The sequence below is a fragment of the Sphingomonas sp. GW821-FHT04B01 genome, assembly GCF_059420425.1.
This window is the reverse complement of record NZ_JBWKTR010000006.1, coordinates 111451-169121: the sequence shown is the minus strand read 5'-3', so window position 1 is coordinate 169121 and position 57671 is coordinate 111451. Positions and strand designations below refer to the sequence as shown.

36 protein-coding genes and 1 tRNA gene (1 of these 37 running past the window's edge) are annotated in these 57671 nt (G+C 67.9%); 23 read left to right on the top strand and 14 right to left on the bottom strand.

The genetic code is table 11. From position 1 onward, the window contains the following. Nucleotides 1–117: 117 nt before the first annotated feature. Nucleotides 118–687 carry a hypothetical protein gene (locus AC07UH_RS14990; protein WP_495189876.1) on the top strand — a complete coding sequence of 190 codons (570 nt, stop codon included), beginning with the start codon at nt 118–120 and terminating at the stop codon, nt 685–687. Nucleotides 688–787: 100 nt separating this feature from the next. Then, nucleotides 788–1447: a trimeric intracellular cation channel family protein gene (locus AC07UH_RS14985; RefSeq protein ID WP_495180882.1), complete on the top strand. Its 660-nt coding sequence runs from the start codon at nt 788–790 to the stop codon at nt 1445–1447. Nucleotides 1448–1780: 333 nt separating this feature from the next. On the opposite strand, the gene AC07UH_RS14980 is transcribed toward AC07UH_RS14985, so the two are convergent. Both AC07UH_RS14980 and sppA read right to left on the bottom strand, forming a co-directional pair. Then, nucleotides 1781–2341, bottom strand: a complete 561-nt coding sequence (locus tag AC07UH_RS14980; RefSeq protein WP_038662043.1) for a GNAT family N-acetyltransferase — start codon at nt 2339–2341, stop codon at nt 1781–1783. Nucleotide 2342: 1 nt separating this feature from the next. Next, complete coding sequence (gene sppA / locus AC07UH_RS14975) at nt 2343–4229, bottom strand: signal peptide peptidase SppA (RefSeq protein WP_495180881.1); 1887 nt, start codon at nt 4227–4229, stop codon at nt 2343–2345. A gap of 482 nt (nt 4230–4711) precedes the next feature. Here sppA and AC07UH_RS14970 point away from each other — a divergent pair, with 482 nt between their 5' ends. From AC07UH_RS14970 to AC07UH_RS14945, 6 genes are all read left to right on the top strand, one after another. Continuing rightward, entirely contained in the window at nt 4712–5728 is a 1017-nt protein-coding gene (locus tag AC07UH_RS14970; RefSeq protein WP_495180880.1) for a glycosyltransferase family 2 protein, read from the top strand. 77 nt (nt 5729–5805) lie between these two features. Next, nucleotides 5806–6081, top strand: coding sequence for a ribbon-helix-helix domain-containing protein (locus AC07UH_RS14965; RefSeq protein ID WP_495180879.1), 276 nt, complete (start codon nt 5806–5808; stop codon nt 6079–6081). A 74-nt stretch (nt 6082–6155) separates the two neighbouring features. Next, nucleotides 6156–8579 (top strand): TonB-dependent receptor, encoded by a 2424-nt coding sequence (locus tag AC07UH_RS14960; RefSeq protein WP_495180878.1) that lies wholly within the window; start codon nt 6156–6158, stop codon nt 8577–8579. Continuing rightward, on the top strand, nt 8579–9274 hold the full coding sequence (locus tag AC07UH_RS14955) for a tetratricopeptide repeat protein (protein ID WP_495180877.1): 696 nt from the start codon (nt 8579–8581) through the stop codon (nt 9272–9274). The genes AC07UH_RS14960 and AC07UH_RS14955 overlap by 1 nt, the downstream gene beginning before the upstream one ends. Continuing rightward, the gene (locus AC07UH_RS14950) at nt 9268–9951 is read left to right on the top strand and encodes a Fe2+-dependent dioxygenase (protein ID WP_495180876.1); all 684 of its coding nucleotides are present in this window, start codon (nt 9268–9270) and stop codon (nt 9949–9951) included. The genes AC07UH_RS14955 and AC07UH_RS14950 overlap by 7 nt, the downstream gene beginning before the upstream one ends. 125 nt (nt 9952–10076) lie before the next feature. Beyond that, a complete protein-coding gene (locus AC07UH_RS14945; protein WP_495180875.1) occupies nt 10077–11138 on the top strand; it encodes a PepSY-associated TM helix domain-containing protein in 1062 nt (353 codons plus the stop codon). 126 nt (nt 11139–11264) lie between these two features. Here the strand turns inward: AC07UH_RS14945 and AC07UH_RS14940 are convergent, their stop codons facing one another. Then, nucleotides 11265–15869 (bottom strand): NAD-glutamate dehydrogenase, encoded by a 4605-nt coding sequence (locus AC07UH_RS14940; RefSeq protein ID WP_495180874.1) that lies wholly within the window; start codon nt 15867–15869, stop codon nt 11265–11267. A 124-nt stretch (nt 15870–15993) separates the two neighbouring features. Here AC07UH_RS14940 and AC07UH_RS14935 point away from each other — a divergent pair, with 124 nt between their 5' ends. Beyond that, nucleotides 15994–16779: a DUF3108 domain-containing protein gene (locus AC07UH_RS14935; protein ID WP_495180873.1), complete on the top strand. Its 786-nt coding sequence runs from the start codon at nt 15994–15996 to the stop codon at nt 16777–16779. On the opposite strand, the gene AC07UH_RS14930 is transcribed toward AC07UH_RS14935, so the two are convergent. Further along, complete coding sequence (locus tag AC07UH_RS14930; protein ID WP_495180872.1) at nt 16776–17687, bottom strand: PAS domain-containing protein; 912 nt, start codon at nt 17685–17687, stop codon at nt 16776–16778. The two genes, AC07UH_RS14935 and AC07UH_RS14930, sit on opposite strands and share 4 nt — an antisense overlap. A 177-nt stretch (nt 17688–17864) precedes the next feature. Between AC07UH_RS14930 and AC07UH_RS14925 the strand changes: the two genes are divergently transcribed. Then, nucleotides 17865–17940: transfer RNA gene (locus tag AC07UH_RS14925), tRNA-Thr, on the top strand. 372 nt (nt 17941–18312) lie between these two features. On the opposite strand, the gene AC07UH_RS14920 is transcribed toward AC07UH_RS14925, so the two are convergent. From AC07UH_RS14920 to AC07UH_RS14900, 5 genes are all read right to left on the bottom strand, one after another. Beyond that, nucleotides 18313–22227, bottom strand: a complete 3915-nt coding sequence (locus AC07UH_RS14920) for a TonB-dependent receptor domain-containing protein (protein ID WP_495180871.1) — start codon at nt 22225–22227, stop codon at nt 18313–18315. A 189-nt stretch (nt 22228–22416) separates the two neighbouring features. Then, a complete protein-coding gene (locus AC07UH_RS14915) occupies nt 22417–23652 on the bottom strand; it encodes a glycoside hydrolase family 27 protein (protein ID WP_495180870.1) in 1236 nt (411 codons plus the stop codon). A gap of 118 nt (nt 23653–23770) precedes the next feature. Further along, nucleotides 23771–25297 carry a sialate O-acetylesterase gene (locus AC07UH_RS14910; protein ID WP_495180869.1) on the bottom strand — a complete coding sequence of 509 codons (1527 nt, stop codon included), beginning with the start codon at nt 25295–25297 and terminating at the stop codon, nt 23771–23773. A gap of 162 nt (nt 25298–25459) precedes the next feature. Further along, the gene (locus tag AC07UH_RS14905) at nt 25460–28906 is read right to left on the bottom strand and encodes a glycosyl hydrolase 2 galactose-binding domain-containing protein (protein WP_495193953.1); all 3447 of its coding nucleotides are present in this window, start codon (nt 28904–28906) and stop codon (nt 25460–25462) included. 428 nt (nt 28907–29334) lie between these two features. Then, a complete protein-coding gene (locus tag AC07UH_RS14900) occupies nt 29335–29616 on the bottom strand; it encodes a hypothetical protein (protein ID WP_495180867.1) in 282 nt (93 codons plus the stop codon). On the opposite strand from AC07UH_RS14900, the gene AC07UH_RS14895 reads away from it, so the two are divergent. Further along, nucleotides 29615–30541: a crotonase/enoyl-CoA hydratase family protein gene (locus AC07UH_RS14895; protein ID WP_081974544.1), complete on the top strand. Its 927-nt coding sequence runs from the start codon at nt 29615–29617 to the stop codon at nt 30539–30541. The two genes, AC07UH_RS14900 and AC07UH_RS14895, sit on opposite strands and share 2 nt — an antisense overlap. Nucleotides 30542–30552: 11 nt before the next feature. On the opposite strand, the gene AC07UH_RS14890 is transcribed toward AC07UH_RS14895, so the two are convergent. Next, a complete protein-coding gene (locus AC07UH_RS14890) occupies nt 30553–32526 on the bottom strand; it encodes a putative bifunctional diguanylate cyclase/phosphodiesterase (protein ID WP_495180866.1) in 1974 nt (657 codons plus the stop codon). A gap of 680 nt (nt 32527–33206) precedes the next feature. Between AC07UH_RS14890 and AC07UH_RS14885 the strand changes: the two genes are divergently transcribed. Then, nucleotides 33207–34307 (top strand): diguanylate cyclase domain-containing protein, encoded by a 1101-nt coding sequence (locus AC07UH_RS14885; RefSeq protein WP_495180865.1) that lies wholly within the window; start codon nt 33207–33209, stop codon nt 34305–34307. Nucleotides 34308–34310: 3 nt separating this feature from the next. Here AC07UH_RS14885 and AC07UH_RS14880 read toward each other — a convergent pair whose 3' ends face one another. The 3 genes from AC07UH_RS14880 to AC07UH_RS14870 all read right to left on the bottom strand — a co-directional run bounded on the left by AC07UH_RS14880 (nt 34311) and on the right by AC07UH_RS14870 (nt 41812). Further along, nucleotides 34311–35951: a Na+/H+ antiporter gene (locus AC07UH_RS14880; RefSeq protein WP_171009356.1), complete on the bottom strand. Its 1641-nt coding sequence runs from the start codon at nt 35949–35951 to the stop codon at nt 34311–34313. Nucleotides 35952–36220: 269 nt separating this feature from the next. Further along, nucleotides 36221–39289 (bottom strand): TonB-dependent receptor, encoded by a 3069-nt coding sequence (locus AC07UH_RS14875; RefSeq protein WP_495180938.1) that lies wholly within the window; start codon nt 39287–39289, stop codon nt 36221–36223. A 429-nt stretch (nt 39290–39718) separates the two neighbouring features. Continuing rightward, nucleotides 39719–41812, bottom strand: coding sequence for an alpha-glucuronidase family glycosyl hydrolase (locus AC07UH_RS14870; RefSeq protein ID WP_495180864.1), 2094 nt, complete (start codon nt 41810–41812; stop codon nt 39719–39721). A 180-nt stretch (nt 41813–41992) separates the two neighbouring features. Between AC07UH_RS14870 and AC07UH_RS14865 the strand changes: the two genes are divergently transcribed. From AC07UH_RS14865 to AC07UH_RS14835, 7 genes are all read left to right on the top strand, one after another. Then, nucleotides 41993–44314 carry a glycoside hydrolase family 3 N-terminal domain-containing protein gene (locus AC07UH_RS14865; RefSeq protein ID WP_495180863.1) on the top strand — a complete coding sequence of 774 codons (2322 nt, stop codon included), beginning with the start codon at nt 41993–41995 and terminating at the stop codon, nt 44312–44314. Between the two features lie 11 nt (nt 44315–44325). Beyond that, complete coding sequence (manD, locus tag AC07UH_RS14860; RefSeq protein ID WP_495180862.1) at nt 44326–45537, top strand: D-mannonate dehydratase ManD; 1212 nt, start codon at nt 44326–44328, stop codon at nt 45535–45537. Between the two features lie 10 nt (nt 45538–45547). Beyond that, nucleotides 45548–46855 carry an MFS transporter gene (locus AC07UH_RS14855; protein ID WP_495180937.1) on the top strand — a complete coding sequence of 436 codons (1308 nt, stop codon included), beginning with the start codon at nt 45548–45550 and terminating at the stop codon, nt 46853–46855. 275 nt (nt 46856–47130) lie between these two features. Continuing rightward, nucleotides 47131–47418, top strand: a complete 288-nt coding sequence (gene groES / locus AC07UH_RS14850; protein WP_038661992.1) for a co-chaperone GroES — start codon at nt 47131–47133, stop codon at nt 47416–47418. Between the two features lie 66 nt (nt 47419–47484). Further along, nucleotides 47485–49128: a chaperonin GroEL gene (groL, locus tag AC07UH_RS14845; protein ID WP_495180861.1), complete on the top strand. Its 1644-nt coding sequence runs from the start codon at nt 47485–47487 to the stop codon at nt 49126–49128. A gap of 217 nt (nt 49129–49345) precedes the next feature. Then, nucleotides 49346–50908 (top strand): DUF6311 domain-containing protein, encoded by a 1563-nt coding sequence (locus AC07UH_RS14840; protein WP_495180860.1) that lies wholly within the window; start codon nt 49346–49348, stop codon nt 50906–50908. A gap of 29 nt (nt 50909–50937) precedes the next feature. Beyond that, on the top strand, nt 50938–51420 hold the full coding sequence (locus tag AC07UH_RS14835; protein ID WP_495180859.1) for a DUF3429 domain-containing protein: 483 nt from the start codon (nt 50938–50940) through the stop codon (nt 51418–51420). Nucleotides 51421–51441: 21 nt separating this feature from the next. On the opposite strand, the gene AC07UH_RS14830 is transcribed toward AC07UH_RS14835, so the two are convergent. Next, entirely contained in the window at nt 51442–52482 is a 1041-nt protein-coding gene (locus tag AC07UH_RS14830) for a mannose-1-phosphate guanylyltransferase/mannose-6-phosphate isomerase (RefSeq protein WP_137897688.1), read from the bottom strand. A gap of 159 nt (nt 52483–52641) precedes the next feature. On the opposite strand from AC07UH_RS14830, the gene AC07UH_RS14825 reads away from it, so the two are divergent. The 4 genes in view from AC07UH_RS14825 to AC07UH_RS14810 are tightly spaced (at most 4 nt apart) and all read left to right on the top strand, a layout consistent with a single transcriptional unit that may run on beyond the window. Further along, nucleotides 52642–54030 carry a TIGR03013 family XrtA/PEP-CTERM system glycosyltransferase gene (locus AC07UH_RS14825; protein ID WP_038661982.1) on the top strand — a complete coding sequence of 463 codons (1389 nt, stop codon included), beginning with the start codon at nt 52642–52644 and terminating at the stop codon, nt 54028–54030. 4 nt (nt 54031–54034) lie between these two features. Continuing rightward, nucleotides 54035–56068: an XrtA/PEP-CTERM system histidine kinase PrsK gene (prsK, locus tag AC07UH_RS14820; RefSeq protein WP_495180858.1), complete on the top strand. Its 2034-nt coding sequence runs from the start codon at nt 54035–54037 to the stop codon at nt 56066–56068. Beyond that, nucleotides 56065–57420: a PEP-CTERM-box response regulator transcription factor gene (prsR, locus tag AC07UH_RS14815; protein ID WP_495180857.1), complete on the top strand. Its 1356-nt coding sequence runs from the start codon at nt 56065–56067 to the stop codon at nt 57418–57420. The genes prsK and prsR overlap by 4 nt, the downstream gene beginning before the upstream one ends. Further along, a protein-coding gene (locus AC07UH_RS14810) for a tetratricopeptide repeat protein (RefSeq protein ID WP_495180856.1) crosses the window boundary here: on the top strand, nt 57413–57671 show its start. The gene runs 1739 nt beyond the window's last position; 259 of the gene's 1998 nt are visible here — the first part of the coding sequence; it begins with the start codon at nt 57413–57415; the stop codon falls past the right edge of the window. Before prsR ends, AC07UH_RS14810 begins: the two co-directional genes overlap by 8 nt.

The window sequence follows — 57671 nt, the reverse complement described above, 5'->3', positions numbered from 1 at the left end:
AAGAAATAGACCATTTTGAACATGTATCTCGAATGAATGCAGGATGGTGGATCGACATGGGCGGCAGGCCGGCGGCGGACGCGCGACGCGGGAGGCATTGCGACGCGGATCATTGGGGTGATCGGAGCATTGGCTGCGTCGTGGCTGGCGTCGTCCGTCGCAGCCCAGTCGCTGCCGAATGCGGCGGCGGGTGGGGAGGCGCGATGGGCGCTCCAGCCGCTGGCGCTCGGTAGCGAGGTCGAGCACGATGCCCGGCTTACCGGCAACCTGCGGCTGCGCGTTACCACCATCGTCACGGCACCCGGTCCGCGCGAGAAGCGGCATCAACGGCTCGGCAGTTCGATGCTCGAATTCTACCCGGTCGAGGCGAGCGGCTTTCACCTGTCGGCGGGGACGCGGATGTACGATCCGCGCGCCGGCGAGCAAGGGACCGATCGCGGCCTGGTCGGTGCGCCGCGCCAGCGCAACGTGCCCGGCAGCCGCGCCGGTCTGCGTCGGACGCCGACGCTGACCTTCGGCTATACCGGCGCGCTTGCCGATCGCACCCGGATCGGCGTCGAGATCGGCGCGATGAAGGGCAGCGCCTATGCCAGCGCGACCGATGCGACGCGTCGGCTGCGCGGCGAGCGCGGTGCGGGCAATCCGGTCAACCCGATGGTGCATCTGGTGGTGGGGCGGCGGTTCTGACGCGGTGCGGTTATCCCCGAAGGGCTCGCCCCGGCAGGAACACGGCGGGGATGAGCGGCGCAGCCTTTCTCGGCGGTCGCGAACACGGTAGGCGGCGGTGATGTTGCCGCCTTTGCCTGCCGCCGATCTGCTTCCCGCTTTCGCGCCGTGGTTCGACGTCGCCGGGCTGGCGGTGTTCGCCGTCTCGGGTGCCCTCGCGGCGGCGAAGCGCGGGCAGACCGCGGTGACGCTCGCCTTCTTCGCGCTGATCACCGGGGTCGGCGGCGGCACGGTGCGCGACCTGCTGATCGATGCGCCGGTATTCTGGGTCCATGATCCCCGCGCGGCGACGGTCTGCCTGCTGATGGCGGCGCTGGTCTGGGTGACGCCGGAGCGGTGGTGGAAGGATGGCGCGCTCGCCTGGTTCGATGCGGTCGGCCTCGCCGCTTATGCGGTCTATGGCGCGGCCAAGGCGATCGGCTACGGCGTGCCGCCGGTGCCGGCGGCGTTGATGGGGGTGGTGACCGCCTGCGTTGGCGGCATCATCCGCGACGTGCTCGCAGGCGAGCCGTCGATCCTGATGCGGCCGGAATTGTACGTCACCGCGGCGGCGCTGTCGTCGGCCCTGTACGTGGCGCTGGGGCTGATCGGACTGGCCGGCGCGCCGGCGGCGATCATCGCCGCGGCGGCGGGCTTCGGCCTGCGCGCCTTCGCGATCCGCTTCCGGCTGGCGCTGCCGGCGTATCGCCGCCGCGACGACGATGGGCGCGAGAGCGCCTGATCGAGACCGTGTTGGACGACATGGACAAGATGGACACCTTAACGGAAACGATCCGGGGTTATCGTTTCCGTTTTTGCTGTGATCTCGACGATGGCAAAGAGCGCGAGTCGGATCGGTATCAGCGAGGCGGCGAATAGGACAGGGCGAGACCTTCGCAAAACGGCCCCAGTGCTCCTGCGGAGGCAGGAGCACTGGGGTTTCGATCGCCGTATGACGTTGTTTTGCTTGGCTCTAGGCTCCTGCTTGCGCAGGAGCATGGGGTTGCTCCACAGGCGATGCGGACTTTCTTGGATGCCTTGCTTCGTCAGGAGACGGCGTGCCGCTTAGACCCGCCTAGCCGCGTACGACGCCGGTATCGGCGAAGCGCTTCGGTTCGGCCGGCGGCGCGGTAGGTTCGGCCAGCGCGCATTGCCAATAGCCGACGTCGATCCACTGGCCGTGCTTGTGGCCGATCGCGCGGAACACGCCGGCACGGCGGAAGCCGACCTGCTCGTGCAGCGTGATCGAGGCGCTGTTGGGCAGCGCGATGCGCCCGATCGCCTGGGTGAAGCCCTGCGCACGCAGCGTGTCGATCAATCCCTCGTACAGCAGCCGGCCGACGCCCTGACGCTGCGCGACGTCGGCGACGTAGATCGTCGTCTCCACCGCCCAGCGATAGGCCTCGCGCTCCGAGAAGCGCGTCGCATAGGCATAGCCGAGCACGCCGCCGGTCGCCTCGCCGGTCGTCGCGACGATCCACGGATAGAGGCCGGCGGACGACGCCATCCGCGTCCGCATCGCGCGCGTATCGGGCACCTCGGTCTCGAACGACACCGTGCCGGCGAGCACGTGTGGCGCATAGATCGCCGCGACCGCCGCGGCGTCGTCCGGCGTCGCGGGGCGAAGCGCGATCATCTCACAGCCCGACGCGTGCGAGGATCAGGTCGAGCAGCCGCGCGTCCGACCCGGCGGTGTCGCTCGGCCCGAGGCCGCCGCATTCGAGGCAGCGCGCCTGCACCGACCCCGCGGTGGCGAGCCGCTTGACGTCGCCGAGCGCCTGCGCGAGCAGCCCGCGCCGCTCCGCCGCGATCCGCGCGAAGACGTCGCCGCCCTGCGCCGTCTCGCTTGCGTCGTCGTCGTCCTTGTCGGCGAAGCTGGCGGCGATCTGCGCGGCGAAGCCGGGCGCCTTCTCCAGATATTCGGCATGGACCTTGGCGGGATCGAGCTTGGCGCGCTTCGCCGCCTCCGCCACCGCGTCCTGCAAGCCGCCGAAGCGATCGACCAGCTTGAGCTGGCGCGCGGTGCCGCCGTCCCAGACGCGGCCCTGCGCGATCTCGTCGACGCGCTGTGGCGTCATCCCGCGCGACTGCGCGACGCGGGCGAGGAACTGGCGATAGCCGTTCTCGATACCCGCCTGCAGGATGGTGTCGAGCTGCGGCGTGGTGCCGGCATAGACGTCGGGCTGGCCCGACAGCGGCGTCGACTTCACGCCGTCGGCGGTGACGCCGATCTTGGCGAGCGTCTTCTCGAAGGTCGGGATGATGCCGAAGATGCCGATCGAGCCGGTGATCGTCCCCGGCTCGGCGAAGATCACGTCGCCCGGCGTCGATACCCAATAGCCGCCCGACGCGGCGAGCCCGCCCATCGACACGACGACCGGCAGCCCCTTCTTCTTCGCCTCGAGGATGGCGAGCCGGATCCGTTCGGAGGCGAGCACCGAGCCGCCCGGCGAATCGACGCGCACGACCAGTGCCTTGAGGTTCTTCTTGGCGAGGCCGTTGAGGATCAGCTTGGCGATCGTATCGCCATGCGCGCTGCCCGGTCCGCCCTCGCCGTCGACGATGTCGCCGGCGACGGTGATCACGCCGATATTGTCGCCCGTCTTCGACAGCGGATTGGCGCCGACCCAGGCGTCGTATTTGATCGTGTTGAAGGTGCCGGCCGGCTTGCTGGCGTCGCTGCCGACCAGCGCGGCGACGCGGCGGCCGAAGGCGACGCGGTCGCCGAGCGTGTCGACGAGGTTCGATGCGAGATTGGCCTTGGCGATATCGCCGTTGGCGGCGACGATCATCCGGTCGGGGCTGGCGAGGAACGCGCCGACCTGCGCCTTGGGCCGCGCCTTGGCGATCGCCTCGCGCCACTGGCCGAACAACGCGCCGAGCAGCTGCTGGCTCGCCTCGCGCGCCTCCGGGCTCTGGTCGGCGCGGGTATAGGGTTCGACGAAGCTCTTGAACTTGCCGACGCGATAGACGTGGGTGTTGACCCCGAGCTTGTCGATCAGGCCCTTGTAATAGAGCTGGCTGCCGCCGGGGCCGGTGAAGATCGTGCCGCCGAGCGGGTTGACCCAGATCTCGCTCGCATTGGCGGCGAGGCGATAGCCGGCATCGGTATAAGCGGTGGCGTAGGCGAGCACCGGCTTTTTGGTGTCGCGGAAGCGGCAGATCGCCTCGGCGACCTCGTTGAGCGTCGCCGGATAGCCGCCGCCGAACCGGTCGAGGTCGAGGACGAGCGCCTTGACCCGGTCGTCGGTGCGCGCGGCGTCGATCGCGCGGAGCACGTCGCGGGCGCGATACTGGCGCGGCATCGCCTGGCCGGAGAGCGCGGCGAACGGCGCCTGTTCCTCGGGCTGTTCGACGATCGTCCCGTCGAGGTCGAGCACCAGCGCGCCGGGGACGATCGCCTTCGACCCCGGCCGCGCATTGAGCGCCGCGAACAGCAGACCGAAGAACAACAGCATCGCGATCAGGACGAGACCGTCCTTGATCGCCACCAGCAGCTTCCATGCGCCCCGTACCAGCTTCACGCGTCGCTCCTTCTATTCCCGTGCAGCGCTAGAGCAGCGGCGCGTGCCGCGCAACGGTCCGTATTAGGGCGACAATACAGGGAGGCGGCCGTCGCATCATGCGCGCCGGGTTGGATCGATATTTGTCGTCCTAGCGCAATTCCTCCCCCGCGAGGGGCAGGGCTATCGCAAATGGTCGCGCTGATGAGGTTCGATTGGCTCGATCATCCGATTCGTCACCCCGGACTCGTTCCGGGGTCCACCGAGCCGCGAGAGAATGGTCAAGCCTCTCTCCTCGCCGCGGGGTGGACCCCGGAACAAGTCCGGGGTGACGGGGTGGGCTTGAGTTCAGCGGGCTCGCACGAACGGCCATAGGCGATAACCCTTCCTCCGACGGGGGGGATTCGACCGGATGTCCATGCCACCTAAATGCCCGTGCCGCGTCTCCGGTCTCCGGGCCGCGCCTATGATACGAGGACTTCCTTGAGGGATCTGCCGTATCCATGAGCACCATCTTTCCCAACAGCATGGCGAAGCTGCGCGACGACGGGACCGGGAACGGCGTCGACGTCGTCATGCGGACGAAGGACCGGCCCGCTCTGCTCGGACGGGCGCTGGCGAGCGTGGTGAATCAGCGGCATGCGAACTGGCACCTTTATCTGATCAACGACGGCGGCGAGGCCGCGCCGGTCGACGCGCTGGTGGCGGTCTTCGCCGAGCCGCTCGCCGGACGCATCACCGTCATCCACAATCCCGCCAGCCTGGGCGTCGCCGCGACGGCCAACATCGGCGTGGCTGCAGGAGACGCGCCGTTCGTCGTACTGCACGACGATGACGACAGCTGGGACCCCGCCTTTCTAAGCGCCGGAACCGCCTTCCTGCTTGCGCCGCATAACCGGCGGTTCGGCGCGCTGCTGACCAAATGGAACCGGGTAGAGGAGACGTTCGATGGCACGACGGCTGTCATGCTCCGGGCCAGCGTGCACGGTTACGATGGAGACGTGATCGACATCCTCGACGTCATCCGAACCCCGCAGATCCCGCCGATCGCATTGTTATGGCGGCGGAGCGTGGCGCAGGAGGCGGGCTTTTTCAATGCGGAACTGCCGGTGCTGGAAGATTGGGACCTCAACCTGCGCGCGCTGCAACTCGGCGATATCGCGCTGTCGCCACAAGCGCTCGCCAATTATCACATCCGGGTGTCGGCCGACGCGGGCGATTACGCCAATACCGTCACCGATGGTCTCCCGACCCACTTCCGTTATAACATCTTGTACCGCAACAGCCTGTTGCGGGCCTATCTCGACAAGGACCCGGCGCGGATCGGGCTGGTCGCCGCATTGCTCAAGAACGGCGAACTGGCGCGCCAGCAGATCGAGGCGGTGCAGATCGCCTCGCATCGCGTACTGTCGGGCAACCAGCATCACCTCAACACGCGGCTCGACGGCATCGAGGCGGAGGTGCGCGAAGCGAGGGCGCTGCTCGAGAAGATCTGGGGGGCAATCACGCAGACCGCCTGAGCGGGCGGGTGGCGGCTTGCCGCGGCGGCGGATCGCCGCGATGACGGGCGTTCCACGGTATCGGAATCCACCTGCTCATGTCGTCCGCCATCCAGCCGCCGCGGTTCGGGTTCGAAGGTCCGGTGAAACGGTCGATGACGATCGCCGGCCATCAGACCTCGATCAGTCTCGAACCGGCGTTCTGGCAGGCGCTGGAAGCGGCGGCGGTCGCGCAGGCGCTGCCGCTGTCGGCGCTGGTCGCGCAGATCGACGTGCTGCGCATCGCCGCCGACGAGCCGCCCAATCTGGCGAGCGCAATCCGCAGCTGGCTGTTCGCGCAGGCACAGATCGAGACGGGTGATCACGATCAGTGAGAATGCCACGCAATACCGTTGACAGTGCGAACGACTCTCAATAGCGAGCCCCCAAGAAAAAGCAGGGGGTCTCAATGTCCAAATCGTCCGTTTCGTTCCTGGCCTTGTCGTGCGTCGGCGCGTTCCACACGCTGCCCTCTTATGCCGAGGACGCAACGAAACCGACGCCGACCCCGGTCTCCGACCCCGACCAGCGCCGCGATCCCGACGACATCCTCGTCAATGGCGAGCGTGTCCGGCGCAGCGACGATCCCAAGGCGGTCGCGCCGCTGATCGACACACCGCGCTCGATCGTGCTGATCCCCAAGGAAGTGATCCAGCAGACCGGATCGATCAGCCTGCAGGACGCGCTGCGCACCGTGCCGGGGATCACCTTCGGCGCCGCGGAGGGCGGCAATCCGCTCGGCGACCGGCCGTTCATCCGCGGCTTCGATACGCAGGGCAGCATCTATGTCGACGGTGTCCGCGATCTCGGCGCGCAAAGCCGCGAAGTGTTCGCCACCGAGACGATCCAGATCGTCCGCGGCTCGGATTCGACGCTCGGCGGACGTGGCTCGGCGGGCGGCACGATCAACATCATCTCCAAGCTGCCGCAGCTCGACGATTTCGGCAGCGTCACCGGCAGCTACGGCAATGCCGACTTCAAGCGCGTCACCGCCGACCTCAACCTCAAGCTCGGCGACATGGCGGCGTTCCGCATCGAGGGGCTGTGGCACGATCAGGACATCGCCGGCCGCGATGCGCTCTACGCGCGCCGCTGGGGCGTCGCGCCGTCGGTGACGCTCGGTCTCGGCACGGCGACGCGGCTGACCGCGAGCTATTATTATCTCGAAAGCCACGAGCTGCCCGATGCGGGCATCCCCTATCTCTATACGATCGGCAATGCGCCGGGGACGGGGACGATCGCCTCGCGGCCGGCGCTCGGCACGATCACGACGCGCGGCGGCCAGACCGGCTATGTCGACCGTTCGGTGTTCTACGGCCTGACCGACCGCGATTTCCGCGACACCAAGACGCATCAGGCGACGCTGCGCGCCGAGCATGATTTCGGCGGCATCACGCTGCGCAACACCGCGCGCTTCACGCACACCGACCAGAATTACATCATGTCGATGCCCGACGACAGCCAGGGCAACGTCTATGGCACGACCGCGACGAACCCGACGACGGGTGCGGCAGGGTTGCGCGGCGACCGGACCAGCGGCGGCTATGTGTGGCGGCGCTCGAACACGCGTTTCGGCTATACCGAGTCAATCATCAACCAGACCGATCTGTACGGCACGTTCAAGACCGGCAGCATCGAGCATAGTTTCGCCGCGGGGACCGAATTCGCCTGGGAGAAGGCGCGCCGCGGGACCTATGTGCTGGCCAACGGCTCGACCGTGGCGCCGCGCTGCAACAACAGCTCGCTCGCCCGCTACAATTGCACCAGCCTGTTCACGCCCAACCCCAACGATCCCTGGGTGAATTACGTCAACGATACGTCGACGGTGCGGACGCCGATCGTCCGCGGTGCGCTCGCGGCGCAGACGCAGAACGACGCCAATACGCGCGCGGCCTATGCCTTCGATTCGATCACGCTGCTGCCCGAGCTGATCCTCAACCTCGGCCTGCGCTACGATCGCTTCTCGTCGACGACGCGGCTGCCCGGAGCGACGCAATTCCAGATCAAGCGCACCGACGAACTCTTCAACTGGCAGGCGGGGCTCGTCTTCAAGCCGACGCCGGACACCAGCCTCTATGCGAGCTACGCCACCGCGGCGACGCCGCCCAACAGCCTGCTCGGCGAAGGGCGCGAGGACAATGCGCTGCCCACCACGGCGCAGACCGCAGCGATCGTCGATCTGCTCAAGCCGCAGAAGACCAAATCCTACGAGGTCGGTGCCAAGGCGACCTTGCTCGGCGAGAAGCTGCTGCTGACCGCGGCGGCGTTCCAGACGCAGATCGACAATGCCCGCGTCACCGGGCCGAACAATACCGTCGAGTTCATCGGTGAATCGCGTATCCGCGGTATCGAGCTGGGCGCGACGGGGACGATCCTGCCGGGCTGGACGGTGTTCGGCGGCTATACGCACCTCGACCCCAAGGTGATCGACGGCGGCTCGACGATCCTCGGCGGCGTTCCGGTCCCCTCGGTCAACACCGGCCGGCAGATGCCGCAGACGACGCGCAACAGCTTCACCGCGACGACCAACGTCACCTTGTGGGACCGGCTCGAGGTCGGCGGCACCGCCATCTATATGGGCAAGCAAATTGCCGGCTATTCGGACGATCGCAGCGCGACGCAGCTCGTCGCGACCAAGCTGCTCGTCCGTCAGGCGCCCGCCTATTGGCGCTTCGATGCGCGCGCGAGCGTCAAGCTGACGCCCAACGTCGATCTCAGCGTCAATGCGCAGAACCTGACCGACAAGGTGTATTACAGCCAGCTCTACACCACCCATTTCGCGCAGGTCGCGGCGGGGCGGACGGTGTTCGGCACGGTCGCCGTGCGCTTCTGATGGCAGCGGTGGCGCTCGCCGCGGACGAGGCCGCGCTGGTGCGGCGTGCGGCCGAGGCGGGCCTGCCCAACGCGCAGGCGATGTTCGGTCAGATGCTGCTCGACGGCAATGGCGTCGCGGCGGACCCCGCCGCGGCGCTCGGCTGGTTCGTCAAGGCGGCGGCGCAACAGCATCTGATGGCGCTCAACATGGTCGGGCGCTGCTACGACCTCGGCTGGGGGACCGCGGTCGACAAGGCGCGCGCGGCGGAATGCTATCGCGTCGCCGCGGAACGCGGGCTCGACTGGGCGATGTACAATTATGCGACGCTGCTCGCGCTCGGCGAGGGCGTCGCGGAGGACAAGGCGGCGGCGCTCGATTGGCTCGAACGGGCGGCGGCGCTGGGCAATGTTAAGGCGGTCAATTTCGTCGGCAGCTTCGCCGAGGACGGCTGGGTCGCCCCGCGCGATATGGCGAAGGCAGCGCGCTGCTACGAACGCGCCGCGGCGGGCGGCGATTTCCGCGGCTGTTTCAACCATGCGCGAATGCTGGCAGACACCGGGCGGATGGACGAAGCCTTACACTGGATCGGCCGCGCCGGCGCGCTCGGCAATGCACGCTTCGTCGGGCAGGTGCGCGACTGGCTCGCCGCCTGCCCGCATGCCGCGTTGCGTAGCCGCGGTCCGGCGGCGCTGGCGGGGACGCGCGCATGCTGATCGCGATCCCCGACCTGCTCGATGCGGCCGCGGTGGCGACGCTGCGCGCGACGATCGACGCGGCGGACTGGGCCGATGGCAATGCCACCTCGGGCCACCAGTCCGCGCTCGCCAAGCGCAACGAGCAACTGCCCGAGGATAGCGCGGCGGCGCGGGCAGGGGGGGCGATGGTGCTCGACGCGCTCGCCGCGTCGCCGCTGTTCGTCGCGGCGGCGCTGCCGCTCAAGGTGTTTCCGCCGCTGTTCAACCGCTACGGGCCGGGCGCGACCTTCGGCACGCATGTCGACAGTGCGATCCGTATCCGCCGCGGCAGCGACTTCCGCATCCGCTCCGATCTGTCGGCGACGCTCTTCCTCAGCGACCCCGCCGATTACGATGGTGGCGAACTGGTGATCGAGGACCAGTTCGGCACGCAGACCGTCAAGCTGCCCGCGGGCCATATGGTCCTCTATCCCGCGTCGAGCCTGCATCGCGTGACGCCGGTGACGCGCGGGGTGCGCGTCGCGTCCTTCCTCTGGATCCAGTCGATGGTCCGCGACGACGGTGCGCGGCGGATGCTGTTCGGACTCGACGAGGGCGTGCAGGCGGCGACCGCGGCGATGGGCGCGGATGCGCCGGCCGTGGTCAAGCTGACCGGCGTGTACCACAACCTGCTCCGCCGCTGGGCGGAGGTGTAGGGGCGCCTCCCCCAAGTCCGTCAGCCCCACCTTCGCGGGGATGACATCGTTAATTGTAAGGCGTCCGGCAGATTGACCTCCCCCCGGCACGCATGCGACGCCGCGCCAATGGGTTGGAGCGAGCGATGACGAAACTGGCGTGGCGCAGGACGTGGTTCCAGATCCACAAATGGATCGGCCTGTTGCTGGCGATCCTCATCATCCCGCTGTCGCTGTCCGGCGCGGCGCTCGTCTGGCACGACGCGCTCGACCGGATCGTCCATCCCGCGCGTTATCAGATCAGCGGCGCCACGCTGCGGACGCCCGAGACCTATGCCGCCGCGGCGCAGGCGGCGCTCAAGCCCGGCGAGCGGATCGCCCAGATCACCATGCCGGAGGGCAAGGGGCCGGTGACGGTCGCCGCCGCGCCCGCCACCGTCGATCCCGACCGCCGCGGGCCGCCGCCGCGCATGATGATCTACCTCGATCCGCCGACCGCGCGCGTGCTCGACGTCGCCGAGCGCAACGCCGGGCTGGTGCGCTTCCTGCACGTGCTGCACGGCAGTTTGCAGGTGCCGGGGATCGGGCGGACGATCGTCGGCTGGATCGGCGTTGCGATGATGGTGTCGAGTTTCACCGGGCTGTGGCTGTGGTGGCCGACGGTGGGCGCCTTTACCAAGGGGCTGCGCTGGCGGCGGCATCGCAACGCCGACACCAATATCCATCATATGGCAGGCTTCTGTATCGCCTTGCCGCTGTTCGTGCTGTCGCTGACCGGCGCGTGGATCAGCTTCCCGGCGGTGTTCGGCGGCCAGCGCGCGTCGGATCGCGGCGCGCAGCGGGCGGTGCCGCTCGCCGAGCCGGGGCAGCCGCTCGATCTGGTCGTCGCGCGCGCGGCGAGTGTGCGGCGCGGCGCGCTCCGCAGCATCGCCTGGCCGACCAGCGCGACCGCGGACTGGACGGTGACCTATGCCGGCGGCCATGTCGTCAAGGTGGCGGACGACAATGGCGTCGCGGTCGCGGCACCGGCGCGGCGGCCGGGCGGTTTGTCGCTGACGATGCGCCGCATCCACGACGGCGAGGGGATGGGGATCGTCTGGCAGATCGTGATCTTCCTCGGCGGCATCGCGCCGGCGGTGCTCGCGGTGACGGGCGTAATCATGTGGTGGCGCGCGCGCGAATGGCGGGCGAAGGCGCGGCGTTCCTAAATTCCTCCCCGGCACGGGGAGGGGGACCAGCGAAGCTGGTGGAGGGGGGCTTCCATATCGCGCAACGCCTGTGGAAGCCCCCCTCCGTCACCGCTGCGCGGTGCCACCTCCCCGTACCGGGGAGGATTACCGCCCCAGTAGCACCCGTGCCTGACCGGCGATCTGCGCGAGCATCGCCGCATTGGGTTGCGCCGCGTGACGGGCGCGGTCGATCACCGCCTTGAACTGGCCGACGCGCGCCGCATTTGCCGCGAGCCAGTCGTTCACCGCGCCGCGCGGATCCGCGCCGCCGCTGCGCGCGAGGAATTCCAGCCGCTGCTGCTGGAACTCGCGCGACAGGCCGGCGAGTAGCAGCCGCTCCCACGGGTCGCTCGACACGATCCGCGCCGCGCTCGCCTGCGCCCAGTCGAGCCCCAGCGCCTGACCGAGATGGGTGAACGCCCGCGTCAGCTCGATCTCGTCGAGGCCGAGCCGCTCGCCGAGCGCCGCCAGCCCAACCGCGCCGTCGAGGTCGAACAGCCGCACGACGCGCCGCGCCAGATCGGCGGGCGCGCCCGCCGCCTCGAGCTGCGCGGCAATGCGCGCGCTCTGCGCGCTCGCCTCTTCGAGCAGCAGCGAGGCGGTCTGGCGTTCGAGCTGGGCGATGCCGGTGCCGAGCCGGTCGAGCACCGCCCCCGGCAACGTCCCCGGCGCCGCGGCGCGCAAGAGGTCGGCGATATGCGAGCGCGTCGCCACCGCGACCTCGTTGAACAGCGCGATACGCGCGCCTTCCGAAATGTCGGCGTGCTCGATCTCCGCCCATAGCGCGTCGAGGCCGAACAGCCGCTCGGCGACGACGAACATCGCCGCGATATCGGCGACCGTGGCGCCTTCCTCCTCGGCAAGCTCGAACGGGAACAGGATGCCGAGCCGGTTGACGATGCGGTTGGCGAGCTTGGTCGCGACGATCTGCGCGCGCAGCCGGTGGTCGTCGATCGCCTGCGCATAGTCGCGCCGCATCGCCGCCGGGAAGGCAGCGTGCAGATCGGGCCTGAGCTCGTCGGCCATCGCCAGCGGCGCATGTTCGATGCCGTCCTGCAACGCCAGCTTGGCGGTGGCGAGCAGCACCGCCAGTTCGGGACGGGTCAGGCCATGGCCTTCCTGCCCGCGACGCAACAGGTCCTCGTTGCCCGCCAGCCCCTCGACCGCGCGGTCGAGCCGCCCGCTGCCCTCGAAGATCTCGATGACGCGGACATAGCTGGGGATCGCCGCCGCGCCGTCCGCCTCGGCGATCGACAGCGCCAGCGTCTGCAGGCGGTTGTCCTCGAGCACCAGATGCGCGACGTCGTCGGTCATGCTGGCGAGCAGCGCGTTGCGCTCCTCGAAGCCGAGCCGGCCCTCGTTCATCTCGCGGTTGAGCGCGATCTTGATGTTGACCTCGTTATCCGAACAATCGACGCCTGCCGAATTGTCGATGAAGTCGGTGTTGATCCGCCCGCCCCGGGTCGAGAAAGCGATGCGCGCCGCCTGCGTCACGCCGAGATTGGCGCCTTCGCCGATCGCGGTGACGCGCAATTCCTCGGCATTGACGCGCAGACGGTCGTTGGCGGGATCGCCGACCGCGACGTTGTTCTCCGCCGCCGCCTTCACATAGGTGCCGATGCCGCCGAACCAGAGCAGGTCGGCGGGCGCCTTGAGGATCGCCGAGATCAGCGCGGCGGGATCGAGCTGCGTCGCAGTGATGCCGAGCGCGGCCTGCGCCTGCGGCGACAGCTTGATGACCTTCTCGCTGCGCGCCCAGACGCCGCCGCCCTCGCTGATGAGGCCGGCGTCATAATCCGCCCAGCTCGACCGCGGCAGCGCGAACATGCGCGCGCGCTCGTCCCAGCTCGCCGCCGGGTCGGGATCGGGATCGATGAAGATATGGCGGTGATCGAACGCCGCGACGATCTTGAGCGTCTTGGACAGCAGCATGCCGTTGCCGAAGACGTCGCCCGACATGTCGCCGCAGCCGACGACGGTAATCGGCTGCGTCTGCACGTCCAGCCCGCGCTCGGCGAAATGGCGCTGTACCGACACCCAAGCGCCCTTGGCGGTGATGCCCATCGCCTTGTGGTCGTAACCAACGCTGCCGCCGCTGGCGAAGGCGTCGCCCAGCCAGAAGTCGCGCTCCAGCGCCAGCGCATTGGCGACGTCGCTGAACGTCGCGGTGCCCTTGTCGGCGGCGACGACGAAATAGGGGTCCTCGCCGTCGAGCACCTGCACACCCTCGGGATGGACGACGCGACCTTCGACGATATTGTCGGTGATCGACAGCAAGGAGCGGATGAAGATCCGGTAGCTCTCGGTCCCTTCCGCCAGCCAGGCGTCGCGATCGACCGCGGGCGAGGGGAGCTGCTTGGGGTAGAAGCCGCCCTTGGCGCCGGTCGGCACGATCACCGCATTCTTGACGCGCTGCGCCTTCATCAGCCCGAGGATCTCGGTGCGGAAGTCGTCGCGCCGGTCCGACCAGCGCAGGCCGCCGCGTGCGACCGGGCCGGCGCGCAGATGGATGCCCTCGACGCGGGGGGAATAGACCCAGACCTCGCGCCACGGCACCGGTGCCGGCAGGCCGGGGATGAGATGGCTGTCGAGCTTGAACGCCAGCGCTTCCGCCGCGGCGGGGGAGAAGGCGTTGGTGCGCAGGCAGGCGGCGATCAGGTTGCGATAGGCGCGCAGGATGCGATCGTCGTCGATCGCCGACACCGCGTCGAGGCCGCGCTCGATCGCCGCGTCGCAGGCTTCCACGTCGCCCGGTCGCGCGGGATCGTGCGCGGCCTTGAAGCGCGCGATCAGCGCCTTGGTCAGCTTCGGCGCGCGACGCAGCGCGTCGACCACCGTGGTCAGGCCATAGGGCAGGCCCGCCTGGCGCAGATAGCGGAACCAGGCGCGCAGCAGCACCACCGATCGCGGCGACAGGCCGACGTCGACGATCAGCCGGTTGAACGCGTCATTCTCCGCCGCGCCCTCCAGCGCCGCGGCGATCGCGCCTTCCAGCACCGCGGCGTCGTCCGCATCGTCATTGGCGTCGGTCTCGACGACGAAGTCGTGGACGAAGGTATTGGCATCCTCGCGCAGCCGCGTCGGCAGCTCGCCGATCACGCGGAAGCCGAAATTCTCCAGGACCGGCACCGCGTCGGACAGCGCCAGCGCGCCGCCGAGCTTGTAGATTTTGAGCTGGCGATCCTCGCCCGGCACCATCGGGAAGATGCGCACCGACCGCGCATCGGGATCGTCGAGCGTCGCGACGCGCAGGATGTCGGCGGCGGCTTCGGCCGGGCTGCTGACGTTGCGGTAATTCGGCGGGAAGGCGTTGGCCCAGCGCAGCGCGAGCCGCGCCGCGCGCGCCGCCGGCACGCGCTCGGCGAGCGCCGCCTCGACGTCCGACACCCAGCCGCGCACCATCCGGCGCAGCCGTTCGGCGAGCGGTTCGGTGTCGGGCATGCGGCCGTCGCCGCGCAGGTCGATCGTATAGCGCAGCAAGGCGACGACGCCGTCGTCGAGGCTGATCGACCAGTTGAGCACGCTGCCGTTCGATGCCTCGGTCAGCATCTGTGCGATCTGCACGCGGCGCGCGGTGGTGAGGTCGTCGCGCGGCAGCCAAGCGAAGGCGAACAGATGCCGCCCAAGCGCCGAGCGCACCAGCACCAGCGCCGGCCGCGGCCGGTCGGCGAGGCTCATCGCGGTCAGCACCACCTCCTCGAGCGCCGGCGCGGGGAAGGCGACGACGAGATCGTGGGGCAAAGCGGTCAGCGCGTGGGTCAGCGCCTTGCCGGCATGGCCCTTTGGATCGAAGCCGAACTTCGCCTCGAGCGCCGACAGGCGCGCGCGCAGCACCGGCACGTCGCGCGGGCGGACGCTGAGCGCGGCGCTGGTCCACAGACCCGCGTGGATCGACAGTCCGGCCACGGTGCTCCCGTCCATCACCGGCACGATGACGAGATCGAGCGGCACGGCGCGATGCACGGTCGAGATCAGGCTCGACTTGAGCAGCAGCGGCGCCTCATTGCCCTCCTCGAACCATTGGATCGCGAGACTGCGGCTGGCCTCGGCGAGCACCGGTGTCTGGTGCGGGTTGCGCGCGAGGCCGAGCGCCTCGCCGGCGCTGCCGTCGCGCCGCCAGATCTGGTGGCCGAGCAGGGTGAACTGGCCGTCGAGGAACCATTGCAGCAGCGCCGCGCCCTCGCCCTGCGGCAGCGCCGCCTCGTCGCGCGCCATCGCCCGCTGGAGCAACGGCCAGTCGGTCACGGCAGCACGCACGTCGGCGAGCACCGCGGTGAGTTCTTCGATCAGCCCGCGCCGGTCGCGCGCATCGGCGCGCTCCAACTCGATATAGATCATCGATTCGGGCGCGCCCGCACCGCCGATATCGGTCATCGTGCCGTCGGCGTCGCGCGTCACGCGGACGACGGGGTGGATGACGCGATCGATGTCGAGGTCCAGCTCGCCGATCGCGGCGGCGATCGAATCGACCAGAAAGGGCATGTCGTCGTTGACGATCGCGAGTCGCATTCGTCGCCGCACGTCGTCGGAGGCGATCGGTTCGAGCGCGACGGCGGGCTTGCCCGATTCGCGCTTGGCGGCGGTCTGCGCGACGAACGCGGCGGCGGCGGCGCGTTCGGCGTCGCCGAAGCCCGTCAGCTCTCCCGGTAGCGCGCCCTTGGTCAGCCGGGCGGCGAGCGCCTCGGCCATGCTCTGGTTCTGGTCGGCCATGCGTCGCCTATGCTCCTGCAATCCAAGGACCTCAAGGCTTGCCGCAGTGCGAAAATAACGCGTGCGAGCAACTTTATGTGTGGTAGCTTTATAGGACACCACAGAGGTGGATGGGGGGTGCTTGATGAGAACGCCGACGATACTGTGCTGCGCGGCCGCGATCCTCGCTGCGCCGGCGATGGCGAAGGATACGGGCAGAGACGTCGAGGTACGGGTCGGTGCGCCACTCGCGCGCGCGGCGTTGCCTAAGCCGGGGACGCAGCGTTACCTGCGCTATCTCGTCAAGGACGGCCATCGCACCGCGATCGACATCTGGTCGCGGACGGTCAGCTTCGAGACACGCGACGGGCGCCGGCTTGTCCGCGTCGCGCAGCTCTGGGACGGGGCGGGGCCGAACGGCAGCGTGCGCCGCGAGGACAGTCTGATGGAGGCGGGGACGATGCGCCCGATCGAACAGGTCCGCACCATTGTGCGTGACGGCGTGACGAAGACCGCCGCCTATCGCTTCGACGGCGCGCGCGTGACGGGCATCGCCGATCGCGCCGGCAACGACGCCAGGGACTTCGCGATCGCGGGCAGCGCGCCGCTGTTCAATTTCGTGCCCGACAGCGAATGGTTCCAACAACTGCCGATGGCGGCGGGGATCAGCTTCGTCGCCAGCCTCTACGATCCCGGATCGGGCAAGCCCGATCGCTATCGCTTCACCATCGCCGGTGCGGCGCGGATCGCCGGCCCCGACGGCAAGCCGGTCGACTGCTGGCTGATGACCACCGACTATAACGCGCCCGAGCACGGACTGACGCGGATGTGGTTCGCCAAGCGCACGCAGGTGATGATCCGGCAGGAGGGCGATGCCGGCCCGCGCGGCCATTTCGTCAAGACGTTGCTACCGCCCGAAGCGGGCGACTAGGCGTCGGGCAGGCGGGCGATGCCGTCGATCGCGTCGTTGCCCGCGACGCGCTTGATGACGTCGAGCGTGCCGTCGGAGCGGGCGCGGGCGAGCAGCACGACGAATTCGTCCGCCTCCGCATCGATGGCGACGGTGCCGATCGCCGGCAACGTGCGCCATGCCGCCATCGCGCCGGCGCGGGCCGTGGTGGCATCGTCGGGGAAGGGGGCGAAGGGGGCGGGGGGCAGGTGCACCATTTCCAGCCCGCTGCTCGGACCGTCCGCCCAGATCGGCGTGGCGACCGGAACGCGTGGTGCGGCGCGGACCGCGGCGTCGAGTTCGGCGTCGAGCGTCGCCTGCGTCGCGTCGTCGACCATCTCCTTCCAGTTGATCACGCCGTAGATGAAGTCGATCGCCTCGCCGTCGGACGAGAACGGCATCAAGATGCCGCGGTACAGCGTCGTGCGGCCGCGGATGCCGACGAACTCGGCCTCGAAGCCGATCGGCGCGCGATTCGCGATGATCTGCAGATAATGGTCGGTCAGCCGCGACAGCAGCGAACGGCCCGGCACGTCGGCGATGCGGACGATGTCGCTCTCCAGCCCACATTCCCGGCGCAGCCGCTCGCCGAGGAAGGCGATCGTGGGGTCGTCGATCCCGCCGGTGAAATCGATGAGGACGCTGTGCGGCCCAAAGTCGATATGCGCCGGATCGAGATCGCCGATCTCCGGATAGGGGCGTCCCCTCAGCAGGGAAACCCAATGATTATAGGCGCGTACGTGCATGCGCCGCTCGTCGCCGCCAAGCTCGAACATCGCATCCCCGACGCCGCCCTCATCGACGTCCGGCTCGCCGGCCCCGTCGATGGCTCCGCCGATCGCCCCGTCGATGTCCAGCCGCTCGTCCTCGAAGCCGCGCGCGATACCCATGCCCAAACCCTTCATCCACCGGGCCGCACGACCCTGGTCCGGACCGCTTGTGCACGCTCCGTGGTAAACGGGTCGTAAAGCCGGCAAAGCGAAGATGCGGCGTGCTTGGGCGCTTGTCAGCGGCAATCCGACCTGTTAGGCGCACCCCCGAACGGCGTTACACCCGTATCACCCCGTGCCGCTTTAGCTCAGCTGGTAGAGCATCGCATTCGTAATGCGGGGGTCACAGGTTCGAGTCCTGTAAGCGGCACCACTTCCTTCCTTTTGTAAACGATCACTTGTCCGGCACCCTGTGAGGCGATCGTCGGCCTGCGAGCCGAGGATCGTAAACTTGGGCAAGGAAAACTCGGTGCATGGCTTTCCGCCCACGAGTTTCAAGCGCTTCGACTGCGAGAGGTGCATAAGCGAGGCTTAAGCGCATTGAGGGCCCTCCGATCGAAGGAAGTAATGCACGGGGCGAAAGCCATATTCCTTACCGACCCCTGCGCTCTAACCGATGCGGAGGTGAGACAAGAGCGCAGGGATTAATGAGGCACGCGTTCTCAGTCGCACACCGCCGGATCGAAGCCAGTGCGACGATCAGCGCCTACGCATCGCCAAAGCGGTTGCAGCCCGTGATCCTTCATCATAGTTTCGTCGTTACGCCGAGCGTATAGCGACGGCCGATCTGGTCGTAATAATCTGCGTAGACGTAGCCGAGAGAACCGGCCGTCGTCTGATCGAGCAGGTTCTTCACGTTGAACTGGATGCGAAACCGGTCGTTCAAGTTCGCGCCGAAGGACAGATCGACGTTTTGCAGCGCCGGATAGCGCGTCAGCGAATATTGCTCTGCCGTAGCCGGCAATCCGCTGACGAAAATCCGCGTCGCGCTCTGCACGTTCCACGTCAATTGCCCGAAAAATCCACCCTGGGAGTAGAGCGCGGACAGTTGCGTCTTCCACTTCGGACGATCGAGCGAACCGGCTGATTCGTAATCGTCGCCAGTTGCGAACTGGCCGGCTGACGAGGTGCGATAGGTGATGAGATGGTAGGCGCTCCCGCTCAGCGTCAGCCGCCCTTGGCCCAGTTCGATCGGATAACGCCCGGTCAGGTTGAGCGCATGGATCTTGATCGCGCCGAGGTTGAGGAAGCCGACGTTGAACCCGTTGGCGAACTGGAACTGCGCATCGCGCGAGAACAGTCCGCAGGTATTGATGCCGACCTGCGGCGCCGAATTGGGATAGGTCGGGCTGTCGTAACAGGTCTGCACGACCTTCGAGAGATTGGTCGGCGTGATCGTATCCTGCAACAGCAGATCGATATAATCTGCTGTCAGGCTCAACCCCGGAATGAACCGTGGCGTCACGATCGCGCCCACCGTCCAGCTCTTGCCGCGCTCGGGCTTCAGATCGGGCGTCCCCGAATAGGTGCCCAACAGGCTGCTGCCCGAGGGGGTGAAATTGGCGAGGAAGGTGGCGGCGCTGTTTTGATCGCTGGCAAAGCCTGCCGCGATCACCGCCGCGCGGCAGTTGGCAGCCCGGATCGTCGGCACCTGGCCCGCGCCGATATTGACGGGACCGCACAGGTCTGGCGTCGAGGTGAAAGTCGGTTGGCCACTAAGGAACAATTCGACGATTGAAGGCTGGCGAACAGAGCGCGTATAGTTGCCGCGGAAGGTGATGTCGCGGATCGGCTGCCATTCGCCGGCCAGCGAATAGATCGTCTGCGGTTTGCCGTGCGCCTTGGGTGACACCAATGCGCCGGCCAGCGTCCGGTACGTGTCGGACGCCCCGCTCTGCTGCGTCACTCGCACCGCCGGCTTGAAATCGAGGTGGCCGAGGAACGGCAGGAAGTCGGGACCAGCGATCGGGGCGACCAGTTCGCCGCCAACTTCATAGGTCGTCGTATGGCCGCGGGTATTGGCTGACGGTGCAAGCCGGCTGCGACCGAGGATGTTCAGCTCGTTGGAGGAGAAATCCGCCTCGTCGCGCCGATATTCGCCGGCGGCATTGAACAGCAATGCGCCGGCGGGCAGGTCGAACAGCCCGCCACCGAACGTCGCCTGCAAAAACGTCTGTTGCGAGACGTTGCGGAAGATCGTCGGCGAGGTGACATAGGCTTTCGATTCCGCCGACATATTGTTGTCGCCGAACGGATTGAGCGGGCGGCATGCGTCAATCAGGCTTTGCGTGATGACCGGCGTGACGAGCGTCTGCGTCGGTATGCCGTCGGCGCCGCGAACCCGTGTAAGATTCTCTGCGGTACCGATTGGGGTGCGGCCGAGATACTGGCCGGGATAGAGCTGCGCACGGCAGATGATATTGCCGTTGGCGATGCCGGTCGTCGCCTGCCCCTGATCGACCGCATCGAGTGCGAGCTGATATTCGAGGTCGGCGATCGATCGCATGCGCGTCGTCTGCACCGATCGCCCGAAGGTACCGGATACCTCGGCATTCCAGGCCTTGCCGAGCAACTCGAACCGCGACCGCAATCCACCGACGAGACGATAGGTCTCCTGATGATTGGTGATTTCGTTCGCACCGAGAATATCCTGGTTCGGTCGGGTAAGGAGAAAATTACCATTATTCGCCGCTGTCGGCGAAATCCCGACCGACGCCAGAACCGCCCGATTCTGCGCCGTCAGATACGGGTTGTTATAATTGACCAGCAGCGGCGCATATTCGGGAGACGAGGCGATGTAGTTTTGCGATCCGCCGATATTGCCGAGCGAACGGTTTAGCACGTTCGCGTAATTGTTCTCGGTGAAGACGCTGATCTCGTCGTTGAGATCGAAATGGCCCAGGAAATTGAGGATGTAGCGGTCCTGCTGCGTGCGCAGCACGGTATTTTCCAATGCGCGGCGCAGACCGCCATTGCCGCCGATCGACGAGCTGACCGTCAGCGGCGTGTTCGGACCGACCGGCCCCGTGAAGCGGATCTCGCGCAGCGATCCATCGGGGTTGAACTCGAGCGGCACCGCGCGGAACGGCAGCACCTGGTTGACGGGGACCTGGACCGTGCCGCCATTGACCTTGACGTTGACCAGCGTTGTGTCCGTGTTGGCGACGCGTGGCACCAGAGGGTCGAAGGTGCCGATATAATAATTGACGTTGACGCCGGGATTGGCCGCAAAGAATTCGCGCGCGGTGAAGCGGTTCGCCTGAAGCGTGTTGATCGCGAGGAGGTTGAGGGCAGAGCCATATTGGCTTGCGGTCTGCCCGCCGGTTTGCGCCGGCGGCACGATGCCATAGGCCGCGAACACTTGTGCCGCCGTGACGTTGGAAGGCAGCGCCGTGGGCGCGAAGGTGGTGAACGGCACATTGGCGGCCTGCGTCGTGCGACCGTTCAAACCGTTGCCGGAGATCGCGTCGGCCCCCGGACCGCCCTTGATAATCTGGGCGCCGGTGGTCGCGAAATAGCCGTCGTTGAGCGTCGATATCGTCGTGCGCCGCCCGGACGCGTCGGTGGCTGCGATCGCGAAACCCACCGGCGCGATGCCGTTGGCGAAGGTGATGAAATTGCTGGTCCGCCGCGCGGCCCCGTTGCCGCTCGTGATCGGCGTATACGGTGCATAGAAATTGCTGCTGGCGGTGCTCAACACCGTACCGGGGTTGCTGTAGGTCTGGTTGACGAACCCCAGCCCGAAGCGCGAGCTCGGTTGACCGTCATCGGTCGAGCGGAGGAAGGCGCCGTTGTTGAGGTTGGCGACGTCGACGAAGGCAGTCGGCGCGAAGGCGGGGTTGCGGACGCCGCCATTGAACGGATTGGTATATGAACCGGGGCGGGCAAGGCGGAAATCGCGCGCCGTCGCCTGCAAACCGTCGTTGCGGGTATATTCGGCCGAGAAAACGACGTTTCCCCGTCCGCCGGCGATGTTCCTGCCGACGATGGCGCTTGCCTGATATTGACCGGCATCGCCGCGGTCGGTGATGCCGGTCAGGCCGCGTACCTCGAACCCCTCATATTTGTCCTTGAGGACGTAGTTGACCACGCCAGCGATGGCATCCGTGCCATAGACCGCGGCGCCGCCGACGGTCAGTATGTCCACCCGGTCGATCAGCGTCGACGGGATGACGTTGACGTCGACCTGGCTGCCGGTTGCATTGTTGGCGACGAACAGGGATGCGGCGTTGCCCGAAACGAAGCGGCGGCCGTTGACAAGCGTCAGGGTGCGCGCGGTGCCGAGATCGAGCAGGTCGACGAACGCCGCGCCGAGGCTGGCGGTCTGGCCGCCGTTATTGCCGTCTAGCGGGCTGGCGCCCGGACCGATCAGCGGATTGTCGTTGAGCGCCTCCAGCGCGTTGGTGAAGCCGCGGTTCTGGATCTGCTGACCGGAAATTTGCGCGCCAGGCAGCACGCCGCTCGTCTCCGGCCGCGCGATCCGTGAACCGGTCACGACGATCTCGCCGTCGCGCGCTTCGGTACCATCGGCACCTTCGCCCGGTTCGGCTGCGGACGGCGTGGTACGGGCCCCCGTCGGTGGTGTGGATTGTGCTGCTGCCGGCGTGGCGAGCAGCGTCAAGGACGCCAGCGCAGTGGCGGAAAGGTATCTCGTTATCATAATGTCCCCCAGCATGGTGCGAGGTTCCCAGCCTCACACCGCGCGCCGAGGATGCCGCCGCAGCAAGTGCGCGCAACAAACATCTATTAAGTCCGTTGTGAACCCATTCTATCTGGCTCACATCCGGTCCCGCATCGACCACATGTGCCGCTGTGCCTTGACGGCTGTGTGGCGATAGCGATTGGGGCTTCAGAATTTGTGTTTTAGCCTGAGCATGACGACGCCGTGAGGGGCGACTTGCGCGGCGTAACGGTTCGTGTGCCTGCCAACGTCCTTTTGCATCCAGAGATCGCGTACCTGCATCCGCACCGATGCGGGCAATCCCAGCATCGTCCAGTCGGCGGCGATCGTCGCGGGCGTTTCGCCGCGGTTGAACAGCAAGATCGCCCGGCCCCCGTCCGCCATGGGTTTGGACCAGACTTCGCGATCACCGTCTTTCCACACGCGGTGGCCCTGAACACCCGCTGCGTCCTGATCGACCGCGATGACGTCGGCGTTGAGCAGGATTGCGCGTGTCGGCTGGTCCATGTGGACGACGTCGTTGCCCGCGATCAGCGGCGCGGCCATCATCGCCCAGAGCGCGAAATGCGCGCGATATTCGATGTCGGTCATGCCGCCGTTGCCGACCTCCAGCATGTCGGGGTCGTTCCAATGGCCCGGTCCGGCATACGGCCACAGCGGCTCATTCATGTCGGCGATCGACGCCACGCCCCAGCTATAGCCGTGATGCCCGGTCCATTTGTCCGTGATGTCGCCGGTCGTCCGCCACATGTTGCCGATCTTGGACGCCCACAGCCACGGCCTGGAATTGCCCCATTCGCAGATCGAGAACAGGATGTCGCGACCCGAAGCGCGGAGCGCGTCCGCCATCAGGGCATAGGCTTCCTCGGCATTGCGAACGCCCGTCGAGCACCAATCGTATTTGAGATAGTCGACGCCCCAGCGCGCATATTGCAGCGCGTCCTGATATTCGTGCCCCTGGCTGCCGGGGCGGCCACCGCACGTCTTCGTGCCGGCATCCGAATAGATGCCGAACTTCAGCCCTTTGGCATGAACGTAATCCGACAGCGCCTTCATCCCGCTCGGGAAGCGCGCCTTGTCCTCGGTGATGAAGCCGTTCGCGTCGCGCGTGCCGTGCCAGCAATCGTCGATGACGACGTAGCGATATCCCGCCGCCTTCATGCCGTTGGACGCGATCGCGTCGGCGGTGGCGCGGATGGTCGCTTCGTCGACCTTGCAGGCGAACTTGTTCCAGCTGTTCCAGCCCATCGGCGGCGTCGGTGCGAGGCCGTTCGCGACCCGCTTCGGGTCCTTCGACGGCGCCAATGTGTTCGGGTCGAGATCCAGCACCTCCTGCGCCGACGACGGGGTGGCGGCCTGCACCAGCACGGCAGCCATGACCTGGAACAACGTCTTTCTGAGCACGGCTGACCTTCCATTCTCGTGTGATTGCATGTGCGTCGTCGGTCCGCGCAGCGCCGGCCGCCGCCCCGCGGCGCCTCGGCCGGGCGCCGATGTGACGAGGGATCGCGCGGTGATGCGCTCAGGGATAGGCGACATGCCCCTGGATGCGCTCCTCGGACGTGAAGGTCGACATCGGCAGGCCTGCCGCATTGTAGAGGTTGACGGGCACGACATTGGCCCAATTGTAGCGCACGTAGCGGGGCTGCTGGACCGGCCCGGTGACCATCACTGTGTCGCCTTCGATCCGCGCGGTCGCCGCGACGAAGGTGCGGTTCGCGCCGGCGATCTCGAAACCGCTCACCGGTGCGCCGCGGCTGGTCAATCCTGCGCCATGGTCGAACCAGATGCGCATCCCGCCCGGCTCGCCGGTCGCCTGGCGGAACAACGGGCCTTCATAGGCGACGCGTTCCCCATAAGCGACGTTGCGTGCGGCGAGCGCGAGCCGGGCGGCGACGGTCTGCTTGTCGCCCGGGTGCACATTGCCGGGATCACCGACATCGGTGGTCACCGCCATCGCGGTGTCAACCAAATCCAGCGCACGGCGTTGCGCGTCGCGCACCAGGCCCCATTTCTCGGCCGGCGAATCGAACGACGAAATCTGTGCGTAGAGGAAGGGGAACGAGCCTTGCGCGAAATTGTGTCGCCAGTCGCTGATCAGGCCGCGGAACAGGTCGGCGTAATAAGGCGCGCGCGCAACGTTGCTGTTGGTCTCGCCCTGATACCAGATCACGCCCTTGATGCCGTAGCCGGTGAACGGCGCGACCATCGCGTTGTAGAGCGCCGACGGCCGGTATGCCTCCTCCGGCGGGTGCCAGGGATGGGTCGGCGGCGTGCCGCCGGTGGCGCGGATGGCGGCGTCCTCCCGCGCTTCGGCGGCGAGGGCGAGGTCGGCATCGGTCTGGTCCTGCTGGAAACGCGCGCGCGCATCGATCGCCGGGGCGAGCGCCGCATTGGTCGCGAAGGCGTCGGTCGATACCCAGCTGTCGGCGGGCGTTCCGCCCCAGGTCGAATCGATCACGCCGACCGTCACGTGCTCGCGTGCCGCGATCTCGCGCGCGAAGAAATAGCCGATCGCCGAAAAGTCGGTCGCCGTCGCCGGCGTGGTGGCCGTCCACGTCGCGTCGATGTCGCGCAGCGGGACGGTGCTGGCCTTGTGCGCGACGTGGAGGAGCCGGACGCGCGGGTTCGTCGCGGCGGCGATCTCGGCCGCGGCGTTCTTCAACGGCGCCCCGTCGAAGCCCTTGAGCGGGAACTCCATGTTCGACTGGCCCGAGGCGAACCAGACGTCCCCCAGCATGATGTCCTGGACCCGCACCGCGCCCTCGGTCGCGCCGCCGTCGACGGAGAGGACATACGGCCCGCCCGCCGCAGCGGGCTTCAGCCACACCTCCCACCGGCCGAGCCGGTCTGCGACCGCCGTCGCGCGCTGGTCGTGCAAGGCGACGGCGATGGTCGCCCCCGCCGTGGCCCAACCCCAGATATGCAGCGGCCGATCGCGTTGCAGCACGGCATGGTCGCTGAACAGATGCGGCAGCCTGAGCTGCGCGGCGGCTGGCGACGCCGTGACAGCGGCGAGCACGGCGGTGGCGAGCAGGCGTATCATCATAGGTCTCTCCGGGCGTCCCGGCCTGACGGTCGCGCCGGATATCGGCGCAGCCTATCAGCATGCGGGCAACGGGCTAGTGGGATTGCGAAACGCCGCATCGACCGGCGGTTCGCAACGACCCTGGCGAGCGCGTCCCGGCAGCGGGACGCCGCACGGTTCGGGTCACCGAATCGCAACGTCTCCCGCCGCGACGTTCCAGCCCCGCAGGGTCAGCCCGGTCGCCTGGCCGCCGGTCCTGGGATAACGCACCTCGAGACGACGTTCCTCCCCGGGCAGCAGCGCGACGTAATTGTCGCTGTAGAAGGCCGGGAGAACCCGCGTGCCGTGCATGTCGACCAAGGTGAGCTTGGCGCTGAGCGCGGGGACGGCCGTGTTATTGGCGAGGGTCACCGTCACCACCCGATCGTCGCCGTCGTCCCGCGTCGCCGCGGCCGATGCGGTCAGCGCTACGGCCTGTAGGTCGTTCAGCGCGCGATAGGCGGCCTCGTCCTTGCCGCGCCAGTAGAAGTTTTCGGCAACGATCCGTCCCGAGGCGTCGGACATCTCGATCCTGACGAGCAGCATCGGATGCGCGGCGAACAGCCGATCCAGCGGAATGGCGGCGAGGGGGGTGGCGGCGTTGGCGGCGGCGTTCACCCGGTCCTCGCGCGAGAACAATTCGGCATTGTCGAGGCCGACGACGCGGGTGCAGACGCGCAGGCCGGCGCGTGCCTCGCGCGTGGTGTTGAGCACGACCAGTTCGTTGCCCGGCAGGTTGAGCTGGACGTGCAGCGGCTCCGCCGCCTTCTTCGCGCCGTAGTAAGCGGCGTGGGTGTCGTAGTCGGAGCTGTAGATCTGCCAGGTGTTCGATGGCCAGGCGGGATGGGTCATCCACAGCAGCCGCCCGGAATTCCTGGTCCAGAGATGACCGAGGAACCCCTCGTACATCGCCTTGTGCGTTTCCAGATTCATCATCTGCGCCTTGCGCTCGAAATCGGCGAAGCTCGTCGCGGGACCGAACATCGTGTCGAGTGCCACCATGAACGTCTTGGTGTCGCCGTTCCCGCTGACGTGCCAGTCGTGGTAGGCGAGCGTGTCGCTGAGCGGCCAGGTCTCGCTGTCGGGCATCGTGGCTCGGACCGATTCCAGCGTCGACAGCGACGGCGTTCCCGTCTCCACCGAGAAGCCGGTGGCTAGTCCGGTGAAATAGCCCACGGGCGGGCGGTAATTATAGGGGCCGGACCCCTGCAGGTTGATGACGTTGGAGCTGCCGGTGAACCAGCGGGTGCCGTCCTCGCGCGCGATGACGTCGTCCAGACCTTCGTTGAGCGCTGGATAGGGCACGCCTTCGTTGCGGCCGAACCACAGGATGATCGACGGATGGTTACGGTAGCGTCGCACCACGTCGTCGGCATTGCTGAGGAACAGTTGCGGGTCCTGCGGCTCGACCTGCGCATTTTGGGTCGACTGCCAGAAGTCGTTCAGGATCATCATGCCGTTCTCGTCGGCGAGATCGTAGAATTCCTCTTCGGTGTTGTTGCCCATCCAGTTGCGGATCACATTCATATGCGCCTCCTTCTGCAACCGGAAATATGGCGCCAGCCGCTCGCGGCTGACGCGCTTCATGGCGTCGTCCATCCCCCAATTGCCGCCGCGTGCGGCGATCGGCACGCCGTTGACACGGATCGTCAGATGCGGTTCCGGCATGGTCGTCGCGACCGACGTCACCGCGGGTGATCGCTCGCCGGCTACGGTCAGCGATTCCGCCCAGCCGTTGGGGGATTGCTTGATCGCCTCATGACGGATGTCGAGCAACCGCTCGCCACGCAGGCTGCCATCGGTGAATTGCACGTTGACCCGGCGCAGGGCCCCCGCGGTGTCGAACAGCGACAGATCATAACTCACCTCGCGCATTCCGAAGCGATCGGTGCGGGTATCGGAGATCCGGCCATCGGCCAGCGCCTCGAGCGAGAGCTGGTACAGCGCCTGTTCGCCATAGCCGTTCGGCCACCACAATCTGGGGTTGGCGACGTGCAACTGGGCGAAGTCACCCGGGGTGAACGCCACCTGGCTTTCGCCGGGCGCCGCGGTCACCGTCTTCTCGACGCGGACGTCGCCGAAGGCGGCGCGTACGGTCACCTGGCGTGGTGTCGCGCCATCGTTGCGGATCGGTACGGTGACATAAACGTCGGCGCGATCGGTGCGCGGCAACGGCAGGTCGGTCACGACATGCGGGTCGAGCAGCCGTATGTCGCCGTGCGCGAGCAGATCGACCGGGCGCCACAACCCGGTGTCGCGGTCGCGGATGCCCGGAATCCAGTCCCAGCCCTCCGTCGCGACGAACGTCGGCCCGTCGATCGCGAGTTGACCGCCATTTTCCCCGACGCCGCCGCTGATCGATTGTTCGTGAGGGATGCCGGGGTGCGGCGGTGGCGAAACGCGGACCGCCAGCACGTTTTCGCCGGCAACGGGGGTCAGGTCGAACTGGCCGCGGATGAACGCCCCGCGCGTATCGCCGAGCTTGCGGCCGTTGGCCCATATGTCGGCGGCGTAGTTGATGCCGCCGAACACCAGGGTCAGCCGCTTGCCGGCCGCCTCCGCCGGCACCGTGAAGCTGGTGCGGTACCAATAATCCTGGCGCGCGAGGCTTTCGGGGATCCTGAGGTTGTTGAGGCCGTAATAGGGGTCGGGATAGACGCCGCGGTCGACCAGCGTGGTCAGCACCGTGCCGGGCACGGTCGCGGGACGCCAGGTACCGCTCGCACGCCCGGGCCGGGACAGCGCCGCGCCGTCCTCGCGAACCTCGGGCGCGGCGGCGAGTTGCCAGCCATTGACCCGCCAGCGTCCGTCGCTGGCCCGCGCCAGACCGGTGGGTGGCAACGGCAGCCGCACCGCCGGCGGCGTCGTCGCGACGCCCCGCGCCCGTGGCAGCGTCCAGGCATCCTGCTGCTGGGTGAGGCCGATGTTCGCCTGCTTCTGGAAGGGCCAGCCGACGCCGACCTGCCAGAATTGCACCGAGGCGAAATCCGGCCGATCGCGAGCCGCGGCGGCGATCTCGCTCGCGCCTCGCGCGGCGGGGATGAAGCGCGCATCGGCGAGCGATCCGCCGAAATGCCGCAGCGCGTCGCCCGCGCCGACGACCGGGGCGATCGCCAGCCGCGGCGCGACCCCGGACGGGCGGCTCGCCCGCGTCGCGACGGCGCGACCGTCGACATAGAGCGTGAGCGTCCGGCCGTCCGCGACCGCCGCGACCTGCGTCCAGCGGCCGGCGGCAAGCCTGCCGCCGCCGGTCATCCGCACCGCGCCGTCCGTGACGCTCAACCGGCCGTCGATCAGGCCGAGGCAACGGCAGGCGCCGAGCGGGTCGCCGACGGCGATCAGGATGCCGTTGGCCGCGCTCGCATCGGGGCGCACCCATGTGGAGAGCGTCCATGATGCGCCCGGCGCGACCGCGTCGCCGGCCTTGTCGAGGGGGCGCTCGACCCCGATGCCCCCGGCCAGGATAGCGACATTGTAGGGACCGGCGTTGGCGATGACGCCCGCGGTGCCGGCCGCAGGGACCTGTGCGGCGAGCGGCAAGGGCAGGACGGCCCCGAGCAGCAGGGTGGCGATAAGCGGCGGTGATCGCATCATAATCCTCTCTGATGGCGTGCGGTCGTCGCCGGCGCCTTATCATCCGGATACGCTGCATCCGGTCGCTCCCCTCGACCTATACTCTGTACGGCGACATGCAACGTCGGACGATCACGGCATGCTTGGCGTCCGCCTGCGACGGGCTGGCTCCTCCTCGCGCTCACGAGATGTGGCCCGATCGAGCGTCCAGATTCTTGGAGCCGCCGTGTCGTGACTCACGATCGGCGCGGTATCGGATGGAGAGAGCCGGTGGCGGCAAGCCAAGCAGCGATTTTGCTCAAGACGACTCGTCATGGTGAGCGTAGGCTTCAGCATGGCCGACTGAGTCGGAACCTCTCATCGGGCATGCAGCCTCTGCCCGCCTCCGTCAAAAGGGGCGGGCACTTTTCATAGCCCCACCGCCGCAGCGGCCGGGCGCAGAGCGCTCACCCCCGCTGGTTGAGCATCACCCCTGCAATCAGGGCCACGTTGCTGGCAATGAACGCACCGAGCACGATGTAGCAGGTCATTGGTGTTCTCCCTCGCGACGGATCGTAACCGCGAAGGGTAACCAGATCGTAAGCGGCGAAGCGGGGTAAGGTGCCGGCGCTGCGGCCAACGCCGTATGGCATGCGCCACGACCCCTTATCCATCAGCCGCTTAGCGCGGCGTTTCGACGTAGACTCCGGCCGCAGCACCTTGCTGTACGTGCAGAAGGACGTCGTCATGACCCTCGAATATCCCCCCGTCGTACCCGTTCAGCGGAGGACGCAATCCGGTCCGGTCGCGGCCGAGCTTCCCCATCAGCCGATCCGGCGCGCGCCGTTCGACCTGACCGATCTGGAGACCGAGTTCGATCCCGACCTCGGCACGTTGTGGACCTATATGCGCCAGCGCAGCCGGCCGAGCTTCAATCCCGGTCTGCTCGCCGCGTTCGACCAATGGCAGGACGATATCGTCGCGGCGCATGGCTCGGGCGCGATGCCGATCCGCTATCTGGTACTCGGCTCGCGCTTTCCCGGCGTCTTCTCGCTGGGCGGCGATCTCGACCTGTTCGCCACGCACATCCGGCACGGCGATCGCGACGCCCTGGTCCGCTACGGCCGGGCTTGCGTCCGCATCCTCCATCGCAACATGCTCAGCCTCGAACGGCCGATCATCACCATCGGGCTGGTCGAGGGCGACGCGTTGGGCGGCGGCTTCGAGGCCTTGCTGTCGTTCAACGTCGTCATCGCCGAGCGCGGCACCAGTTTCGGCCTGCCCGAAACCAATTTCGGGCTGTTCCCAGGGATGGGGGCGCATTGCTTCCTGTCGCGGCGACTCGGTTCGGCGCGGGCCGAGCAGATGATCCTCAGCGGCCGCTCGTACAGCGCGGAGGAACTCTACGACCTCGGCATCATCCACGCGCTCGCCGATCCGGGGCGGGGGCGTGCCGAGGTGGAGACCTACATCCGCCAGAACCGGCGGCGGCACAGCGGCCATTGCGCGATCTACGAGGCGTCGCGCTCGGTCAACCCGCTGCCGCTCGCCGAGCTGGAGGCGGTGGTCGACCTGTGGGCCGATGCGGCGCTGCGGCTCAACGAGACCGACCTCAAGCTGATGCGCCGTCTGGTCGGCGCGCAATCGCGCCTGCTCGACAAAGCGGTGGCCTGAGCCATGCGGGGTCAGGCGCGCCCGTGCGCCCTGGCCTCGCTCCCCGCTGCTCCGCCGGCGAACATGGCGCCGACCATGTTCGCCGGCATCGGCCGCGCCAGCAGATACCCCTGGACCGCGTCGCAACGCGTCCGGCGCAACTGGTCGAGCTGCGCCTGCGTCTCGACGCCCTCGGCGACGGTGCGCATGCCGAGCTTGGCGGCGAGGTCGATCACCGTCTGGACGATCGCCACCGACGCATGGCTCTGTTCGAGGTCGGTGATGAACGACCGGTCGATCTTGAGCGTCTGGAAGGGGAATTTGGTGAGATAGCTCAGCGACGAATAGCCGGTGCCGAAATCGTCGAGCGTGGTGCGGACGTGGAGCCGGTTGATCGCGTCGAGCGCGGCGAGCGACGCCTCGATATCCTCGAGCAACACCGATTCGGTCACCTCCAGCTCGAGCCGGTCGGCGGCGAAGCCGCTGCTCGCCAGTGCGCCCATGATGACCGTCGGCAGATTGGCGGAGCGCAACTGGATCGGCGACAGATTGACCGCGATCTTGACCTCGGTGGGCCAGTCGCTGGCGACGCGGCACGCCTCGCGGATCACCCAGCTGCCGATCGCGACGATCAGGCCGTTGTCCTCGGCGATCGGGATGAATTCGGCGGGCGAGATCGCGCCGTGGTTGCGGCTGGTCCAGCGCAGCAGCGCCTCGCACGACAGGATGCGTTCGCCGGCCAGATCGTAGATCGGCTGGAACATCAGATGGAATTCGCCGCGTTCCAGCGCCCCCTGCATATCGGCGGCGAGCGTGCGGCTGCGCTCGATCTTCTCGTCCATCAGCGGTTCGTAGAGGCACATCTGGCCGCGGCCGCTGTCCTTGGCGCGGTACAAAGCGAGGTCGGCATTCTTGAGCAACGTGTCGGCGTCGGTGCCGTCGGCGGGGGCGATGGCGATGCCGAGCGAGGCGCCGACGTGCAGCATGCGGCCGTTGTGATGCACCGGCAGCGCGACCAGATCGATGATCCGACGACCGGTGGCGAGCGCGTCCTCCGATCCCGCGATCTCGCAGACGACGGCGAATTCGTCGCCGCCCAGCCGCGCGACGATGCCGTGGCCCGCGAACGCCTCATCGAGGCGGCGCGCGACGCCGGCGAGCAACGCATTGCCGGCGAGATGACCGAAGGAATCGTTGATCTCCTTGAAGCGGTCGAGGTCGATCCAGTGGATCGCCAGGCGACGGTCGGCCCCGGCCAGCGCCTGCAACCGCGCCTCGAACTGTTCGCGGAAGGCGGTGCGGTTGGCGACGCCGGTCAGGTCGTCGCGGCGCGCCATCGCGGCATGATGCTCGGCCAGCGCCGCTTTCTCGCGCGAGACGACGGTGGCCTTGAGGATGACGCCATAGGTTTGCAGCGTGATGTCCATCATCGCGACGACGAACAGCAGGATGACCACCGCGAGTGCCATCTTGAGCGGTTCGAGCGAGACGATCAGCCCGGCGGCGAGCGGCAGCGAGGCGAAGCACAATTGCGCCAGCGCGATCCACGGCCGGCCGGCGTTGCGCCCGGCGATGCCCGCGGCATAGCCGATCGTCGTCGTCACCGCGAGCAACTGGAGGACGCCGTCGCTGCTGTTGATCAGCGTCAGCATGCCGAACGTGCCGAGCAACGCCGAATAGCAGACCGCACCGGCGCGATAGATGAACTCCTGCCGCCGGGCCCAGGCGCCGGTCGGCAGCGCGTGGGTCGGGCTGCGGCGGTGGAGCCGGACGGCGTCGCCGACGCGGATGCTGGCGACGACCGCGATCGCCACCGCGCAGGCGCGCATCGACGGCGTACCGCTGACCAGCGCGACGATCGCGACGATCGCACTGCTGGTCAGCGCGCCGATCACCAGCGACTGCGGCGAGGCATAAAGCGATTCTACCAGCGTCTCGCGCACCGAGGCGGCGATCGCCTGATCGGAATGGCGCAGCCGTCTGAGGCGGGAAATGAGACCGGTCATATGGTTACCATGCGCAACAGAAGTGTAGAAGAAACAAACGAATGCCGTCGGCGGCCCTCGGCCCGTCGCATAATCGCGCGGACGAATGCAGGAAATGCAGCAGCTTGCCGGTGTGAGCAGGGCGATCGTAGATGGACGCTCGTGCGAGCCTGCCGTCTTCCAAGCCCACCCCGTCACCCCGCACTTGTTCCGGGGTCCACCCCGCGGCGAGGAGAAAGGCTTGATTCGACGCCGTTCTCTCGCGGCCCGGTGGACCCCGGAACGAGTCCGGGGTGACGAATCTAATGAGGAAATCGATCGAGCCTCATCACTGCAGCCATGTGCGATAGCCCAGCTGGTGGAAGGTGCGGGGTCTTGCGACGACTATCGCAGCGGCGTGCGAACGCATCATCGTGCGTGACGCTACCGGCTTCTGCGACGCCATGCCCGTGCGGTGTCGACGGGATGCGCAGTCTTAGATGTCGACCTAAGGAACGAAGGTGCAGCCAATACCCGATCGCTGGTAGATTTGTCTCTCTCCAGCGTCACAAATGCTCGACCGCCACCGCGACCCGATAAACCAGCAGCCCTTCGATTGAGTCCAAATTAGACATTAAAGGCCTTGCGCACTTTACTTGCGGGAACAGCCAATTTGGCGTGAAATTAACCCCTAATTCGTTGTATCGCGGTAACCGATGACCATGACGTCGCCTTCCTCTCGCCGTACGACCGCCGAGCCGGTGCGAGTCGAGCTGCGCAACGCGCTGTTCGCGACGGCGCTGCCGAATGCGGTGATGACGGCGATCTTCACGGCGCTGGGACTGAAGATCGCCAGCGACCTGCACGATCCCATCGCCTGGGGGGCGCTGGTGTCCGGCGTCGTCTGCGCGACGCTCAAGCTGGCGCTGATCGCCGCGCATCAGCGGCGGGCCGATCTGGCGGTGCGCCGGCAGGACCGCTGGGCGCAGGCGTTCGCCGTGTTCAGCCTCGGTCTGGCATTCTCGCTGGGGATGCTCGGCGCGCGCGCCTTCGTCCACGACGCGGTGTTGTTGCAGATGCTCGCGACCGGCCTGCTGTTCGGCTATTGCTCGGGGCTGGTCGCGCACACTTCGATCCGGCCGTGGCTGGCGACCGCCTGCCTCGTGCTCAGCGCGATGCCGATCGCAATCAGCGCGATGCTGCGGGCCGACAGCCCGCATCAATTGCTCGGTGCCAGCCTGATCTGCTTCATGCTCGCCGCATTCCAGAGCATCCGCCATCTCTATCAGGCGACGCGCCAACATATCATCACGCGTCAGGCGATGGCGGCGCTGGCGCGGGTCGATCCGCTCACCAAGCTGCCCAACCGGCTCGGCCTGCGCGAGGCGTTCACCAGCCAGATGCGCGAGGAATATGATATCGCGATCCATTGCCTCGATCTCGACGCGTTCAAGCCGGTCAACGACCGCTATGGCCATCCGACCGGCGACGCGCTGCTGACCGCGGTCAGCGATCGCGTCCGCTCGGTGCTCCAGCCGCACGACACGGCGGCGCGGGTCGGTGGCGACGAGTTCGTCATCATCCAGTCGGGGGTGCGCAGCCAGAGCGAGGCGGACCTCTTCGCGCGCACCCTCGTGCGGCGGATCATGGCGCCTTACGAGATCGACACGCATCAGATCGAGATCGGCGTCAGCCTCGGCTTCGTGACCGCCGGCGGCGACGAGAGCGATCTCGACGAGCTGGTCGCGCTCGCCGATGCCGCGCTCTACCAGGCCAAGCAGAGCGGCGGCGGCATCGGCCGCGCGACGCTCGCCGCGCGCTGACCGTCAGATCCGGTAGCGCGCCTCGAGCAGGTCGAGTTCGCGGATCAGCTTCTGCGCGGTGGCGCTGCCGATCGCGCGCTCGCGCACCTGCTCGACGACCGCGGCGCGCTCGGCCTTGATCCCGGCGAGGCGGAAGGTGCGCTCCAGCCGGTCCTGCAACCGCGCCTCCGCTGACGCCTTGGCCGAGCCGCTGCGGCTCTCGATCCGCTCGCGGTACAGGTCCATCACCCGCGTGCCGGCGGCGGCGTAGAAATCGGCGTTGCCGTCACGCTCGGCGAGGTCGTGCTGCGACCGTTCGATCGCCGAGATCGCCGCCTCCGCGGCGGCGACGCGTGCGGCGTCCTCCTCGGCCTGTTTCGACGGCTCGGCCGGCATCGTCAGGCCGTTGAGCAGGATCGGCAATGCGATGCTCGCCAGCACCAGCGACACGATGATGACCCCGGCGGCGAGGAAGATCGCGAGGTCGCGGGCAGGGAAGGGGCTGCCGTCGTTCATCGTCAGCGGGATGGTGAGCACGCCCGCCAGCGTGATCGCGCCGCGCACCCCGGCAAGCGACATGGCCGCGACCAGCCGCCAGTCGGGGCTGTGCAGCGTCGCCTCGCTGTTCAGCCGCCGCCGCAGCAGGGTCAGTCGCAGCGACACCCAAACCCAGCCGAAGCGCAACAGCGCGAGGCCGGCGACGATCGCCAGCACGTAGAGGCCGAGCCATTCCGGCCCGTGATGGCCGGTCAGCAGCACGGTCGACTTGGCGCCGGCGAGGATCGCGGGAAGCTGCTCGCCGAGCAGCACGAAGATGATGCCGTTGAGCGCGAACTGGATCGTGTCCCAGACCGAATTGCGCCGCATCCGCGTCGTCGCCAGCGCCTGTCGCGAGATTTCGGCGAAGGTCATCGTGACCCCCGCCGACACCGCGGCGAGGATGCCCGAGGCATGGATATGCTCGGCGAGCAGATACGATCCGAACGGGATCAGCAGGCTGACGAGGATCTGCGAGCCCGGCTCCTCGCCGAACCGCCGCGACACCCACGCCTTGATGCGGGTGACGACCAGCGTCACGACGATGCCGACCGCGAGGCCGATACCGGCGACCCACAGGAAGCTGGTCGCGGCGGAGGCGGCGGAGAAGGTGCCGGTCAGCGCCGCGGCGATCGCGAAGCGCAGGCAGACGAGGCCAGAGGCGTCGTTGAGCAGCGATTCCCCTTCGAGGATATGCATCATCCGCTTCGGGATCGGCACCCGCGCGGCGATCGCCGAGACCGCGATCGGGTCGGTCGGCGACACCACGGCGGCGAGCGCGAAGGCGACCGCGAGCGGCATCGCCGGGATCATCCAGTGGATGAAGAAGCCCATGCCGATCACCGTCAGCAGCACGAGGCCGAGCGCCAGCTCGACCACCGTCGACAGATCCTTGAGCAATTCGTCCTTGGGGATGCGCCAGCCGTCGAGGAACAGCAGCGGCGGCAGGAACAGCAGCAAGAACAGCTCGGGATCGAGCTCGACGCGATAGGAGGTCGACAGGCCAATTACCGCGCCGAGCAGGATCTGAACCAATGGCGTCGGCACCGACACCGGCAGCATGCGCGACACCGCGCCGCTCATGACGACGGCGAGCAACAGGAACAGGACGATCGATACGGCTTCCAAACGGCACTCCCGGGTCAGATGGTGTTCCCCTATCTGGCTCCGTCACCGCAGGACAACCCCGTCCGCGCCATCGGCGATCGACTCAGGCGAAATCGGTATTCATTGAAAGTCCTCCCCCGCCAGGGGGAGGTGGCATGCCGCAGGCATGACGGAGGGGGAGGACACGGAACCGAAGTGACCGCTTACCTCTCCCTCCGTCACGGCTTCGCCGCGCCACCTCCCCCTTGCGGGGGAGGAATTTTCGCAAGAACCCTGACAGTCGCTCCGGCCTAGAAGGTGCCGCGCAGGCCGACGAGGAACTGGCGACCGGGCTTGTACTGGGTGAAGGTCGCATTCTCGAACTGGAAGTAGGAGCGCAGCGTCGCGTTGGTGAAATTGGCGACGTTGACGGTGAGCTGCGGCGCTCCGGCGAAACCGAAGATCTTGTCGAGGTCGAACGACGACGAGAAATCGTAGGTGGTGTAATCGGTGCCGTACAGCGCCGCCGCCGGGATGCCGTTCTGCGCGGTGCCGCTGTTCTGCGAACCCTCGCGCGAGGTCGTCGAGACGCGCAGCATGATGCCGTTCTTCTCGTAATAACCGGTGATGTTGTAGGTGAACGGTGCGACGCCGAATGCGGTGGCGGGGCCGCTGCTGGTCTGGTCGACGATCGTGGCGTTGGCGTTGAAGCCGAAGCCGGTCACGCCGATATGCCGGGTCAGGAAGTCGAGCGGCTGGACCCACTGGAATTCGAGGCCGTTGATCGTCAGCTTGTTGGGCACGTTGACCTGCGAGGTCACCTGCACCTGCGCGGTATTGGGCCCGCCGCGCGAGTTGATCGCGATCTGCTGCGTCGAATTCAGCGTATCGTAGGTGATGCCATATTGCGCCAGCGCGGTGAACGGCGCCGTGGTGATCGAGGTGTTGGTGAAGCCGGTGATCGCCTTGCGGAACGCGTTGAAGCTGATCACGCCCTCGCGCCCGGTATAATATTCGAAACCGAGGTCGAGGTTGGTCGACATGTACGGCGACAGCGCCGGATTGCCGATGTTCGCCTGGTCGGCGGACGGCGCGCCGAAGCTGACGCCGGGCAATTGCGCCGACGGATCGGGCCGGGTCATCGTCCGCGATCCGGCGACGCGCACCACCGCATGCTCGCTCAGGTCGTAGGCGAAGGTCGCGGCGGGCAGCCATTTCGCATATTCGTTGCGGGTCGACACGACGTTGACGATGTTCGGATAGCGGCTGCCGTCGGGCAGGGTGGCCCCCGTCGCCGTCGTGTTGCGCGGATCGGGCAGCGAGACGCGTCCCGCGATCGTCTGGATCGTGTTGACGTAGCGCAGGCCGACGTTGAAGCGCAGCGTGTTGCCGCCCAGCTCCTGTGCACCGTTCACCGTGGCGAAGGCGGACTTCACCACCTCGCGGATCGAGCCGCCGCTGGCACCGGTGTTGGCACCGCCGCTCTCGGGCGCATTGTCGTGATAGAAGTCATAGTTGCTCGCCGCCGCGAAGGCGGGGAAATCGACCGTCACGAAACCGGCGGGGCCGGGCCTCAGATAGGTCGGAACGGCGCTGTTGGGGATCAGCGATCCGCCATAGCTGACCGGTCCGCTGGTTCCGGCGGTCGCCCCGGTGCCGAGGCCCGGATAGGTCGGATAGCCCGCGGGGATCACACCCGGCGCGTTCAGGCCCTCGCAGGGCGGCTGCGAATTGGGCGATTGCAGCGACACGTTGGGGTTGTTGCCGCAGACCGCATTCTGCCACGCCTGGCTGTTGTCGTAACCGCGGATACGCCGCGACACGTCGTCGAACGCGCCGCCGACCTTCAGGTTGAGCGCCTTGTCGCCCCAGGTCAGATCGCCGCGGAAGCCCTTGTTGACGTTCAGCCGGCGCTCGTCCTGGATGTTGACGCGGCTGCCGGCGTACCAGCCGAAATTGGCGGGATCGTTGAGATCGAGATTGCTCTTGATGCTCGGGATGCCGCCGTCGTTCGAATAAGTGACGGTGTTGCCGACGCCGAGCGGGGTGGTGAAGCCCACGGTCGGGCTCTCGCGGTGGAAGGTCGAGCGCGCGTAATTGCCTTGCAGCGTCAGCTTGAGCTTGTCGTCGATCTCCCATTCGCCGCCGGGATTGACGCTGAACAGCTTGGTGGTCTCGATATACGGACGGAATTCGTCGAAGAATTGCGCATTGGCGAAGGTGCCGCCGGTGACGGTGCAGCCGGCGCTGCAATCGGCCTTGTCGAACGTGAGGTTGGTCGGGATCGACGCGCCGTTGCGCACGATCCACGCCATGTCCTCACGGATCAGGTCGTTCTTCTTATAACCGTACAGGCCGTCGATATAGAAATGCAGCGTGTCGGTCGGCTGCCATTCGGCGCTCAGAATCGCGTTCAGGCGGTCGCGCGGCCCACGGATGTTGGCGATGCGGCCGAGGCGCGGCAGCAGGCCGTTGTCGATCTGCTGGATCGAGGCACCGGGATTGTTGGCGAGCAGGAAGGCGCTGTTGATCGGCGTACCGGCGACGAGGCTGGCACCGGCGCCGACCGGTACCGTCGCTGGGATCGTCCAATTGCCGCCGCCCGTGCTGTTGCAGCCCGAGGTCGCGCCGCATTGCGCCGCGGTGAGCGCCGGGTTGGTATAACCGATCGTCTCGAACCCGCGCGTCTCGGTGAACAGGCGCTGCGCCGACACGCCGGCGAGGATGCCGAACGTATCGTTGCGCCAGCTGCCGATCAGCGAGCCGCGCGCGCCGATCCGGTCCTCGGGAGTCTGCTTGGTGCCCTGGATGTTATAGGCGAGGAACGAGGTGTTGCGGTCGAACGGGCGGGCCGAGCGCAGGTCGATATTGCCCGCCGCGCCGCCTTCGAGCAGGTCGGCGGTATAGCTCTTGTTGACGGTCAGCTTGGTGAACAGGTCGGTCGGGAAGAAGCTGAGGTCGACCGAACGGTCGGTGCCCTGCGCATCGGTAGCGCCCGACGAGGCGACGGCGATCGTCGCGCCGTTCAGCGTCACGTTGGTGAAATTGGAGCCGAGGCCGCGGATCGCGACGTTGGTGCCTTCGCCGGTGACGTCGCGGGTGATCGTCACGCCGGGGATGCGGTTGAACGATTCGGCGATGTTGGTGTCGGGGAACTTGCCGATGTCCTCGGCGAAGATTGAATCGGTAAAGCCGGTCGAGGCACGCTTGGACTCGGTCGACTTGGCGAGGCTCGAGCGATAGCCGGTGACGACGATGTCCTCACCCGGCGCGCCCTGGCTCTGGTCGGTCTGCGGCACGGGCGCCACGGCGGGGCCGTTGTCCTGGCCGTCGGCCGGGGTCTGTTCCTGCGGCGGCGGCACGGCCTGCGCCGCGGCCATCGACGCGCCCAGCGTGCCGAGCGTGGTGGCGCACAGGAGCGCGATGCGGCGCAGGCGAAGGGTGCGGACGGTGCTCAACTTCAGGTTCCTCTCTGGTGACGCGCTGCCGTCGTCGCGGCATGCGCAGCATGGATTGTCGCCGGCGGCCGACGGCCACCGGCGGAGACGTCGGATGCGGATCAGGTTTCGGTCATGATGAAGGCGACGAACGACGCATCACTCCGGCGCGATGCCGTCTCCGGCATCGTCGGCGCGGGGCGAACGCCCGTCAGCAATGTCAGCGATGCTCCAGCCATCCCCGTCCCTCGTCATGCCCGTCTGTCGCGGCCTTGATAGCGCTATCTTCTCCGTATTGGTCAGCAAGTCAATCGGTTTCGGTTAGGCCAAACAGAGATTGAGACGGGGAGGAGCAGCGTTACCGCGACCGCGTCACGACGTATGTCCCGGCGCATGGGGGTAGCTCTGCGCCTTGTACCAGGCGAGGTCGTGTTCGGGTGCCGCCACCCCGGCGGGCAGCGGGCGGTGGTTGACCGACATCCAATAGGCGAGGCTGGCATCGCGCCACCAGCGCGCCTCGCGCTGCTGGATCGCCAGATAGGTCGCCGTCTTCTGCCAGCGTTCGGCATCGATCTTGTCGCGCAGCGTGTCCCATTGCCGCTGCATGCCGGCGACATAGCCGACGCCGGCATCGTAATGCGCGACCAGATCCTCCCACAAGGTCTTCCCGTCGGCCATGCGGCGATCCCAGCGGACATGGTGGAACCACAGCAATTCGCGTTCCGGCGTCGTCTCCGGCCGGGCGAGCTGGCGCGCGACCGAGGGGGCATATTGGTCGATGGCATCGCTGCCGCTACGGCCGCGCTCGAAGCCGATTCCGTCCGGGTCGGCGCGATGATAATAGGTCGGGTTCCACTCGGGCCGCGCCAGATCGGCGACCCACGGACCCGGTCCGTAATGATGGCCGGTCGCCATCAGATGCGCGAGCCCGAACGCGCCGGTGTAATCGACCGCCGCCTCGCGCGATCCGGCCATCATCGCGGTCGTGGTGGCGACGACCTGCGGATCGGTACCGAAGGTCTGCGCCGCCCACTCGCGCGCGATCCCCTCGGAGGTAAGGTCCGGGTCCCAGGCGAGTCGGCCGAAGGCATACCAATTGGCCTGGTTGAAGGTCGATCCGCTCCAGTCGCGGTCGCGGCCGATATTGGCGACGCCGGCCATGCCGGTCAGCCTATGGCCCTCCGCCGATCCGTCGACGACGTCGGCGACGGTCTCGTCGCGGCGGCGACCGGTCTTCGCATGCAGCGTCTCGGCGAACAGCGGGCCGAGATAGGCGAGGTGGGTGGCGAAGCCGAGATATTCCTTGGTGATCTGGAATTCGATCATCAGCGGCGTCTTCGGCATCGCGCCGAACAGCGGATGGAAGGGCTCGCGCGGCTGGAAGTCGATCGCGCCGTTCTTCACCTGCACCAGCACGTTCCCGGCGAAGCGGCCGTCGAGCGGCTTGAACTCGCTATAGGCCTGTTTGGCGCGATCGGTCGGGTCGGTCTCGGCATAGACGAAGGCGCGCCACATCACGATTCCGCCATGCGGCGCCACCGCCGCGGCGAGCATGTTGGCGCCATCGGCGTGGCTCGCGCCATAGTCGCGCGGGCCGGGCTGGCCCTCGCTGTTCGCCTTGACGAGGAAGCCGCCGAAATCGGGGATCGCGCGATAGATCTCGTCCGACTTGGCACGCCACCAGGCGGCGACCGCCGGGTCGCGCGGGTCGGCGGTTTTCAATCCGCCGAGCTCGATCGGCGCCGAGAAGCGCGCCGACAGATAGACCTTGATCCCCCATGGCCGGAACACCGCGGCGAGCTTCGCCGCCTTGGCGATATAAGGCGCGGTCAGGCTGTCCGCTTTGGCGTTGACGTTGTTGAGTACGGTGCCGTTGATGCCGATCGAGGCATTGGCGCGGGCGTAATCGGTGTAGCGGGGATCGTCGAAATCGGGGAGCGTCCACCAATCCCATAAAGACTGGCCGGCATAGCCGCGCTCGACGGTGCCATCGAGATTGTCCCAATGGTTGAGCACGCGCAGCTTGACCTTCGGCGCCGAGCGCAACGCCACCGTCTCGGCACGATCGCCGGTGCCGAGCGCGCGCAGCAGCGCGAAGGCGCCGTACAGCGTGCCGCGATCGCCGTTGCCCGCGACCAGCAGCACGCTTCGGCCCGCAAGCGTCACGCGACGGACCAGATAGCCCTCGTCGCCCAATCCGGCGAAGGGGAGGCCCAGCGCGGCGATCCCCGGCGCGGCGGCGGTCGCGACCACCACCGGCGGCGTCCCCGCGGGCCGCGCGCGACGCAGCTCGCTCTCGGCGAGCCGCAGCGTCGCGCTGTCGCCCAGCCGCGTCACGGCGGCCTGACCGGTCGCCGGGGCACTGGTCCGCAGCCACAAGGAATAGCCGTCGTCGGCGAATGCCGGACTGGCCAGCGCGAGCCAGCTTGCGCCCAGCGCTCCGATCAGCGCACGATACCCTTTCATCTCACTCTCCCGTCGCGAACGATTGACAAGTCCGCGGTCCAGCTTTCATGTTATCGCTATCAACATAACAGGCAAGCCGCATCGTATTGGTTTGCCAATCCTGGAGAGCCTGTCTTGACGTCGCGTCCTGCCGTTTCGTCCCGTCGTGAGGTGTTGCGCTGGAGTGCGGGGGTGTCGCTGATGGCGTTGCTTCCCGCCGCCGCGCGACCGGCTTTGCCGCTCTACAAGGACGCGCGCGCGCCGGTCGACCTGCGGGTCCGCGACCTCCTCGGCCGGATGACGCTCGACGAGAAGGTGTCGCAGCTCATCACGCTGTCGACCACCAAGCGCGACGTGATGGACGAGGCGCGCGGCTTCGATCCGGCCCGCGCCAGCGCCGCTTATCCAAACGGCATCGGCCAGATCGCGCGGCCGTCGGATCGCGGCGGCGCGGCGACCGCGACCAACACCGGCACCGACGTCACCGGCCGCTGGCGCAAGCCCGCCGACACGATTGCCTTCGTCAACGCCGCGCAGGACTGGTCGCGCACCAGCACGCGGCTCGGCATTCCCGTGCTGTTCCACGAGGAATCGCTGCACGGCTATATGGCCCCCGAGGCGACCAGCTTCCCGCAGGCGATCGCGCTCGCCGGCAGCTTCGATCCCGATCTGATGACCCGCGTCCAGTCGGTGATCGGTCGCGAGGTGCGCGCGCACGGCACCGTGCTCGCGCTCTCGCCGGTGGTCGACATCGCCCGCGACCCGCGCTGGGGGCGGATCGAGGAGACGTTCGGCGAGGATCCCTATCTGTGCGGCGAGATGGGCGTCGCCGCGGTCCACGGCCTCCAGGGTGAGGGGCGGGAGCTGGCGCCGGGCAAGGTGTTCGCGACGCTCAAGCACATGACCGGCCACGGCCAGCCGCAGGCGGGCAACAATGTCGCGCCCGCGCAGATCGGCGAGCGCGAGCTGCGCGAAAGCTATTTCCCGCCGTTCCGCGCGGTGGTCGAGCGGACCGGGGTAGGGGCGGTGATGCCCTCCTACAACGAGATCGACGGCGTCCCCAGCCACGCCAATGGCTGGCTGCTCGGCGACGTGCTGCGCGGCGAATGGGGATTCGACGGTGCGATCGTCAGCGATTACGCCGCCATCCCCGAGCTCGACTATTTCCACCATATCGCCGGCGACGTCGGCGAGGCGGCGCGGCTGGCGCTCGCCGCCGGGGTGGACAGCGACCTGCCCGACGGCGTCGCCTATCGCACGCTCGCCGATCAGGTCCGCGCCGGCAAGGTGAGCGTCGCCGCGATCGACGCCGCCTGCGCCCGCATGCTGACGCTCAAATTTCGCGCCGGCCTGTTCGAGGAGCCGCGCGTCGATCCCCGCGCCGCTGCCCGCCTGACGGCCAATGCCGAGGCGCTGGCGCTCGCCCGCGAGGCCGCGGCGCGCTCGATCGCCTTGCTCAAGAACGACGGCACGCTGCCGCTCTCGGTCGACCGTCATCGCCGCGTCGCGGTGATCGGCCCCAATGCGGCGGTCGCGCGGCTCGGCGGCTATTCGTCGATCCCGACCGATCCCGTCTCGCTGCTCGACGGCATCCGCGCCAAGCTGAAGGGCAGGGCCGAGGTGGTCCACGCGCAGGGCGTGTTCATCACCCAGAGCGAGGATCGGTCCGCGAACGAGGTGCTGCTCGCCGATCCCGCCCGCAATCGCGCGCTGATCGCCGAGGCGGTGACGGTGGCCGCGTCCGCCGACGTTGTGATCCTCGCGATCGGCGACACCGAGCAGACCAGCCGCGAAGGCTATGCCAAGACGCATCTCGGCGATCGCACCTCGCTCGACCTGCTCGGCGAGCAGAATGCGCTGTTCACCGCATTGAAGGCGACCGGCAAGCCGGTGGTGGTGGTCGCGATTAACGGCCGGCCGCCCAGCTGGCCGACCGTGGTCGCGAACGCCAATGCGATGCTAGAATGTTGGTATATGGGCCAGCAGGGCGGGCACGCGATGGCGGATGCATTGTGGGGGGACGTCAATCCCGGCGCGAAGCTGCCGGTGACGGTGGTCCGCGACGTCGGCCAATTGCCTTTCTATTACGATCACCAGCCGTCGGCGCGGCGCGGCTATCTGTTCGACGACGACGCGCCGCTGTTCCCGTTCGGCTTCGGCCTCAGCTACACGCGCTTCCGCCTGTCGCCGCCGCGGCTGTCGGCGGTGCGGATCGGCGTGGCCGGATCGGTCGACGTCGAGGTCGACGTCGCCAATATCGGCGACCGCACCGGTGACGAGGTCGTCCAGCTCTACGTCCGCGACCAGGTGTCGTCGGTCGCCCGCCCGGTCAAGGCGCTCAAGGGCTTCGCGCGGGTGACGCTCAAGCCCGGCGAGAGCCGCACCGTCCGGCTGACGCTCGGCCCGGACGCCTTCCGCCTGTGGAACCGTGACATGCGCGAACTGGTCGAGCCCGGCCGCTTCGACATCATGACCGGCCCCAACAGCCGCGACGTGCAGACCGTCGCGCTCGACATCGCCTGAAGGATCATCCGATGCCCACGATCACCGACGCTCGCGTCATCGTCACCTCGCCGGGACGCAATTTCGTCACGTTGCAGATCACCTGCGACGACGGCACCACCGGCCTCGGCGACGCGACGCTGAACGGTCGCGAACTTAGCGTCGCCAGCTATCTCGAGGATCACGTCGTCCCCTGCCTGATCGGCCGCGACGCGCACCGGATCGAGGATGTCTGGCAATATCTCTACAAGGGCGCCTATTGGCGGCGCGGCCCGGTGACGATGACCGCGATCGCCGCCGTCGACATGGCGCTGTGGGACATCAAGGGGAAGGTCGCGGGCCTGCCGGTTTATCAGTTGCTCGGCGGCGCCGCGCGCGACTCCTGCCTCGTCTATTGCCACGCCAACGGCACCACGATCGCCGACACGATCGAGACCGCATTGCGCCACCGCGACGAGGGCTATCGCGCGATCCGGCTGCAATGCGGCGTGCCCGGGCTCGCCTCCACTTATGGCGTCGCCAAACAGGGCCAGCGCTACGAACCCGCCGACGGCGACCTGCCGAATGAGGCGGTCTGGTCGACCGAGAAATATCTGCGCGTCGTCCCCGAATTGTTCGCCGCGGCACGCGAGGCGCTCGGCTGGGACGTGCATCTGCTCCACGACGTCCATCACCGGCTGACCCCGATCGAGGCGGCGCGGCTCGGCAAGGATCTCGAACCCTATCGCTTGTTCTGGATCGAGGATGCGACCCCGGCGGAAAACCAGGACGCCTTCCGCCTGATCCGCCAGCACACCACGACGCCGCTCGCGGTCGGCGAGGTGTTCAACTCGATCTGGGATGCCAGGCATCTGATCGAGAATCAGCTCATCGACTATATCCGCGCCACCGTCGTCCATGCCGGCGGCATCACCCATTTGCGCCGCATCGCCGCGCTCGCCGATCTCTATCAGGTCCGCACCGGCTGCCACGGCGCGACCGATCTCTCGCCGGTGGCGATGGCGGCGGCGCTGCACTTCGGCCTGTCGGTGCCCAATTTCGGTATCCAGGAGCATATGCCGCACAGCGCCGAGACCGACGCGGTCTTCCCGCACGCCTATCGCTTCACCGACGGCACGATGCATCCGGGCGACGCGCCCGGCCTCGGCGTGTCGATCGACACGGACCTCGCCGCCACGCACGCCTATAAGCGCGCCTATCTGCCCGTGAACCGTCTCGAAGACGGCACCTTGTGGAGCTGGTGAGGTGAGCGAGATCGGCGACGCCGCGGTCAGCGCACCCGAGACCGCCGTCCATGCGGTGACGCCGCCGCGCGGCCGCATCCGCTGGCTGATCTGCGGCCTGCTCTTCGCGGCGGTGGTGTTGAGCTATATCGACCGGCTGGTGCTCGGCGTGCTCAAGCCGCAGCTCACCGCGCTCTATGGCTGGAGCAATGCGGGTTATGGCGACATCACCGGTTATTTCCAGGTCGCCTATGGCTTCGGCTTCCTGCTGTTCGGCTGGCTGATCGACCGGATCGGTGCGCGCAACGGCTATCTGCTCGCGATGGGCAGCTGGACGATCGGCCATTTCGCGCAGACGCTCGTCACCTCGACCACCGGCTTCGCGATCGCGCGCATCCCGCTCGCCTTCGGCGAGGCGGGCACCTATCCCTCGGCGCTCGCGGCGGCGTCGCAATGGTTTCCGCGCAAGGAGCGCGCGCTCGCGATCGGCATCTTCAACGCCGGCGCCAACGTCGGCGCGGTGGTTACGCCGCTGCTGATCGGCTTCATCGTCGTCAATCTGGTGCTCGACTGGCGCTGGGCGTTCATCATCACCGGCTTGTTCAACCTCGTCTGGCTCGCCGCCTGGTGGCGGCTCTACCATCCGCCCCACGCGCATCCCCGCGTCACCGCCGAGGAGCGCGCGTGGATCGAGACCGAGCCTGCCGACGATGCCGGCCGCGCGGGTTTCCTCGCCGTGCTGCGCCATCGCGAGGCCTGGGCCTATATGACCGGTCGTTTCCTGATCGATCCGGTCTGGTGGACCTTCCTGTTCTGGCTGCCCGATTTCTTCCACACCCGCTACGGCTACGATCTCAAGAATTTCGGCCCGCCGCTGGTCGCCATCTACATCCTCGCCGATTTCGGCGCGATCGCCGGCGGCTGGTATTCGTCGCGGCTGCTCAAGCGCGGAGTCGCGGTGGGCCGTGCCCGCAAGCGCGCGATGTTCGTCTGCGCTTTGTTCGCGCTGCCGGTGATGTTCGCCGCGCAGGCGAGCAGCATCTGGGTCGCGGTCGGCATGATCGGGCTCGCCTGCGCGGCGCATCAGGGCTTCTCGACCAATTTGTTCGCACTGCCCGGCGACCAGTTTCCCCGCTATGCGCAAGGCACGCTGATCGGGCTCGGCGGGTTCGCCGGCGCGGCGGGGGGCTTCATCGCCTCCAAGTCGCTCGGCCTGCTGCTCGACACCGTCGGCAGCTACGGCCCGTTCTTCGTCGCCTGCGGCCTCGCCTATCTCGTCGCGCTGCTCGCCTTCCACCTCCTCAACCCACGCTACCGCGACGTGGTGATCGCGCGCTGATCCAACCGGGAGGGGCGTCGCACATCCACCCGTTCGCCCTGAGCCTGTCGAAGGGCAGGTGAGTCTCACGGTGCTTCGACAGGCTCAGCACCAACGGATATTGGAGGACGCACCGCCCGCCGTCCCGCGCAGCGCACCGTCTGCCGCCGCATCGCGATTTTCTGCGCGGCGGGAGCCTTGACGATCCCGTGCGGCCGGCACATATCCGCCCCGTTGGCACTCGCGTTTCGTGAGTGCCAGAAATCTGTAACACTGACTGAAAGAGGGACTTCGCAATGACTTTTCGTCCGTTGCATGACCGCGTCCTCGTGAAGCGCGTCGAGGCCGAGGAAAAGACGGCTGGCGGGATCATCATCCCCGACACCGCCAAGGAAAAGCCCCAGGAGGGCGAGGTCGTCGCCGTCGGCACTGGTACGCGCGCCGAGAACGGCACGATCACCCCGCTCGACGTCAAGGCCGGCGACAAGATCCTGTTCGGCAAATGGTCGGGCACCGAGGTCAAGGTCGACGGCGAAGACCTTCTTATCATGAAGGAAAGCGACATCCTCGGGATCGTCGGCTGACTTCGCGTCACACCTTCCTTGGTGTGACTTTTGTGAATTTCCAGACCAACTGAAAGGGTAGCCACCATGGCAGCCAAGGACGTAAAATTCGGCCGCGACGCGCGTGAGCGCATCCTCCGCGGCGTCGACATCCTCGCCGATGCGGTGAAGGTGACGCTTGGGCCGAAGGGCCGCAACGTCGTGATCGACAAGAGCTTCGGCGCACCGCGCATCACCAAGGACGGCGTCACCGTCGCCAAGGAGATCGAGCTCAAGGACAAGTTCGAGAACATGGGCGCGCAGATGGTGCGCGAAGTGGCCTCGAAGACCAACGACATCGCCGGCGACGGCACGACCACCGCGACCGTTCTGGCGCAGGCGATCGTCCGCGAGGGCATGAAGTCGGTGGCCGCCGGCATGAACCCGATGGACCTCAAGCGCGGCATCGACATCGCCGTCCTGAAGGTCGTCGAGGACATCAAGGCCCGCTCGAAGCCCGTCTCGGGTTCGTCGGAAGTCGCGCAGGTCGGCATCATCTCGGCCAACGGCGACCGTGAAGTCGGCGAGAAGATCGCGGAAGCGATGGAGAAGGTCGGCAAGGAAGGCGTGATCACCGTCGAAGAAGCGAAGGGTCTCGATTTCGAGCTCGACGTCGTCGAGGGCATGCAGTTCGACCGCGGCTATCTGTCGCCCTACTTCATCACCAACCCGGAGAAGATGACGGTCGAACTCAACGATCCGTACATCCTGATCCACGAGAAGAAGCTCAGCAACCTGCAGGCGATGCTCCCGATCCTGGAAGCCGTCGTCCAGTCGGGTCGCCCGCTGCTCATCATCGCCGAGGACATCGAGGGCGAGGCGCTCGCCACGCTCGTCGTCAACAAGCTGCGTGGCGGCCTCAAGGTCGCAGCGGTCAAGGCACCGGGCTTCGGCGATCGCCGCAAGGCGATGCTCGAGGACATCGCGATCCTGACCAAGGGCGAGATGATCTCGGAAGACCTCGGCATCAAGCTCGAGAACGTCACCGTCGGCATGCTCGGCACCGCCAAGCGCGTCACGATCGACAAGGACAACACCACCATCATCGACGGTGCGGGTGAAGCCGATGCGATCAAGGGCCGCACCGAGGCGATCCGTGCGCAGATCGAGAACACCACCAGCGACTACGACCGCGAGAAGCTCCAGGAGCGTCTCGCCAAGCTCGCCGGCGGCGTTGCGGTGATCAAGGTCGGTGGGTCGACCGAGGTCGAGGTCAAGGAGCGCAAGGACCGCGTCGACGACGCGCTGCACGCGACCCGCGCAGCGGTCGAAGAGGGCATCGTCCCCGGCGGCGGTACGGCGCTGCTGTACGCCACCAAGTCGCTCGACGGCCTGAAGGGCGTCAACGAGGACCAGACCCGCGGTATCGATATCGTCCGCAAGTCGCTGACGGCTCTGGTCCGCCAGATCGCGCAGAACGCCGGTCACGACGGTGCCGTCGTGTCGGGCAAGCTGCTCGACCAGAGCGACACGTCGTTCGGCTTCAACGCCTCGACCGACACGTATGAGAACCTGGTGGCCGCCGGCGTGATCGACCCGACCAAGGTCGTCCGCACCGCACTGCAGAACGCCGCTTCGGTGGCCGGCCTGCTGATCACCACGGAAGCGACCGTGTCCGAACTGCCCGAGGACAAGGCTCCGGCCATGCCCGGCGGTGGCGGCATGGGCGGCATGGGCGGCATGGACTTCTGATCCGGCATCGGGGCAGGCGCGGCCTGCCCCGGTTACGGCATCGGAACGCCCGGCGGGCCGGCCCGATCGGATCCGCCAGACGTCATGGTCTCTCGCCGTGACGGCGCTTTCCAGGCAACGACATACGAAAAGGGACCGCGCGGGCAACCGCCGGTCCCTTTTTGCATGCCGTCACCGTTAACCAAAAATACGCTGCATCGGGAGCACGGTGCCGCGCATGCCCCGCCTTGCCACCCCCGTCCTGCTGCTGCTCCTGCCGATCGCGGTGTTCCTCGCCTTCTTCCACCCGGCGATCCTCGACATCGGCAATCCGGGCTGGCTGATCAGGGGCACCGACAATGGCGAGAACGCGCTCGGCGCGCATGCCTATTGGCATGACCCGAGCGCCGGCGCGTCGCTACGGACCCATCTGCTCGACGCGCCGGAGGGCGTGTCGGTGCTGTTCACCGACAGCAACCCGCTGGTGACGCTCGCCGCGAAGCCGTTCGCAGGCCGGTTGCCTGCGGATGCGCAACTGGTCGGCCCGTTCCTCCTGTTGTGTTTGATCCTGCAGGCGGTCTTCGCCTGGCTGCTCCTCCGCCGTCATGCACCGGGACCAGTGGCGCTCTGGATCGGCGTCGCGCTGCTCGCCTTCCCGCCGACGCTGTTCAATCGCTATATCCACGTCAATCTGATGGCGCATTGGCTGATCCTGGCCGCGCTCTGGTTGTTCCTGCACCCCGTCCGGAGCCATCGCCTGCGCTGGTGGCTGCCTCTCATCGCCGTCGCGACGCTGATCCACAATTATCTCCTCGTCATGGTCGGCGCGATCTGGGCAACGACGCTGCTGGTGCGCTTTGCCGAAGGCACGCGCCGCGACCGGCTGGCGGTAGTGGGGGAGGGCATTGCCATCCTGCTGCTGGTTGCGTTGCTGGCCCGGTGGCTGGGCGTCGGGGGACAGCTGCCGGCGCCCGACTTCGGCCTCTACGCCATGCCGCTGGATGCGTTGTGGAACCCGGGCAGCAGTGGCTTCTCGAATGTCCTGCCCGCGCACGAGGCCGGTCCGGGGCGAAGTTTCGAAGGCTTCCAGTATCTCGGTGCCGGCGGGTTGCTGTTGATGGCGCTGGCGCTGGTCGTCGCGTGGCGGATGCCGGCCCCCGACGACGCGCGCGCGGTAGCGCAGCGGCTGCGTCACCTCGTCCCGGCGCTGATCGTGCTCACCACCCTCGCCGTCGCCCAATTGCCGCTGCCCGCGGAGATCAGGGGCCTGTTGCATACGGTGCGGGCGTCCGGCCGCATGTTCTGGCCCGTCGGCTATGTGATGGTGTTGATGGCGCTGCTCGCCATCTTTCGACTGCCGGCGCGGCGGGCGACGTTCGTGTTGATCGGTATCGTCGCGGTCCAGATCATCGACCTCGCCGCGATGGCCGGCACGATCCGCGCGCAGAGCCGCTCGGCCGGGGAGCATCGTCTCTACGTCCGTACGCTCGACCCTCGATGGGACGCGCTGATTGCCCGGTCGCGCAGCATCGCCTTCTTCCCCGCCGACGTGTTCGGCAACCTCGCGGTGTTCCAGGAGATCGCGTGGCGCGCCGCCAAGGCCGGCCGCCCGGTTGCCAACGTCTATGCCGCCCGTACCGACCGCGTCACCCTCGATCGCCTGCGCGCCGACGCCGCCGCCTTCGCGCGCGGCAAAGCGGTCGCCGGGCGTCTGTACGTCGTGCTCGACGACAGGCCGGTACCTGCGACGCTTGCCGCGCGGCGCCGTACGCTGGACGGCGTCCCGATAATCCTGCCCTAGACGCGCGGCTCGTCAGGCAACCCGGCGGCGTGCCGCTCGTTGCTCGCGGCATGAACCATGATGCCGATCGTCCCGCCGTTCCCGCCGATGGTGTGCTGCTCGGCTATGGGCCGATGGTGCCGCTGGTCGCCGCCGCCTTGGGGGCCTGGGTGATGCCGCCGCCGTGGCCGTTCTGGGCGGTGCAGCTCGGCATCATCTGGGGCGCACTCGTGCTCGCCTTCATCGCCGGTGTGCGCCGCGGATTCGGCTTCGGCTATCCGCGCGCGTCGAAGCCGGTCGAGATCGCGACCAGCATCGCCTATTTCACGCTCGCCGGTCTCGCGCTGGTGATCGGTCGTCCGTCGGGTGCGCTGCTGCCGCTGATCGTCGGCTATGTGCTCGCCGCATTGCTCGATCGCCGGGCGGCGCTCGCCGGCAATGCGCCCGCCTATTTCGCGACGTTGCGGCCCCGCCAGCTGCTGATCGGCGCGGCGGGGCTCGCCGGATTGTGGGCGTGGACGGTCGCCGCCTGAGCGCGACCGTCCGGTTTCGCATCAGTCGTTCTTCATCGCCGCGATCAGCTTCTTGACCTCCTGGCTGCGGCCGCGCGGCAGGATCATCACGTCGTTGCCGCTCGCCACCACGATCAGGTCGCTGATCCCGACCGCCGAGATGCGGATCCCGTCCGAGCGGATCAGGCAATCCTGCGTGTCGATCGCCAAGACCTCGCCACGATGCGCGTTGCCGCTCTCGTCACGCTCGCTGATCGCGTGCAGCGCGTCCCAGCTGCCGACGTCGCTCCAGCCCATCGCGACCGGCACCACCGCGACCCGCTCGGCGCGCTCCATCACCGCATAATCGATCGAATCGTCGGGCGACGCGCCGAACGCCTCGGCATCGGGGTAGATGCGGACGCCGTCACGCCGTGCCTTGGTCATCGCCTCCTGCGTCGCGGTGAGCATGCCGGGGGCATGTGCAGCGAGGGCGCCGAGAAAGATGTCGGCGCGGAACAGGAAGATGCCGCCGTTCCAGGCGTGATCGCCGGAAGCCAGCATCTCTTCGGCGCGCTCGCGGATCGGCTTCTCGACGAAGCGCGCGACGCGGTGGACGCCCGCGGCGAGCGGCTCGCCGACCTTGATCCAGCCATAACCGGTCTCGGGCGCGTCGGGGGTGATGCCGAAGGTGACCAGCCAGCCGTCGGCGACCAGCGGCATCGCCGCCTCGATCGCGGCGTGGAAGGCGGCGACGTCGGCGATGACGTGATCGGACGGCATCACCAGCAACGCCTCTTCACCCTTGGCGGCGAGCGCCGCGAGCGCGATCGCGGGCGCGGTGTTGCGCGCCACCGGTTCGAGGATCACCGCCTGCGGCGCCGCGCCCACCGCATGGAGCTGCTCGTCGATGTGATCGGCATGCCGCGCATTGGCGACTACGATCGGCGCCGCGAAGGCTTCGCCGTGCGCGCGCTTGGCGGTCAGCTGCAGCATGGTTTCCTCGGCGGTCAGCGCCAACAGCTGCTTGGGCATCTCGGGACGCGACATCGGCCACAAGCGGGTGCCGGACCCTCCGGAAAGGATCACAGGAACGATCGTCATGATGCGTGATAAACTCCTTGGGACGCGCACCCCTAACCGAAATGAAGCGCGCGCGAAACGATCCTTAAGGGCGCCTTCTTCAAGTTTTCTTTTCTTTTTTCTGCGACCTGCGGGATAGCTGTCGGAAAAGCTTACAGACCGGCATGGGAGGGTGCCCGCATGATCCGCCTGTTCAAGCATTATGTGCCCTATGCCGTGCTGCTGCTCGGCGTGGTCGATGCGCTGTTGCTGATGACCGCGGCGGAGCTTGGCTGGGTGATCCGCGCGCATCAGATCGGCATGCTGGTCCTGCCGGTGACCACCCGGCTGCCGCAATTGTTCGCCTTCGCCGCGGCGTTGCAGATCGCGTTGATCGCGGTGGGGGCCTATGGCGTCGGCTCGTTCCTGTCGCTGCGCTTCGCCGCGGCGCGGCTGGCGGTGGCGATCCTGATCGGCGTCGTCTTCCTGTCGATCCTGTTCTTCCTGATCCCGCCGGTGGCGCTGTGGCGCTCCAATCTCGCCTATGCGACGCTGATCGCCGCGGTGCTGCTGGTCGTGGTCCGCGCGATGCTCAACCGCACGCTCGGCGGCGATACGTTCAAGCGGCGGATCATCGTGCTCGGCGCCGGCCATCGCGCGGCGCGGATCGGCGCGCTGGCGGACCAGCCCGGCGCCAACGTCATCGTCGCGGGCTATGTCGCGATGGGCGAGGCCGATCCGGTGGTCGCGGGTGCCGTGCCGCGCGACACCATCCCCAACCTCGCCGCGCATGTCGTCGACCATGGCGCCGGCGAGGTGGTGCTGGCGCTGGAGGAGCGCCGCAACGCCTTGCCGCTCAAGGACCTGCTGCGCGTCCGCACCACCGGCGTCGCGGTCAGCGAGATTTCGACCTTCCTCGAACGCGAGACCGGGCGGATCGACCTCAATTCGGTCAATCCGTCGTGGCTGATCTTCTCCGACGGCTTCGCCTCGGGGCGGATGCTGTCGAGCGTGTTCAAGCGCGCCTTCGACATCGTCGCCAGCCTGCTGCTGCTGATCCTGACGCTGCCGCTGATCCTGCTCACCGCGCTGGCGATCAAGCTCGAATCGCGTGGGCCGGCTTTCTATCGCCAGCGCCGCATCGGCCTCTACAATCAGGGGTTCGACATCGTGAAGCTGCGCTCGATGCGCCAGGATGCCGAGGTCGCCGGCAAGGCGGTGTGGGCGGAGAAGGACGACCCGCGCATCACCCGCATCGGCCGCATCATCCGCCTCGTCCGGATCGACGAGCTGCCGCAGACCTGGGCGGTATTGAAAGGCGAGATGAGTTTCGTCGGGCCGCGCCCCGAACGGCCGCAGTTCGTCGACCAGCTCGAACAGCAGCTGCCCTTCTACGCCGAACGGCATATGGTGAAGCCGGGGATCACCGGCTGGGCGCAGATCAACTACCCCTATGGCGCGTCGATCGAGGATGCCCGCCACAAGCTGGAATACGACCTGTATTACGCGAAGAACTATTCGCCGTTCCTCGACATGCTGATCCTGCTGCAGACGCTGCGGGTGGTGCTGTGGCCGGCGGGGGCGCGCTGAGCCGATGGCGGCACTGATCCTCTGGGGCCATGCGCTGGCGGCACTGGCATTCGGCCTGCTCGCGCTCGGCGCGCTGCGCCGGCAGGGCCTGGGGGCTGGCGTGGGGGCGGCGCGCAACGGGCTGACGCTCGCCTGCATCCTGACCGCTCTATGGGCGCTGGCGGTGGCGGGGATCGGCGCGGACGACGTCGCCGCGCGGCTCGGCGAAACGCTGCGTAACCTCGTCTGGCTGGCGGTGCTGCTCGCACTGGTGCGGCGGGGGCGGAGCGGCAGCGTCGCGCTCTACGCCGTCTATCTGGTCGCCGCGACGATCACCGCCGCGGCCGGGCTGCTCGCGATCCTCGACACGCTGCCGCTCGCCCGCGATGCGCTGGCGGCGATCGAGGCGCTGCGGCTGATCGCGGCGATGCTCGCGGCGGTCGCCGGCCTGATGCTCGCGCATCAGGTCGCCGCCGGCAGCGCGTCGCGCGCCACCGGGCCGGCGATACCGGTCGCAATCGCGCTCGGCGGGATGTGGGGTGTCGACCTGCTCGTCGCGATGCTGGGCTACGGCTTCGATGCCGTGCCGCCCGCCGCGCTCGCCCTGCGCGGCTTCGTCGTCACCGGTGTCGCGCTAGTCCTCGCCACCCGCCGCAGCGCGCGCAGCCTCGCGGTGTCGCACGGCATCGTGCTGCGCTTCGTCTCGGTGGCGGCGGTGCTGCTCTATGCGGCCTTCACCATCCTGCTGACCCGGATCGCCGACCATTATGCCGGCAGCACGGTGCGCATCGTGCAGACCGCGATCGTGCTCGGCGCGACCACCGCGCTGATGACGTTGCTGTCGACGCCGTGGCTGCGCGCCTGGCTCAAGGTGAAGGTCGCCAAGCATTTCTTCCGCCATCGCTACGATTATCGCGCCGAATGGCAGCGGTTCACCGCGACGCTGGGCACGCCGGGGGCGGGCGCCGATCCGCTCGACCTGCGCATCGTCCGCGCGATCGCCGACCTGACCGGTTCGCCGGCGGGCGTGCTGCTGGAGCCCGACGGCAGCGGCCTCGCCCCCGGCGCCGCATGGCACTGGCGCGAGGCGGGGACCACCGATGCGGCGCTGCGCGACCATCTCGCCGCCAGCGCGCGCATCGTCGAGCTCGACCAGGTCCGTCGCGGCGCGGCGCCGGCCGAGGAGGCGGCGGCGATCCCGCAGTGGATAGGCGACCATGCCGAAGCTTGGGCGCTGGTGCCGCTGATCCACGGCACCAGCCTGATCGGCGTCATCCTGCTCGCCCGCCCGCCGTATGAACGGCCGCTCGACTGGGAGGACCTCGACCTGCTCCGCGTCGCCGGGCGGCAGGCGGCAAGCTATCTCGCCGAGGATCGCGCGCATGCCGCGCTCGCCGACGCCGCGCGCTTCGACGAGTTCAACCGCCGCTTCGCGTTCATCATCCACGACATCAAGAATCTGGTCAGCGGCCTCAGCCTCGTCGCGCGCAACGCCGAGCGGCACGCCGACAATCCCGCATTCCGCGCCGACATGGTCGAGACGCTGAAGGACTCCGCCGCCCGCATGAACGCCTTGCTCGCCCGACTGTCGCAACACCATCGCGCGACACCCGAACCGCTCCAGCCGGTCGACCTCGCCGGCCTCGCACTGCGGCTCGCCGCCGGACGCCGCGCCCAGCATCCGGTGCGCGTCGCGGGGCAGGGGACGGCGCTCGCCCAGCCTGGCCGGCTCGAGCAACTGCTCGGCCACCTGCTTCAGAATGCCATCGAGGCGAGCCCGGCCACCGCGACCATCGACCTCGTCGCCGGCACGATCGGCGACGGCGCGTTTATCGACGTGATCGACGCCGGCTGCGGGATGAGCGCCGCCTTCGTCCGCGACCAATTGTTCCGGCCCTTCGCCTCGTCCAAGCCCGCCGGCTTCGGCATCGGTGCCTATGAGGCGCGGCACCTCGCCGAGGAGATGGGCGGCCGGCTCGACGTGACCAGCCGCGAAGGCGAGGGGAGCCGCTTCCGCCTGACCCTCCCCGCCGCGCCCGCGCTGGAGCATGCCGCATGACCGACAAGCCCGTCCTGCTGATCGTCGAGGACGATCTCGCGCTCCAGCGCCAGCTCCGCTGGGCCTATGAGGGCTATGAGATCGTCGGCGCCGCCACCCGCGCCGAAGCGATCGAGGCACTGCGCAGCCGCGAGCCCGCGGTGGTGACGCTCGACCTCGGCCTGCCGCCCGATCCGGACGGTACCAGCGAAGGGTTCGCGACGCTCGCCGAGATGCTGGCGCTCAAGCCCGCGACCAAGATCATCGTCGCCTCGGGCCACGGCGCCCGCGACAGCGCGTTGCGCGCGATCGCACTCGGCGCCTGGGATTTCTACGCCAAGCCGATCGACATCGACGCGCTGGGCCTGATCGTCGCCCGCGCCTTCCACGTCCATGCGCTGGAGGCGGAGAACCGCCGCCTCGCCGCGCGCGAGACGGCGGCGGCCGGATTCGGCGGATTGATCTACGCCTCGGACGAGATGGCGAAGGTGGTGCGCACGATCGAGCGCGTCGCGCCCGCCGATGTTTCGGTGATGCTGCTCGGTGCGAGCGGGACGGGCAAGGAACTGCTCGCCCGCGGCATCCATGATCATTCGCCGCGCCGCCGTGGCGAGTTCGTCGCGATCAACTGCGCCGCCATTCCCGAGACGTTGCTCGAAAGCGAATTGTTCGGCCACGAAAAGGGCGCGTTCACCGGTGCGGTCAAGACGACGCCGGGCAAGATCGAACAGGCGGCGGGCGGCACCCTGTTCCTTGACGAGATCGGCGACGTGCCGCTGCCGTTGCAGGTCAAGCTGCTGCGCTTCCTGCAGGAGCGCGTCATCGAGCGGATCGGCGGGCGCAAGCCGATCCCGGTCGACACCCGCATCGTCTGCGCGACGCATCAGGACCTCGGCACGATGGTCGCCGACGGACGCTTCCGCGACGATTTGTATTACCGCCTCGCCGAGATCGTCGTGCGTATCCCCGGCCTCGCCGAGCGGCCGGGCGACGCCAGCCTGCTCGCCCGCGCCTTCGTCCGGTTCCACGCCGCGGCGATGAACCCCGCCGTCACCGGCCTCGCGCCCGATGCGCTGGCGGCGATCGACGCCTGGGGCTGGCCGGGCAACGTTCGCGAACTGGAGAACCGGATCAAGCGCGCGGTCATCATGGCCGACGGCAAATCGGTGACCGCCGCCGATCTCGATCTCGACGCGACCGCGGCCGATGCGCTGCCGCTCAACCTGCGCAGCGCGCGCGAGACGGCGGACCGCAAGGCGATCCGTCAGGCGCTGGCGCAGGCCGACGGCAATATCTCCGGCGCGTCGCGGCTGCTCGGGGTCAGTCGGCCGACGCTGTACGATCTGCTCAAGAGCTATGATCTGCATGGCTGATCGCCGCTATCCCCTGCTGCCCGGCAAGCGCCGCCGGCGGATCGTCTGGCCGCGCCCGCGCCGTCGGCAGGTGATCGCGCTCGTCGTGCTCGCACTGGTCGCGGCGCTTGTCGCGCTGCTGGTGCTGCGTCCCGCGCCGCGGATCGACCCCGCCGTGGCGCTGCGTGACGCCGGCACCGCTTATCGCATCGGCAATTACAGCGCCGCCCGCAACCATGCGCTCGCCGCGCTCGCCGGCGCGCCCGGATCGC

Coding starts and splice junctions, on each gene's coding strand:
- AC07UH_RS14985 (WP_495180882.1), top strand. CDS start 788: ATGTTGCCGCCTTTGCCTGCCGCCGATCTGCTTCCCGCTTTCGCGCCG.
- AC07UH_RS14980 (WP_038662043.1), bottom strand. CDS start 2,341: ATGATCGCGCTTCGCCCCGCGACGCCGGACGACGCCGCGGCGGTCGCG.
- AC07UH_RS14970 (WP_495180880.1), top strand. CDS start 4,712: ATGAGCACCATCTTTCCCAACAGCATGGCGAAGCTGCGCGACGACGGG.
- AC07UH_RS14965 (WP_495180879.1), top strand. CDS start 5,806: ATGTCGTCCGCCATCCAGCCGCCGCGGTTCGGGTTCGAAGGTCCGGTG.
- AC07UH_RS14960 (WP_495180878.1), top strand. CDS start 6,156: ATGTCCAAATCGTCCGTTTCGTTCCTGGCCTTGTCGTGCGTCGGCGCG.
- AC07UH_RS14955 (WP_495180877.1), top strand. CDS start 8,579: ATGGCAGCGGTGGCGCTCGCCGCGGACGAGGCCGCGCTGGTGCGGCGT.
- AC07UH_RS14950 (WP_495180876.1), top strand. CDS start 9,268: ATGCTGATCGCGATCCCCGACCTGCTCGATGCGGCCGCGGTGGCGACG.
- AC07UH_RS14945 (WP_495180875.1), top strand. CDS start 10,077: ATGACGAAACTGGCGTGGCGCAGGACGTGGTTCCAGATCCACAAATGG.
- AC07UH_RS14940 (WP_495180874.1), bottom strand. CDS start 15,869: ATGGCCGACCAGAACCAGAGCATGGCCGAGGCGCTCGCCGCCCGGCTG.
- AC07UH_RS14935 (WP_495180873.1), top strand. CDS start 15,994: ATGAGAACGCCGACGATACTGTGCTGCGCGGCCGCGATCCTCGCTGCG.
- AC07UH_RS14930 (WP_495180872.1), bottom strand. CDS start 17,687: ATGGGTATCGCGCGCGGCTTCGAGGACGAGCGGCTGGACATCGACGGG.
- AC07UH_RS14920 (WP_495180871.1), bottom strand. CDS start 22,227: ATGATAACGAGATACCTTTCCGCCACTGCGCTGGCGTCCTTGACGCTG.
- AC07UH_RS14910 (WP_495180869.1), bottom strand. CDS start 25,297: ATGATGATACGCCTGCTCGCCACCGCCGTGCTCGCCGCTGTCACGGCG.
- AC07UH_RS14905 (WP_495193953.1), bottom strand. CDS start 28,906: ATGCGATCACCGCCGCTTATCGCCACCCTGCTGCTCGGGGCCGTCCTG.
- AC07UH_RS14895 (WP_081974544.1), top strand. CDS start 29,615: ATGACCCTCGAATATCCCCCCGTCGTACCCGTTCAGCGGAGGACGCAA.
- AC07UH_RS14900 (WP_495180867.1), bottom strand. CDS start 29,616: ATGACGACGTCCTTCTGCACGTACAGCAAGGTGCTGCGGCCGGAGTCT.
- AC07UH_RS14890 (WP_495180866.1), bottom strand. CDS start 32,526: ATGACCGGTCTCATTTCCCGCCTCAGACGGCTGCGCCATTCCGATCAG.
- AC07UH_RS14885 (WP_495180865.1), top strand. CDS start 33,207: ATGACGTCGCCTTCCTCTCGCCGTACGACCGCCGAGCCGGTGCGAGTC.
- AC07UH_RS14875 (WP_495180938.1), bottom strand. CDS start 39,289: ATGGCCGCGGCGCAGGCCGTGCCGCCGCCGCAGGAACAGACCCCGGCC.
- AC07UH_RS14870 (WP_495180864.1), bottom strand. CDS start 41,812: ATGAAAGGGTATCGTGCGCTGATCGGAGCGCTGGGCGCAAGCTGGCTC.
- AC07UH_RS14865 (WP_495180863.1), top strand. CDS start 41,993: ATGGCGTTGCTTCCCGCCGCCGCGCGACCGGCTTTGCCGCTCTACAAG.
- manD (WP_495180862.1), top strand. CDS start 44,326: ATGCCCACGATCACCGACGCTCGCGTCATCGTCACCTCGCCGGGACGC.
- groES (WP_038661992.1), top strand. CDS start 47,131: ATGACTTTTCGTCCGTTGCATGACCGCGTCCTCGTGAAGCGCGTCGAG.
- groL (WP_495180861.1), top strand. CDS start 47,485: ATGGCAGCCAAGGACGTAAAATTCGGCCGCGACGCGCGTGAGCGCATC.
- AC07UH_RS14840 (WP_495180860.1), top strand. CDS start 49,346: ATGCCCCGCCTTGCCACCCCCGTCCTGCTGCTGCTCCTGCCGATCGCG.
- AC07UH_RS14830 (WP_137897688.1), bottom strand. CDS start 52,482: ATGACGATCGTTCCTGTGATCCTTTCCGGAGGGTCCGGCACCCGCTTG.
- AC07UH_RS14825 (WP_038661982.1), top strand. CDS start 52,642: ATGATCCGCCTGTTCAAGCATTATGTGCCCTATGCCGTGCTGCTGCTC.
- prsK (WP_495180858.1), top strand. CDS start 54,035: ATGGCGGCACTGATCCTCTGGGGCCATGCGCTGGCGGCACTGGCATTC.
- prsR (WP_495180857.1), top strand. CDS start 56,065: ATGACCGACAAGCCCGTCCTGCTGATCGTCGAGGACGATCTCGCGCTC.